The sequence below is a fragment of the Sporosarcina sp. AD_1 genome, assembly GCF_057373025.1.
On record NZ_JBPVIR010000014.1, the window covers coordinates 1 to 50,684 of the forward strand.

51 protein-coding genes and 1 riboswitch are annotated in these 50,684 nt (G+C 44.8%); of the genes, 32 read left to right on the forward strand and 19 right to left on the reverse strand.

Going from position 1 to position 50,684, the window contains the following annotated elements; all coding sequences use genetic code 11:
• Nucleotides 1-309 precede the first annotated feature (309 nt).
• The 5 genes from ACSW3C_RS19075 to ACSW3C_RS19095 all read left to right on the forward strand — a co-directional run bounded on the left by ACSW3C_RS19075 (nucleotide 310) and on the right by ACSW3C_RS19095 (nucleotide 4,926).
• Nucleotides 310-1,662 (forward strand): S-layer homology domain-containing protein, encoded by a 1,353-nt coding sequence (locus ACSW3C_RS19075; protein WP_486564553.1) that lies wholly within the window; start codon nucleotides 310-312, stop codon nucleotides 1,660-1,662.
• A gap of 108 nt (nucleotides 1,663-1,770) precedes the next feature.
• A complete protein-coding gene (locus ACSW3C_RS19080; protein ID WP_486564555.1) occupies nucleotides 1,771-2,244 on the forward strand; it encodes a low molecular weight protein-tyrosine-phosphatase in 474 nt (157 codons plus the stop codon).
• A 28-nt stretch (nucleotides 2,245-2,272) separates the two neighbouring features.
• Entirely contained in the window at nucleotides 2,273-2,737 is a 465-nt protein-coding gene (locus ACSW3C_RS19085) for a hypothetical protein (protein ID WP_486564557.1), read from the forward strand.
• 152 nt (nucleotides 2,738-2,889) lie between these two features.
• The gene (locus tag ACSW3C_RS19090) at nucleotides 2,890-3,585 is read left to right on the forward strand and encodes an RluA family pseudouridine synthase (protein WP_486564559.1); all 696 of its coding nucleotides are present in this window, start codon (nucleotides 2,890-2,892) and stop codon (nucleotides 3,583-3,585) included.
• Between the two features lie 126 nt (nucleotides 3,586-3,711).
• Nucleotides 3,712-4,926 (forward strand): carboxylate--amine ligase, encoded by a 1,215-nt coding sequence (locus tag ACSW3C_RS19095; protein WP_486564561.1) that lies wholly within the window; start codon nucleotides 3,712-3,714, stop codon nucleotides 4,924-4,926.
• Between the two features lie 43 nt (nucleotides 4,927-4,969).
• On the opposite strand, the gene ACSW3C_RS19100 is transcribed toward ACSW3C_RS19095, so the two are convergent.
• Nucleotides 4,970-6,703 carry a methyl-accepting chemotaxis protein gene (locus ACSW3C_RS19100; protein ID WP_486564563.1) on the reverse strand — a complete coding sequence of 578 codons (1,734 nt, stop codon included), beginning with the start codon at nucleotides 6,701-6,703 and terminating at the stop codon, nucleotides 4,970-4,972.
• A gap of 190 nt (nucleotides 6,704-6,893) precedes the next feature.
• Between ACSW3C_RS19100 and ACSW3C_RS19105 the strand changes: the two genes are divergently transcribed.
• Genes ACSW3C_RS19105 through ACSW3C_RS19115 form a run of 3 tightly spaced genes read left to right on the forward strand, consistent with a single transcriptional unit; the run spans nucleotide 6,894 to nucleotide 9,803 of the window.
• A complete protein-coding gene (locus ACSW3C_RS19105; RefSeq protein WP_238079412.1) occupies nucleotides 6,894-7,049 on the forward strand; it encodes a Fur-regulated basic protein FbpA in 156 nt (51 codons plus the stop codon).
• A 22-nt stretch (nucleotides 7,050-7,071) separates the two neighbouring features.
• Nucleotides 7,072-8,559 (forward strand): amidase family protein, encoded by a 1,488-nt coding sequence (locus ACSW3C_RS19110; protein ID WP_486564564.1) that lies wholly within the window; start codon nucleotides 7,072-7,074, stop codon nucleotides 8,557-8,559.
• A 59-nt stretch (nucleotides 8,560-8,618) separates the two neighbouring features.
• On the forward strand, nucleotides 8,619-9,803 hold the full coding sequence (locus ACSW3C_RS19115; protein ID WP_486564566.1) for a DEAD/DEAH box helicase: 1,185 nt from the start codon (nucleotides 8,619-8,621) through the stop codon (nucleotides 9,801-9,803).
• An 841-nt stretch (nucleotides 9,804-10,644) separates the two neighbouring features.
• Here the strand turns inward: ACSW3C_RS19115 and map are convergent.
• Both map and ACSW3C_RS19125 read right to left on the reverse strand, forming a co-directional pair.
• The gene (gene map / locus ACSW3C_RS19120) at nucleotides 10,645-11,391 is read right to left on the reverse strand and encodes a type I methionyl aminopeptidase (RefSeq protein WP_486564631.1); all 747 of its coding nucleotides are present in this window, start codon (nucleotides 11,389-11,391) and stop codon (nucleotides 10,645-10,647) included.
• Between the two features lie 108 nt (nucleotides 11,392-11,499).
• Nucleotides 11,500-11,841, reverse strand: coding sequence for a magnetosome magnetite crystal formation protein family (locus ACSW3C_RS19125; protein WP_486564568.1), 342 nt, complete (start codon nucleotides 11,839-11,841; stop codon nucleotides 11,500-11,502).
• Between the two features lie 102 nt (nucleotides 11,842-11,943).
• A riboswitch (TPP riboswitch) is annotated at nucleotides 11,944-12,044 on the forward strand.
• 83 nt (nucleotides 12,045-12,127) lie between these two features.
• On the opposite strand from ACSW3C_RS19125, the gene thiT reads away from it, so the two are divergent.
• Nucleotides 12,128-12,685: an energy-coupled thiamine transporter ThiT gene (gene thiT, locus ACSW3C_RS19130; protein ID WP_486564570.1), complete on the forward strand. Its 558-nt coding sequence runs from the start codon at nucleotides 12,128-12,130 to the stop codon at nucleotides 12,683-12,685.
• Between the two features lie 38 nt (nucleotides 12,686-12,723).
• On the opposite strand, the gene ACSW3C_RS19135 is transcribed toward thiT, so the two are convergent.
• Nucleotides 12,724-13,437, reverse strand: a complete 714-nt coding sequence (locus ACSW3C_RS19135) for a tryptophan-rich sensory protein (protein WP_486564572.1) — start codon at nucleotides 13,435-13,437, stop codon at nucleotides 12,724-12,726.
• Between the two features lie 161 nt (nucleotides 13,438-13,598).
• Between ACSW3C_RS19135 and ACSW3C_RS19140 the strand changes: the two genes are divergently transcribed.
• Nucleotides 13,599-15,401 (forward strand): M3 family oligoendopeptidase, encoded by a 1,803-nt coding sequence (locus ACSW3C_RS19140; RefSeq protein ID WP_486564574.1) that lies wholly within the window; start codon nucleotides 13,599-13,601, stop codon nucleotides 15,399-15,401.
• Nucleotides 15,402-15,408: 7 nt separating this feature from the next.
• A complete protein-coding gene (locus ACSW3C_RS19145; RefSeq protein WP_238079405.1) occupies nucleotides 15,409-15,954 on the forward strand; it encodes a GNAT family N-acetyltransferase in 546 nt (181 codons plus the stop codon).
• 96 nt (nucleotides 15,955-16,050) lie between these two features.
• Here the strand turns inward: ACSW3C_RS19145 and ACSW3C_RS19150 are convergent, their stop codons facing one another.
• The 3 genes from ACSW3C_RS19150 to ACSW3C_RS19160 all read right to left on the reverse strand — a co-directional run bounded on the left by ACSW3C_RS19150 (nucleotide 16,051) and on the right by ACSW3C_RS19160 (nucleotide 18,165).
• Nucleotides 16,051-16,626, reverse strand: coding sequence for a beta-class carbonic anhydrase (locus ACSW3C_RS19150; RefSeq protein WP_486564576.1), 576 nt, complete (start codon nucleotides 16,624-16,626; stop codon nucleotides 16,051-16,053).
• 67 nt (nucleotides 16,627-16,693) lie between these two features.
• Entirely contained in the window at nucleotides 16,694-16,831 is a 138-nt protein-coding gene (locus tag ACSW3C_RS19155) for a hypothetical protein (RefSeq protein ID WP_238079403.1), read from the reverse strand.
• A 101-nt stretch (nucleotides 16,832-16,932) separates the two neighbouring features.
• Nucleotides 16,933-18,165 carry an aminopeptidase gene (locus ACSW3C_RS19160; protein ID WP_486564578.1) on the reverse strand — a complete coding sequence of 411 codons (1,233 nt, stop codon included), beginning with the start codon at nucleotides 18,163-18,165 and terminating at the stop codon, nucleotides 16,933-16,935.
• A 188-nt stretch (nucleotides 18,166-18,353) separates the two neighbouring features.
• Between ACSW3C_RS19160 and motA the strand changes: the two genes are divergently transcribed.
• Together motA and motB are read left to right on the forward strand one after the other, a co-directional pair.
• A complete protein-coding gene (gene motA, locus ACSW3C_RS19165; RefSeq protein WP_486564580.1) occupies nucleotides 18,354-19,169 on the forward strand; it encodes a flagellar motor stator protein MotA in 816 nt (271 codons plus the stop codon).
• Nucleotides 19,153-19,914 (forward strand): flagellar motor protein MotB, encoded by a 762-nt coding sequence (motB, locus tag ACSW3C_RS19170; protein ID WP_486564582.1) that lies wholly within the window; start codon nucleotides 19,153-19,155, stop codon nucleotides 19,912-19,914. Before motA ends, motB begins: the two co-directional genes overlap by 17 nt.
• A gap of 95 nt (nucleotides 19,915-20,009) precedes the next feature.
• Here the strand turns inward: motB and ACSW3C_RS19175 are convergent, their stop codons facing one another.
• Together ACSW3C_RS19175 and ACSW3C_RS19180 are read right to left on the reverse strand one after the other, a co-directional pair.
• On the reverse strand, nucleotides 20,010-20,231 hold the full coding sequence (locus tag ACSW3C_RS19175; protein WP_207963085.1) for a DUF1128 domain-containing protein: 222 nt from the start codon (nucleotides 20,229-20,231) through the stop codon (nucleotides 20,010-20,012).
• Between the two features lie 41 nt (nucleotides 20,232-20,272).
• On the reverse strand, nucleotides 20,273-21,658 hold the full coding sequence (locus tag ACSW3C_RS19180; protein ID WP_486564584.1) for an alanine/glycine:cation symporter family protein: 1,386 nt from the start codon (nucleotides 21,656-21,658) through the stop codon (nucleotides 20,273-20,275).
• Between the two features lie 257 nt (nucleotides 21,659-21,915).
• Between ACSW3C_RS19180 and ACSW3C_RS19185 the strand changes: the two genes are divergently transcribed.
• Entirely contained in the window at nucleotides 21,916-22,287 is a 372-nt protein-coding gene (locus ACSW3C_RS19185) for a YtxH domain-containing protein (protein WP_486564586.1), read from the forward strand.
• 26 nt (nucleotides 22,288-22,313) lie between these two features.
• Complete coding sequence (locus tag ACSW3C_RS19190) at nucleotides 22,314-23,303, forward strand: YihY/virulence factor BrkB family protein (protein WP_486564588.1); 990 nt, start codon at nucleotides 22,314-22,316, stop codon at nucleotides 23,301-23,303.
• A 50-nt stretch (nucleotides 23,304-23,353) separates the two neighbouring features.
• Here the strand turns inward: ACSW3C_RS19190 and ACSW3C_RS19195 are convergent, their stop codons facing one another.
• From ACSW3C_RS19195 to ACSW3C_RS19210, 4 genes are all read right to left on the reverse strand, one after another.
• Complete coding sequence (locus tag ACSW3C_RS19195) at nucleotides 23,354-25,264, reverse strand: heavy metal translocating P-type ATPase (protein ID WP_486564590.1); 1,911 nt, start codon at nucleotides 25,262-25,264, stop codon at nucleotides 23,354-23,356.
• A gap of 241 nt (nucleotides 25,265-25,505) precedes the next feature.
• On the reverse strand, nucleotides 25,506-27,044 hold the full coding sequence (locus ACSW3C_RS19200; protein ID WP_486564592.1) for a fumarate hydratase: 1,539 nt from the start codon (nucleotides 27,042-27,044) through the stop codon (nucleotides 25,506-25,508).
• Between the two features lie 20 nt (nucleotides 27,045-27,064).
• Nucleotides 27,065-27,241: an SE1561 family protein gene (locus ACSW3C_RS19205; RefSeq protein ID WP_238079396.1), complete on the reverse strand. Its 177-nt coding sequence runs from the start codon at nucleotides 27,239-27,241 to the stop codon at nucleotides 27,065-27,067.
• Nucleotides 27,242-27,932: 691 nt separating this feature from the next.
• The gene (locus ACSW3C_RS19210) at nucleotides 27,933-28,319 is read right to left on the reverse strand and encodes an OsmC family protein (RefSeq protein ID WP_486564594.1); all 387 of its coding nucleotides are present in this window, start codon (nucleotides 28,317-28,319) and stop codon (nucleotides 27,933-27,935) included.
• 65 nt (nucleotides 28,320-28,384) lie between these two features.
• On the opposite strand from ACSW3C_RS19210, the gene ACSW3C_RS19215 reads away from it, so the two are divergent.
• Nucleotides 28,385-29,566 (forward strand): MFS transporter, encoded by a 1,182-nt coding sequence (locus tag ACSW3C_RS19215; RefSeq protein ID WP_486564596.1) that lies wholly within the window; start codon nucleotides 28,385-28,387, stop codon nucleotides 29,564-29,566.
• Nucleotides 29,567-29,732: 166 nt separating this feature from the next.
• Entirely contained in the window at nucleotides 29,733-29,969 is a 237-nt protein-coding gene (locus tag ACSW3C_RS19220) for a hypothetical protein (protein WP_486564598.1), read from the forward strand.
• Between the two features lie 110 nt (nucleotides 29,970-30,079).
• Here ACSW3C_RS19220 and pdaA read toward each other — a convergent pair whose 3' ends face one another.
• Together pdaA and ACSW3C_RS19230 are read right to left on the reverse strand one after the other, a co-directional pair.
• The gene (gene pdaA, locus ACSW3C_RS19225) at nucleotides 30,080-30,853 is read right to left on the reverse strand and encodes a delta-lactam-biosynthetic de-N-acetylase (protein ID WP_486564633.1); all 774 of its coding nucleotides are present in this window, start codon (nucleotides 30,851-30,853) and stop codon (nucleotides 30,080-30,082) included.
• Nucleotides 30,854-30,983: 130 nt separating this feature from the next.
• Nucleotides 30,984-31,883, reverse strand: a complete 900-nt coding sequence (locus tag ACSW3C_RS19230; protein WP_486564599.1) for a TIGR01777 family oxidoreductase — start codon at nucleotides 31,881-31,883, stop codon at nucleotides 30,984-30,986.
• An 87-nt stretch (nucleotides 31,884-31,970) separates the two neighbouring features.
• Between ACSW3C_RS19230 and recX the strand changes: the two genes are divergently transcribed.
• Both recX and ACSW3C_RS19240 read left to right on the forward strand, forming a co-directional pair.
• On the forward strand, nucleotides 31,971-32,795 hold the full coding sequence (gene recX / locus ACSW3C_RS19235) for a recombination regulator RecX (protein WP_486564601.1): 825 nt from the start codon (nucleotides 31,971-31,973) through the stop codon (nucleotides 32,793-32,795).
• Complete coding sequence (locus ACSW3C_RS19240) at nucleotides 32,773-33,105, forward strand: YfhH family protein (protein WP_486564603.1); 333 nt, start codon at nucleotides 32,773-32,775, stop codon at nucleotides 33,103-33,105. Before recX ends, ACSW3C_RS19240 begins: the two co-directional genes overlap by 23 nt.
• Before the next feature lie 37 nt (nucleotides 33,106-33,142).
• On the opposite strand, the gene ACSW3C_RS19245 is transcribed toward ACSW3C_RS19240, so the two are convergent.
• Nucleotides 33,143-34,126 (reverse strand): metal-dependent hydrolase, encoded by a 984-nt coding sequence (locus ACSW3C_RS19245; protein ID WP_486564605.1) that lies wholly within the window; start codon nucleotides 34,124-34,126, stop codon nucleotides 33,143-33,145.
• A 100-nt stretch (nucleotides 34,127-34,226) separates the two neighbouring features.
• Between ACSW3C_RS19245 and mutY the strand changes: the two genes are divergently transcribed.
• The 9 genes from mutY to nikC all read left to right on the forward strand — a co-directional run bounded on the left by mutY (nucleotide 34,227) and on the right by nikC (nucleotide 44,060).
• On the forward strand, nucleotides 34,227-35,285 hold the full coding sequence (gene mutY / locus ACSW3C_RS19250; RefSeq protein WP_486564635.1) for an A/G-specific adenine glycosylase: 1,059 nt from the start codon (nucleotides 34,227-34,229) through the stop codon (nucleotides 35,283-35,285).
• 65 nt (nucleotides 35,286-35,350) lie between these two features.
• Entirely contained in the window at nucleotides 35,351-35,758 is a 408-nt protein-coding gene (locus ACSW3C_RS19255; protein WP_269135842.1) for a gamma-type small acid-soluble spore protein, read from the forward strand.
• Between the two features lie 179 nt (nucleotides 35,759-35,937).
• Nucleotides 35,938-36,480, forward strand: a complete 543-nt coding sequence (gene ntdP, locus ACSW3C_RS19260) for a nucleoside tri-diphosphate phosphatase (protein ID WP_238079388.1) — start codon at nucleotides 35,938-35,940, stop codon at nucleotides 36,478-36,480.
• A gap of 61 nt (nucleotides 36,481-36,541) precedes the next feature.
• Nucleotides 36,542-38,287: an ABC transporter ATP-binding protein gene (locus tag ACSW3C_RS19265; RefSeq protein WP_486564607.1), complete on the forward strand. Its 1,746-nt coding sequence runs from the start codon at nucleotides 36,542-36,544 to the stop codon at nucleotides 38,285-38,287.
• A gap of 140 nt (nucleotides 38,288-38,427) precedes the next feature.
• The gene (locus ACSW3C_RS19270) at nucleotides 38,428-39,450 is read left to right on the forward strand and encodes an ABC transporter ATP-binding protein (RefSeq protein ID WP_486564609.1); all 1,023 of its coding nucleotides are present in this window, start codon (nucleotides 38,428-38,430) and stop codon (nucleotides 39,448-39,450) included.
• Complete coding sequence (locus ACSW3C_RS19275) at nucleotides 39,422-40,435, forward strand: ABC transporter ATP-binding protein (RefSeq protein WP_486564611.1); 1,014 nt, start codon at nucleotides 39,422-39,424, stop codon at nucleotides 40,433-40,435. The genes ACSW3C_RS19270 and ACSW3C_RS19275 overlap by 29 nt, the downstream gene beginning before the upstream one ends.
• Entirely contained in the window at nucleotides 40,432-42,036 is a 1,605-nt protein-coding gene (locus tag ACSW3C_RS19280) for an ABC transporter substrate-binding protein (RefSeq protein ID WP_486564613.1), read from the forward strand. The genes ACSW3C_RS19275 and ACSW3C_RS19280 overlap by 4 nt, the downstream gene beginning before the upstream one ends.
• 104 nt (nucleotides 42,037-42,140) lie before the next feature.
• The gene (locus ACSW3C_RS19285; protein WP_486564615.1) at nucleotides 42,141-43,145 is read left to right on the forward strand and encodes an ABC transporter permease; all 1,005 of its coding nucleotides are present in this window, start codon (nucleotides 42,141-42,143) and stop codon (nucleotides 43,143-43,145) included.
• 18 nt (nucleotides 43,146-43,163) lie between these two features.
• Nucleotides 43,164-44,060 (forward strand): nickel transporter permease, encoded by an 897-nt coding sequence (gene nikC, locus ACSW3C_RS19290; protein WP_486564617.1) that lies wholly within the window; start codon nucleotides 43,164-43,166, stop codon nucleotides 44,058-44,060.
• Between the two features lie 40 nt (nucleotides 44,061-44,100).
• On the opposite strand, the gene ACSW3C_RS19295 is transcribed toward nikC, so the two are convergent.
• Together ACSW3C_RS19295 and ACSW3C_RS19300 are read right to left on the reverse strand one after the other, a co-directional pair.
• Nucleotides 44,101-45,183 (reverse strand): FUSC family protein, encoded by a 1,083-nt coding sequence (locus tag ACSW3C_RS19295; protein ID WP_486564619.1) that lies wholly within the window; start codon nucleotides 45,181-45,183, stop codon nucleotides 44,101-44,103.
• Between the two features lie 123 nt (nucleotides 45,184-45,306).
• On the reverse strand, nucleotides 45,307-46,608 hold the full coding sequence (locus ACSW3C_RS19300; protein ID WP_486564621.1) for a glutamate-1-semialdehyde 2,1-aminomutase: 1,302 nt from the start codon (nucleotides 46,606-46,608) through the stop codon (nucleotides 45,307-45,309).
• A gap of 122 nt (nucleotides 46,609-46,730) precedes the next feature.
• Here ACSW3C_RS19300 and bcp point away from each other — a divergent pair, with 122 nt between their 5' ends.
• The 3 genes from bcp to perR all read left to right on the forward strand — a co-directional run bounded on the left by bcp (nucleotide 46,731) and on the right by perR (nucleotide 48,730).
• The gene (gene bcp / locus ACSW3C_RS19305) at nucleotides 46,731-47,207 is read left to right on the forward strand and encodes a thioredoxin-dependent thiol peroxidase (RefSeq protein WP_486564623.1); all 477 of its coding nucleotides are present in this window, start codon (nucleotides 46,731-46,733) and stop codon (nucleotides 47,205-47,207) included.
• A 17-nt stretch (nucleotides 47,208-47,224) separates the two neighbouring features.
• Complete coding sequence (locus ACSW3C_RS19310) at nucleotides 47,225-48,169, forward strand: D-2-hydroxyacid dehydrogenase (RefSeq protein WP_486564625.1); 945 nt, start codon at nucleotides 47,225-47,227, stop codon at nucleotides 48,167-48,169.
• A 120-nt stretch (nucleotides 48,170-48,289) separates the two neighbouring features.
• A complete protein-coding gene (gene perR / locus ACSW3C_RS19315; RefSeq protein ID WP_486564627.1) occupies nucleotides 48,290-48,730 on the forward strand; it encodes a peroxide-responsive transcriptional repressor PerR in 441 nt (146 codons plus the stop codon).
• 82 nt (nucleotides 48,731-48,812) lie between these two features.
• Here the strand turns inward: perR and ACSW3C_RS19320 are convergent, their stop codons facing one another.
• Nucleotides 48,813-49,175: a YgzB family protein gene (locus ACSW3C_RS19320; protein ID WP_238079376.1), complete on the reverse strand. Its 363-nt coding sequence runs from the start codon at nucleotides 49,173-49,175 to the stop codon at nucleotides 48,813-48,815.
• Between the two features lie 210 nt (nucleotides 49,176-49,385).
• On the opposite strand from ACSW3C_RS19320, the gene ACSW3C_RS19325 reads away from it, so the two are divergent.
• Nucleotides 49,386-50,258: a nucleotidyltransferase-like protein gene (locus tag ACSW3C_RS19325; protein WP_486564629.1), complete on the forward strand. Its 873-nt coding sequence runs from the start codon at nucleotides 49,386-49,388 to the stop codon at nucleotides 50,256-50,258.
• Nucleotides 50,259-50,684 lie beyond the last annotated feature (426 nt).

The window sequence follows — 50,684 nt, forward strand, 5'->3', positions numbered from 1 at the left end:
GAAGTGACTTTGTCTACAGTCTGGACGCACAGTCGAAAAACTGTGCGTTTTTACTTGCTCTTTTTTTATGGTAATTTCATTCGCTAGAATGATTGTTAACTGTATTATGTTAGCGGTTTTTTCGCCATTAGCCGAGACTGTTATTGTGTTTTTTATTGCCAAGAACGAGAAAAATGTCGAAATTTGCGATTTGGTCATTGTCATGTATGGATAGATAGGTATATTATAGAAATAATGAGAGGGTCTTTAGTCATTATACATCCTGCTTACTATCATCCAGACTCTCTGATTCAAAAGGAGGAGAAAAGTATGGATACAAAGAACAAGACATGGTCTAAAGCATTGAAGACGGTGGCTGTCTGTGCAATCTCGCTGACCGCAATCAGTGCATATTCACCTGTACAAGCTGCTGAAAAAGAGGCTGCAGCTATTATGCAAAAACAAACAGCATTTAAAGATGTGGCAAAAGGATACTGGGCGACAGATTCCATTGAATGGGCTGCTTCCACAGGTTTGATCAAAGGGTTTCCGGACGGGACGTTCAAACCGAATGATGTGCTGACAGAAGAGCAATTCACGACAATGCTCACCCGTTTTTATGAGGAGCTGGGGAGAGAAGTTGAATCCACCACAGCAGACTCGAAATGGGCAAACCAAAAATACGAAGGATTAGCTCATTACAAAATTCCGCTGCTTGGATATGATGATGTCAATTTCAGAAAGAATCCTGTTAACCGTGGATTAATTGCTCAAGTGTTCGCCTACTTGCAAAATAACTCCAGTGATTTGGAAGATGCGGTTACCTACTTATTTGATAAAGGCATTACCAATGGAAGCAATCCGAATGGGAAGACGCCGGTAGAGAAGTTCGGCGCTACCGATCAATTAACCCGTGCCCATGCTGTCGCTTTCTTTAAACGAATTGCCGATAGCGGCAAAGTATCTGTCAATCCAGAAGTAGTTGCGGATAAAGTGGAAGCAAATGCACCAGAAAGTCTTCGTTTGGCAAAAGAGGAAGCCTTGCTTAAAGTGGATTCGATTGCCATTCCGGACAAACAGGAATTAAAAGCGCAAAAGCAGCAATTGATCGAGAAGAAAAAAGAAGTAGCGAAAGAGCTTGGCGTCAAAATGGGAGATATCGGTAAAGCAATTGGCGAAGCAAAACGTGCTGGCGACTACGATAAAGTACAACAATTGATCCTTGAAAAGAAAGCGGTCATCCAAGATAAAAAGGATCAAAACAAAGAATTTGGCAAGCAAATTTCAGAGCTGGAGAAATCAAAAAACGAAACAAATGGTAAAAAGGATGGGGCAAACAAAGAGTCCGGCAAACAGTCGTCCGATCTGGGTCAATCCATCGGGGAAGCGAAGCGTAATGGCGATTATGGCAAAGCGCAGGAATTGATTGATGCCAAAAAAGATTTAATTCAAGAAAAGCAACAACAAAATAAAGAATACGGCAAGCAAATGTCCGAGATGGGACAATCCATTGGAGAAGCAAAACGCAATGGTGATGAAGCGAAAGCACAAGAATTGATCAATGCGAAAAAGGATTTAGTGCAAGAAAAGCAGCAGCAGAACAAAGAGTATGGAAAACAAATGTCAGAGTACGGAAAATCGATTGGCGAAGCAAAGCGCGCTCAATACGGTAAAGGGAACTGACATTAAATGAGGAGCCTTCGCGAAAGCGGAGGTTTTTTTATTGCATTTTTGAAGTTTTTTCACGAATATGCCAAGATGAAAAGAAGAAGTGAAAGGAGTGGATTGGGCATGCAAGAGAAAGTTCATGTTTTATTCGTCTGTCTAGGCAACATATGCCGTTCCCCGATGGCGGAAGCTGTGTTTCGACATATGGTGAAGGAAGAGGGATTGGCAGGCATTATATCCGTTGATTCGGCAGCGACAAGCAGCTGGCATATTGGAGAACCGCCTCACAAAGGAACGATTGCTAAGCTGAAAGAGTATGGCATTTCTACTGAAGGAATGGCGGGTCGGCAAGTAAGCCGTACTGATTTTGACCAGTATGATTACATCATCGGAATGGACGCCAGCAATGTACGGAATCTACGGGAGCTGCTTGGACAGCCGGATCATCCGAAAATTTTCCGCCTCCTCCACTTAACTGAACGTACCATAGATGTACCGGATCCATATTACACAGGAGATTTCCAAGAGACGTATGATTTGGTGACAGAGGGGTGCCGGATATTATTTAATAAAATCAAGTCGGAACATCAAATCTAAGTAAGCAACTTGGACCAGGGGGGAGCAAGTGAAAAGAGTTACGCTTGTATTTATGGGGTTTTTCGTCGTCATTATCATGTTGGCATTCACGTTGAAAGTCTTTGTATCTCCTACTAGCGAGGCGGAAACAATCGTTCATCAGTATATCGAGAATATAAGTGCGGGAAACTGGAACGAATATGTGGAGCTCTTCCATTATGATTCTGAAGTGAAAGAGCATTTGCTGTCATTCCTGCATGACGAAGAAAAACAAGCCGCAAAGGAAGGAATTCATACGATTCAGGACATAAATCTTGTGAGTATGGAAGTAACAAGTGATCCGGATTTTAGTTCAAATGGTGACGAAGTGTATAATGTGCTATTGGATATGAAAGTTCATACGCCATCTGAGTTCTATGAGAACGGGGTGTCCCGCCATATTTTTGTTTTTAACAGGACGGGCGAAGGGTTACAATTAGAAACGGTCTATTATAAGGGAATAATTCAAGATTAGTATGGGAGATTGCTGTTCATCGCAATCTCTTTTATTATGCCCAAAAATAGTAGAGCTATAGTATACTGAACACGAATGGAGGAGATTGACAATGATAACAAGTGATTTACAGGCAATTTGCCCAACGTTAGGGAGAAGAGGGGCAGAGCGGAATGCACATACACATTTTATATGAAGACAATCATTTGCTTGTCGTGGAGAAGCCGGTGAATGTGCCTGTGCAAGAGGATGTAAGCGGAGATCCCGATTTGTTATCTCTGCTTAAAGAGGATATCAAAAGGCGCTACCAAAAACCGGGCAATGTGTTTCTTGGTCTCGTGCATCGTCTGGATCGGCCGGTTGGCGGCGTGATGGTTTTTGCCAAGACGTCTAAAGCGGCCTCTCGTCTGGCAGATGTTTTACGAAAAGGGGACATGGGAAGAGAGTACTTGGCAGTTGTCCATGGAAAACCCCGCAGACGCGTGGCGACGCTGGAGCATTTCCTATGGAAAGATACGAAGAAGAACAAGGTGCATGTTACAGATTCCAAGCGGGAAGGGGCCAAGCGGGCGATCCTTTCCTATGAGGTGCTGGATCATACGAGGAATCATAGTTTAGTTGCGGTGACACTCCAAACGGGGAGGTCGCATCAAATCCGGGTGCAATTAGCGGAAAACGGCACACCTCTGTATGGAGACCAAAAATATGGAGAGGAGCTCAACCGCCCTGGAGAGCAGCTTGCGCTGTGGGCGCACCGACTGGAATTTCCGCATCCGACTACAAAGGAATGGCTCTCATTTGAATCCATGCCTCCGGATGTCCATCCTGGGAATGCGCTTCAGAAGGAAGCAAGCATGTATGCGAGATAAGGTGCATGGCTGCGCTAGGGCTTTGGAAGTCCAGTAGCACCATCTTCCCATTGCTCCCGTTAAACATTGACAGCAGAAAACAGGAACCCTACACTTAAAAAGACAATAGTTAGCTGGAGGGCACCAATGACAAACCATCCTTTTATTCCGATCATTATCGGAACAGACATAAATGCATATAATATGGCCATTTCTTTTCATGAAGAGTATGGCATCCATCCGATTCTAGTCGGGAAGGAACCGTTATCTTTTACGAATTTGAGCACAATTCCCCGTGTGATCGAATACAATGCGCAACTTGGAAAAAAAGAAGTGTTCGTCCGTTTTCTGAAAGAAGTGGCGGCAAAATATCGTGAGCCGGAAAAGAAGATGATCCTGATCGGCACGAACGATTTGTATGTCCGGATGATTATTGAAAATCAGAAAGCGCTCCGGGAAGATTTTGTGTTTAATTACATTCAGGAAGATTTGATGAACCAACTGCTCGTCAAAAAGAATTTTTACGAGCTTTGCGCAGAGCATGGCATAGATACGCCAGCGACTTATTTCCACTCCTGCTTAGAAGACAAGCCGTTTGAGGAAGAAGTGATGTTCCCGGTCATCATCAAGCCGAGCAATGGTGTTCTCTATTATAAGAATCCATTCCCGGGTATGCAAAAAGTGTATAAAGTGGATTCCTATGAGGAAATTCAAAACGTCACCCAGACGATAAAAGCGAGCGGGTACACAGAAGATCTCATCATCCAAGACTTTATTCCTGGCGATGATACGTATATGTGGGACTCGGTTTTCTACATAAACAGCAAAGGTAATACGGAATTGATCACGTTTGGCCAAGTCGTTCTGCAAGAACATACGTTGACAGCGATTGGCAATTATACATCGGTCATCACCCGATATAATGAGGAAATGATGCTGAAACTGAAAGATTTCCTGGAAGCTCTGGATTATGTGGGCTACGCGAACTTTGATTTGAAGTACGATCATCGCGACGGGAAGTTCAAAGTGTTCGAGGTGAACATCCGCCAAGGACGATCCAGCTATTACATTACATCATGCGGCCATAACCTGGCCCGAAATTTTGTCGATGACTTGATTTACGGAAAATCAAAGCCGCTCACCCTGTTAAAAGAGAAGTTTCTATTTACGGTAGTGCCGAAAATTGTCTTGCGCAAGTTCGTTGATAACCCGGACGTCCGTGAGGAAATTAAAGAGCTGCTCCGACAGGGCAAGTATGCGAACCCTCTATTCTATAAGCATGACAAGAGTTTCAAACGGAAATTATATTTGTTCATGCGTCAGGTGAACTACTATAAGAAATACAAAAACAATACATGGTAATTAAAAATCCTCCTACTCGCTCGCGGGCAGGAGGATTTATACTTTATGTGAAACGCTGGACGAGCTCATGCATGCGCTCTGCCTCGCTATGCAATTCCAAGGACGAGTGCATAATGCTTTCAATGGCGTTTTTCTGTTCATCGACGGAAGCATTGACCTCCTCTGTTGCTGCTGCGGACTGGGCGGCTACCGATGCAATTTGAGAAATGGCCTGCACGACCACTTGCCGGTTATCATCCATTGTATTCATGTCCTGCTCCATAGCGGAAAGCAAGGAGGAAATCTCATGGATGGAGGAGGACAGCATATCGAATGCAGACTTTGTCTCGTCAATAAGATGGGCCTGTCCAATTGCCAACTGCATCGTCTGCTCCATTTGCTGCTCAGCAGAACCCGTATCCTGTTTAATATGGGACAGCAAATCCCGTACTCGGTTGGTTGCATCATTCGTTTCCTCAGACAATTTCTTCACTTCATTCGCGACGACGGCAAAGCCTTTGCCGTGTTCACCTGCTCTAGCAGCCTCGATGCTGGCATTAAGAGCCAGTAAATTGGTTTGTTCAGAGATGGCAGAAATCGTTTGGACGATTGCTTGGATTTCATTCATGCGCCGGGCCAATTGATTGAAATTATGTTGCAATCCATCAATCTCATGGCGGAATGATTCCGAGTTCATTCCTAGTAGTCCCACCTGTTCAGTACCTGACTTTTGGAGTTTGGTCATGTCATTCATTTCAGTAAGGATTTGCGCATAGCGGGTTGTGGTTTGATTGATTAAATCCGATAGATGCTCTACTTTTCCGATGGCGGTATCCGCCTCCTCCGCCTGGACGATGGCCCCCTTGGATATTTCATTGATGGCATGGTGAATTTCATCCGCCGCAGCTGTCGTTTCCTCTGTGATGGCACTTAACATTTCGGAAGAGCTTCGCATCTTGGTCGAGGAATTACGCGTATGGCCAACCATTTCGTTCAAGCTTTCTTTCATATCGTTCACATTAGATGCCAGAATGCCGAGTTCATCGGACGTTCGCACCGGGATGGGAGGGCTTGATAATTTCCCTTCCGCTATATTGGAAGTCATATGCATAATTTTTCTAATATAGCTTGTCATCCTTCCGGAGAAGAACCAGAATAAACCGATGCCAATGATCAATGCAATCAAGATTGTGCCTAAGGTGAAATAAAGAACTTTTTGTGCGCCAGCATTAAAATCCATTTCATAGGTACCCGCTGCAATGATCCAGCCCCAGTGCGGATCGACCAGGCTGAAAGTAATTTTAGGAGCAACAATATCAGGGTTTGTCGGCGTCGGCCAATCGTATTTTACAAATCCGCCTCCCTCCTGAGCTTTCTCGATCACTTCTCTTATAAAATAACGGCCGTCATCAGACTGAAAGTCATAAATATTGTCCCCTTCCATGCTTGGGTGTGCTTCCAAATGGCCATCTTCAGTGATCGCATAGAAATAAAAGTTCTCGCCATATTTAGCTGGATTGGTAATGGAGCGTTTTCCATTTGGACTCCTTTTGCCGATCATCATCTCACGGGCTTTCTCCTGTGCCTCATCCAATGTAAGACGGCCATTCTTCACATCGTTGTCCAATATGCCAATCATATCGACGATGGCGTGTGTCCCATTTTCCAAACCGAGCTGCCCGACCTGATCCAGCTCTTGTTTGGCAATAAAGTAATTTACAATACCCACACTAAGCAATGGAATTAAAATGACAAGTGCGCCTAAAGCAACCAATTTATTACGTACTGAATGCCTCATGTCTTGTCCTCCTTCCTAAATCATACATATTTAGGTCTATACTTTATATATCGCACTAATTACCTAAAATTGAAGAGTTTTGAATGAAAATAAATTGAATTCAATCTTTTCTACAAACCGTTGAAAAGGTTTACAGGAATAGTAAATGAGGAATTACATAAAGGCAGATTTGTTAGGAGGAAAAAGTAAGATGAGAAAGATCGAAGACATTCAATTTGACAGAAAACGTGATAAAATCATTGATACATTGGTCGATAATGGCATATTCAAAGTAAATGGCAAACAACTGTATGAATTGTCCTTATATGAATTAATGAAACAATATATGAAGAAAGTAAACGATTAAACGAGGGGTTCGGGGTGATGGAATGTTAAACGAAACATTACAGCAGCTTAGCCAGAAATGGCTTGAAGAAGCGACAATCCGCGATATGCAAATGAAGATGAATGAGGGTCAATTGACATCCGAGGAATTGACCTTGCTTTATTTAGACGCCATACTTCAAAAAAATAAAGAATTGAAGGCAGTATTAGAGGTCAACCCTCAGGCGTTGCAGACAGCATGTGCACTGGACGAAGAAAGAAGAGAGAAGGGGCCGCGTTCTCTGCTGCATGGAATTCCGGTTTTATTGAAAGACAATATGAATACGGCAGATGGAATGCACACAAGCTGCGGATCCTTGGCTATGCAAGATTTTCACGCGGCGGAGGATGCGTTTTTAGTATGCAAACTGCGAGAAGCAGGTGCTGTCATTCTCGGCAAAACGAATATGACGGAATGGGCGAATTTCATGTCGGACCATATGACGAATGGATGGAGTTCCCGAGGTGGACAAGTATTGAATCCATACGGTCCATTTGATGTGGGTGGTTCCAGCTCAGGTTCCGCAGCTGCAATCGCTGCGAATATGGCGGCAGTTGCAATTGGTACGGAGACATCTGGTTCGATCATTAATCCATCTGCACAAAATGCATTAGTGGGACTCAAGCCGACCGTCGGGATGATCAGCCGCTCCGGCATTATTCCGCTATCATTTACACAGGATACAGCAGGGCCGATGGCAAGGACTGTGGAAGATGCCGCCATCACATTCGGCATTCTGGTCGGCTATGACAAAGCTGACCCGATTACAAGAAAGTCCGTGCGCTACCAAGAGATGGACTGGCTGTCTGCTTTGCGCAAAGATGCGTTGAAAGGCGTCCGCATTGGCATACCGCGGAAAATATTTGAACGTGAAATTTCATCTGAGCAAACCGATTTATTCAATCAGGCATTGGAACAATTGAAACTGGCCGGCGCCTTTATCAAAGATGATATTGATCTTGGGGCAATGGAGGATGACCTGGGCTATGATGTTCTCCTTTATGAATTCAAGGTCGCGCTGAACCAATATTTGGCCCAAACGCCTGACACGAATAAAATCCGTTCATTGAAAGATATTATTGAATACAATACGAACCACCCGGATGAGACCCTGCGTTTCGGGCAAGTGATGCTGGAAAAAGTGGAGAGAACGAGTGGAACGCTAACCGAGCCAGCATACTTGGAAGCGCTTTTGCGCAACCGGCATTTGGCGAAGGAGACAGCGCTCGACAAAGCATTGGATGAAAATGATATTGATGTGCTCGTACTCCCGCAGGATCATGGATGCAGCTTCAGCGCAGCAGCGGGGTATCCCGCAATTACGGTGCCGTCTGCCTTCACAGAAAAAGGGGAACCGTTCTGCCTGACGTTTTGCGGACCGGCCTTTTCGGAGTATGAACTCATCGGTTACGCCTATGCATATGAACAAAAGGTTCAGGGAAGAAAAAAGCCAAGTGAGATAAAAGCGAGCTCCAGTAAGGAAAGTAGTTGAAATGTAATCAAATCAAGTCCATTATTAACTAAGAGGAATATTGGAAAGCGGGGATGCACATGTCCTTTTTAGATAGAATGGACGATGAAATCAAAAGAAAATGGAAGTTTGCCGAGGCAACGCCTATTCAAAATCAGATGATACCTGAAATGTTGGATGGGAAAGACATTGTTGCCGAGTCGCCGACAGGAACCGGAAAAACACTTGCCTATGTGTTGCCGATTCTACAGCAAGTGGACGGCTCGAAACAAAGAACGCAAGCCCTCATTATGGCGCCTTCACAGGAATTGGCTATCCAAATTGTGAATGTCATCCGAGAATGGGTGGAAGGTACCGATATGACGGTAACTCAATTGATTGGCGGCGCCAACATGCAGCGCCAAATTGAACGTTTGAAAAAGAAGCCAACGATTGTAGTCGGAACACCTGGCCGTCTCGTCGAACTAGTTAAAGCGAAACGACTGAAGATGAGCGACATTGAATACATTGTCTTGGATGAAGGGGACCAATTGCTCTCCAGAGATTATCGCGTGATCGTGAAAAACTTGATCGAAGCATCCAGCCCGAAACGCCAAGTCATTGTCGTCTCTGCGACCATTACGGACGAAATCGAAATAGTCGCCAAAAAATTGATGGACGATCCGATTCGTTTGCAAGTGTCGATTAAGGATATGCCACTCACAGGAAACGTCGTCCACTCCTTCATCAAAACAGACGCCCGTGACAAAACGGATTTGTTGCGCGGCCTTTCCCATGTGGAAGGAATCCATGCCCTGGCCTTCATGAACAATGTCGACCAGCTCCGCATGAAAGAAATCAAACTGCAATACAATGAAGCCCCGATTGCCGTATTGTACTCGGATATGCGCAAATTCGAACGGCAAGAAACATTGGAGGCCTTCCGAAAAGGAGACATCCACATCCTCATCGCCACGGACCTGGCGGCCAGAGGGTTGGACATCGACGGATTAACACATGTGATCCACGTCGACGTGCCGCATACGATTGAACAATACTTACACCGATCGGGCCGCACAGGCCGAGCCGGACAAGACGGCGAAGTCCTGACGTTGCTATCCTATCCAGAAGAGAAGGACTACCGAAAACTCACCAAGGAATTCAAGCCCGTCCAGAAAATCTGGTATCAAGGCAAGCTGATGGAAGGCAACGCAAAAACAAAAGCCCAGCCATCCAGCCAAAAAACAAACTCCGGGAAAGCACAAAGCAAGAAAAAACGAAAATAAGCAATAAACAGGAGGCCTGAGATGGTCTCCTTTTTTGATTGAAATGAAGGGGGGAGGGTTCGTTTAAGCTGACAGATTGCTTGTATATTTAGTTGAGTGCTCGAATAAGCAGGGGCAGTGCTTGCATATTTCCGAACCGCTCGATTAAGTGAGTTAACCGCTCGTATATTCTCCGTACCTCTCGATTCAGTCGTACAACCACTCGTATATTTCCCATACCGCTCGATTATTCAAAAGACCGCTCGTAAGTGGACCCGAACCTCTCGTATATCCTCGCCAACCGCTCGTATGTTTTCCTGCACCTCATGAGTAACCGGAGATACCGATCGTTACTTGATCCTCCATCTTGCTCATGTTAAACCTCTCAGCAATTTCCGAACCGCTCGATTAAGTGAGATAACCGCTCGTATATTCTCCGTACCTCTCGATTCAGTCGTGCAACCTCTCGTATATTTCCCATACCGCTCGATTATTCAAAAGACCGCTCGTAAGTGGACCCGAACCTCTCGTATGTTTTCCTGCACCTCACGAGTAACCGGATATACCGATCATAACTCGATCCTCCATCCTGCTTATGTTAACCTCTCGGCAATTTCCGAACGGCTCGATAAAGTGAGTTAACCGCTCGTATATTCTCCGTACCTCTCGATTCAGCCGTACAACCACTCGTATATTTCCCATACCGCTCGATTATTCAAAAGACCGCTCGTAAGTGGACCCGAACCTCTCGTATATCCTCGCCAACCGCTCGTATGCTTCCCCTAACCGCACGACTAACCGAGAATACAATCGAACTCCATGCACAAAATAAAAAAGACCGAACGAAGTCGGTCTTTTCCAATTACAATTGAGTTAGAATAATCGGTTCATCTTTTGTGACGATGATGGTATGTTCGATTTGGGCGACGAGTGATTTGTCTGGTGTGGCGAATGTCCAGCCGTCGCTTAATTCGACGATATGCTCTGCTTTTTCCGAGATGAAAGGTTCTACGGCGAGGACCATTCCTTCTTTCATCAAGGTTTTGTCCCATGCATCATAGTAGTTCAGAATATGCTGGGGCTCTTCGTGCAAGGATGTGCCGATTCCGTGGCCAGTCAAGTTTTTAATGACGGTGAGGCCGTGTTCTTTTGCTTCACGCTCGACAGCTTTTCCGATTTGATTTAGACGGGAGCCGGCTTTGACTTTTGTCATGGCGCGATCGAATGAAGTTTTGGCGACGTCGCATAGTTTTTGTTTTCTTTCATCCGGGGTGCCGACTACGAAGGAAATGCCGGTGTCAGCAAAGTAGCCGCCGTATGAGCCGGATACGTCGATGTTGACGAGGTCGCCGTCTTGGATCACTTTGGAGCCTGGAATGCCGTGCGCCACTTCATGGTTGACGCTGATGCATGTGTACCCAGGGAAATCGTATTGGTCGATTGGAGCTGAGACGGCCCCTTTTTCTTGGAACAGGCGTCCGCCAAGTTCGTCCAGTTCTTTTGTAGTAATGCCAGGGACAGCTGCTTCTTTCATGGCTTCCCGTATTTCAGCGACAATGCGCCCTATTTTTTTCAACGCTTCTATTTCTTCATTTGTTTTAACTATCATCGTTTCCAAGTCCTTTCTTCCGCCTTACTTTTCCATCCACTACTATATCATACGATTGGAGTTCGCAAAGCGATGATGCTTTTTTTATTGTATGCAAAGGGGGCTGTCTTATCTCAGCACCTTTACCCCTTGGTATACATTCCAAACGATGATAACGAGTGACAGGACGCCGTAAACAGCCATGAAGAGGAAAGGAACCAGGCTCCAGAAATCGAATTGGCCGGTCATTAAGCTGGTCATTCGATTCTCAAAGGAGACGAGAGAAAGAGACAGAATGACGAACCCTGCGATCAGGACGACAACAGGTGCCAAATGGGAAATCAATGAACGTTTGGCGTGTGTTTTCACTTCACGTTCGTTTGTAATAAAGTAGACGATGACAGGCAGTAGAAGTGGTGCGAAAAAAATACTGAAATAGCATAGAGCGGAAAGAATTTTATTATTGTCCATTGAAATACCTCCGTTAACAGAAGACTTAGATAATAAACGCTTCTTCTAATCATCTTGTTTATAAGTCATTTATCATATACAATGATATCGACAATTGAATTACAAGACCACAAGGGGGGCCGTTTGGCTGAGAGTGGACATTTTGTCCTGACCCTTCGAACCTGTAAGTTCATACTTGCGTAGGGATGTGGATGGAAACTGACATGATTTGATGTCTCGGTTCTATCCGGGATGTCTTTTTTTTGTCTTCCCGTATCCCTCCAAAACTAGGAGGAGGAGAAGTAGATTGGATCGTAAACGTCTACAATTATTGTTGGAAGTTGCAATACTTGGAGCACTTTCTTTTGTGCTCGACAATCTTACATTATTTAAGATGCCCCAAGGAGGTTCTGTGACTCTTTCCATGCTGCCGGTCATCATCATGGCGTATCGTTGGGGGATAGCTGGAGGAATGTTAACGGGTCTATTGACTGGCATTCTGCAAGCAGCTATAGGAGGGTATGTCATCCACCCAGTCCAAGCCTTTCTTGACTACTTTGGTGCTTATACTTTCGTCGGGCTTGCTGGGGTCACATTTGGGTGGCTCAATAAAAGCAGGAAGGCCGGAAATAAAGGCTCCATGGCTGCTGCAATCATTGTAGGAACCGTCCTGGGAGGTCTTCTTCGATATATGGCACATGTGATCGGTGGAGTCGTATTCTTTTCCGAATACGCCGGTGATCAGCCTGTCTGGATATATTCACTTGTATATAATGGTTGGTACATGATCCCATCCATTATCATCTGTGCCACGGCTGCTGTATTATTGTTCACAACTGCACCGCGCCTCATACAACGCACATAGAAAAAATGCCGCTCTTCTACAAAGGAAGAGTGGCATTTTTATTCCCTTTTCATCTCTCTGACAAACAGGAAGCTTGCTGCCAGCACGGCCGTCAAGAAAATGGCGGCTGCTGAAACGAACAATTCCTCCGTCCCATTTTTTACAGCAATTCCGATGAAACTCCAAATGAAGATCAGATTACATACATAATCTCTGTGGTGGTACATAAAATGTAACGCGCCAGCTGTTGCCACCGTCATGTAAATAACCGTCCAGAGGGGGTCGCTTAAACCCCAGCCGCTCCATTCATGAAGCATTAGCAAATAGCTAAGATTGGTAATCCATCCGAATGAAGCCCAGGCAAGGAACGCGGCAATCGGTACGCGGCCGGTTATTGTGTTCTCTCGTTTCGGGTACGTGAAGTAGAGGAGCAATAACAGGGCCACCAACATGCTTTTGGCAAGAAGCGCCCAGCTAAACAGTTCGAAATGCCATAACAAGATCCAAGCGATTTGAGAAGCGCATGCGGAAGTGAAAAGTACAGTTCTTCTTACTCTCAGACGTTTATCGGAAGTCCCTTTGAAGATCCAGTAAAAGAGCAGCCCGTAAATGACGCCCCATATGATGAAGACATAGTTAGCCGGAATAAAAAGAACGGGGATCCGATTGGTAATTTCAGTTGTTGTACTGCCATTGATGGAGACGAAGTTCCCGATAATAGTCAATAGGATGAGTGCAAGCAGGGAAAGCGCCATAATAAGTGATTTTGCCATACGTAATCCTCCTATCCCTAAGTATACAGAGGAATGAGCAGAAGTGCTCGTGAAAGTATGAAAATTCCTTAACAAATCGTTTATTTCGATTCCCGAATATTCATGGTATAATAAAACCGGAATTGTTGAAAAAATAACTAAATGATTTGGGGGAAATGACGTTGACTAAATTAGCATATTCTCAAGTATGGGATTTAGATGTGTTTTTCAAGGGGGGCAGTGAATCGGAAGAACTTCGCTCGCATTTGGACGAAGCATCGAATAAAATAAGTGTACTGGAAAAAAGCATTGAGGCTTTCCAGACACCGACTTCAAAAGAAGATGCCGGTCGGGTTCTGCAACTGCTTGAAGAGGTAAAAGACACCACATTGCATTTGAGACAAGCGGGAGCTGTTATCGGATGTTTCCTCGCAGCTGACACGACAGACAAGAAAGCGCTTGTCCTGCAGGCAGAAACTATGTCGTTAAGCGCACGTTTTGCTACGGCTGATCTTGGGCTGCAACAAAAGTTAGCTCAGACGGAAACTGACGTATGGGAGCAATTGCTGCAGACGGACCAATTGAAAGACTTCACATTCATCCTCAGTGAATGGAGAGAAGAAGTGAAGATGAAGCTGTCTCAAGAAGAGGAAAGCCTGATTACAGCTTTGAGCGTGGACGGCTACCACGGATGGGGTCAGTTTTACAATCAATTAATCGGTGATATTAAGGTTAAGCTGAAGGTGGATGGTGAAGAGAAGATCCTTTCAGTTGGACAAGCAAACAATTTAAGCTCTCATGAGGAGCGTGCTGTCCGGAAGACTTCATTTGAAGCTTTAGAGGATATTTGGACAGAAAAAGAGGACTTCTTTGCTACGACGTTGAATCATTTAGCAGGCTTCCGCCTTGCCACCTATAAAAAACGTGGATGGGATTCTGTCTTGATGGAACCATTGATGCGTAACCGCATGAGCCAGGATACACTTGATGCAATGTGGGGCGCCATCAGTGCGAATAAAGGTCCGTTCGTAGATTATTTAAACCGGAAAGCTGAATTGCTTGGAACCGACAAAATGGACTGGTTCGACTTAGATGCGCCTGTCACTTCTTCTACAAAGAAAATGGAGTACCAGGAAGGCGCGGAATTTATTCTAAAGCATTTTGGCGCATTTGGTCCTGAGCTGGAAGCTTTTGCGCGCAAAGCATTTGAAGATAGCTGGATTGAAGCAGAGGATCGTCCGAATAAACGTCCTGGCGGTTTCTGTACAGGTATGCCGATTTCTGAACAATCCCGGATTTTCATGACGTACAGCGGGTCCATGTCGAATGTAGCGACACTGGCCCACGAGCTTGGGCATGCATTCCATTCGTACGCACTTCGACCGGTCCATCCACTGAACCGCCAATATGCGATGGGCGTGGCCGAAACGGCTTCTACGTTCGCCGAGATGATTGTAGCCGATGCATCGGTGAAGGCTGCAGAAAATACAGAAGAAAAGATCGCATTGCTCGAGGATAAAATCCAGCGCAGTGTCGCATTTTTCATGAATATCCATGCTCGTTTCCTATTTGAAACAAGATTTTATGAGGAGCGCAAGAATGGTGTTGTACCGGCTTCCAGATTGAACCAATTGATGTCAGAAGCACAGGAGGAAGCATATGGCGGTGCACTAAGCACGACGCATCCTCATTTCTGGGCATCTAAGCTTCATTTCTATATTACAGGAACGCCGTTCTATAACTTCCCTTATACATTCGGCTATCTGTTCTCGTTGAGCATTTATGCGAAGGCGCTGGCAGAGGGGGAAGGATTTGAACAGAAGTATATTGCATTATTGCGTGACACAGCAGTCATGTCTGTTGAGGATCTTGCTATGAAACACCTTGGCGAGGATATTACAAAGCAGGAATTCTGGGCGAAGGGCGTAGCGCTGTGCGTGAATGATGTGGAGGAGTTTTTAAATCTAACTGCCAAGGAAAGGTGAATGGTCATTGATACTGCTTGAAGGGCAAACATGTTATTTACGGATATTAACGGAAGAGGATGCGAGTATTTTTACCGAATTGCTCATTGCAAACAAAGAATACTGGACAGTGTTCGAACCGCGTCATGATAAGAGTTATTACTCGGTATCTGTTCAGCGTGACAAGATTCGGGAATCTCTCTATCAGATGAGAGATCGTCGGGAATACAATTTCGGTATATTCGACTCGGATACGAGCCGGCTTATCGGTCATATATCCCTTTATAGTATTAAAAGATTGCCTTTTTCAAGCGGTTTTGTAGGATACTCGATTGATGAAAGGGAGACGGGAAGGGGATTAGCCACGGAAGCGGTCAAAATCGTGACAAAGTTCGCCTTTGAAACGGTTTCCCTTCATCGGGTCGAAGCATTCGTTTCTCCCCGAAACTTCGGGTCGGTCAGAGTGTTGGAAAATGCGGGATATACAAGAGAAGGTTTATTGCGCAAGCTGCTGTTCATTAATGGTGTTTGGGAAGACCATTACATGTACGCTATGCTGGAAGACGAGTATTGAAAGGGTAAGGCCGCATTGCGGAAAATCCTTTCGAAAATGAAAAGTCGATTCCTGTAAAAAAGGAATCGACTTTTTCATTTCCCGGGAAATATCGTGTCATTGTTTGGCGGCAGCTTCATAGCCGTCTACGATCATATCAAGCAGACCTGTGTCAGGATGGGCGACAAGGCCGTGAATAGGCACACTCTTATCCATTAGTGGGTGATTGCGAACGACGTCTACGCTTCGTTTTACACTTTCAGTTACATCGCTAAAGCCGCGAAGCCATTCTTTCATGTTAATACCGGAATATTTCAATGTGGAGAACAGGCTTTCATCAACACCGCGATTGACCATTTTAGAGACAATGGAGTCTGTATCGATCGAGCTCATGCCGCAATCATGGTGACCAATGATATATACTTCATCCGCACCCAATTCGTAGACGGCAACCAGAATACTTCTCATGATGCCCCCGAATGGATGAGTGACGACAGCGCCGGCACTTTTAATTATCTTCGCATCACCGTTTTTCAAGTTCATCGCTTTAGGGAGTAATTCCGTCAATCTGGTATCCATGCATGTCAGGATCACAATTCGTTTGTCAGGAAACTTTGTAGTCTCATATTGCTCATACTGCTTCTCGTTTACAAACTCTCTGTTAAACTCTAGAATTTCAGATAAAATGGTCATAATACAGCCTCCGTTCTTCGGAAAAATAAGTTTTTTATAAAATAAAAGAGTCGCCTATTGGCAACTCTTATTTCACGTCTGGTTTCGGGTCGATCTTCTCAGCATCTGAAGAATTAAGAGCCCTTCCAAGGTAGTGCATTGTAAAGTATGCAGCGATTCCGAGGACGACCATATAACCGATGACTGTTGTAAACATTAAGCCCATCTTCAAGACCCCTCTCTATCAATGATAGTTCCATGCAACCCCTATTATACTACAAAAGATCATTTTTATTAAGTGTTGTTTCCAAGTAATTGTGGCGTATTTTAGAAGGCCCAGTTCCCATTCCGGAATATTGGTTCAGTAGTGCCGTCCTCTAAAATGCCGTCGATGTCCATCTCCGCTGAGCCGATCATGAAGTCGACATGTGTAATACTTTGGTTCAACCCATGCTGCTGCAATTCTTCGGTAGACATTGTCTTTCCGCCTTCTATACAGAATGCATAGGCACTTCCGATTGCCAAGTGGTTAGAGGCATTTTCATCGAACAGAGTATTGTAGAACAGTAAACCGGAATTGGAAATCGGCGAATTATGGGCAACAAGGGCAACTTCTCCAAGGCTCTTGGCACCTTCATCTGTGTCGATCAGGCGTTTTAAGACATCTTCGCCTTGTGCTGCGGACACATCTACAATTTTACCATCCTTAAAAGTCACTTTGAATCCGTCAATAATATTACCGCCATAGCTCAATGGTTTCGTATTGGAGACATAGCCATTAATTCCATCCTTATGAGGAACGGTGAAGACTTCTTCCGTTGGCATATTGGCCATGAACGTATTTCCTTGTTCGTTGACACTGCCGGCACCGCACCAAATATGTCCTTCCGGAAGATCAATCTTTAAATCTGTATTAGGCGCTGTGTAATGCAGCGTCTTATATTTCTTTTCATTTAAATAATCTGCTTTTGTATGGAGCGTTTGATCGTGTTGCTTCCAAGCTTCTACTGGATTTTCTACATCCGCGCGGACTGCTTTGAAGATAGCATCCCACAGCGCATCGACCTGCTGATTTTCTGGAAGTTCAGGGAAGACTTTAGCCGCCCAGTCCTTTGAAGGAGCCGCGATGACAGTCCAGCTGAATTTATCGGCCTGCATCATTTGGCGGTATTTGTTAAGTGCTTGACCAGCCGCCTTTTGCGCATCCGCAATACGGGATGGATCAATGCCTTTCAAAAGGTCAGGGCTTTGAGAGACAATGCTCATGAAAGCGGCACCATTTTTCGCAAGCGTTTCACGTTCTAAAACTTTCCATTCCGGAAAATCGGAGAAGGAATCAGCAGGTGCTTTTTCATACCGCAACCGAGCTATTTTATCATCAGCCCAGTCAACGATCACATGGCGCGCACCAGCATCATATGCCTTTTCCACTACCAATCTCACGAACTCTGCAGTTTCGATCGAGGCGCTTATGTATAACGTTTGATCGGGCTGGATATTGACACCTACATTAACCGCTAAGTCAGCGTAGTTTGCCAGTTTTTCATTAAAAGTAGACATAATATAAAAACTCCTTTCAGTCTTTGTAATTATTCTACCAATTCAATATACCTTAGAGCAAATTTTAATTGTGAAAAAGGAATGTACATGGAATAAATATTTCAAGAATGTTACTGAAGTTATCTAAAGAACTCGCTTAAAATGTCGAAATAAGAAGAAGTAGATAGGTAGATATGGGAGGTACAATTATGGATTTAACAACGGTATTAGGATTAATACTCGGAGTTGTGGCATTGTTGGTCGGTATGACGTTAAAGGGTGTCACTCCGGATAACCTGGTGAATTTGGCAGCTATCCTGATCATCATTGCAGGAACAGCTGCTTCAGTTGTAATCGCGTTCCCAAAGAGCGAAGTGAAACGGATTCCTAAACTATTCGGTGTCTTGTTCAAAGAACAGAAGCTCACTTCTGATGCGGACCTGATCCGGATGTTTTCCGGTTGGGCGGATATTGCAAGACGGGAAGGGCTGCTTTCCCTAGAAGCGAAGGCAGATGAAATTTCCGATCCTTTTTTGAAAAATGGGCTGGGACTAGCAATTGATGGCCAAAATGCTGACTATATCCGTGATGTTTTGACGGAGGAAGTGGAAGCGATGCAGGAGAGGCACTCGGCGGGCTCCCAGATATTCAGCCAGGCGGGCACCTATGCACCGACACTTGGTGTACTTGGTGCGGTTGTCGGTTTGATTGCTGCATTGAAAAACATGAATGACATCGATGCACTTGGCCATGCGATTTCCGCTGCGTTTGTCGCGACGCTTCTTGGTATTTTTACGGGATATGTTTTGTGGCATCCGTTCGCAAATAAATTAATCCGGAAGTCCAAAGAAGAAGCTAGACAAAAGATGATGATGATCGAAGGAATCTTATCGGTTCTAGAAGGTGAAGCACCACGTGTAATTGAACAAAAATTGGCCTCATATCTATCCATGGAAGAACGTCGCAAACTGGCTGCGAAAAATTCAGAGGGCAAGGAGGCTGGCCAGGTTGTCGAAGAGACGTAAGAAAAGGAAAAGCGAAGAGGGACATATTAATGAATCATGGCTATTGCCTTATGCGGATCTATTAACTTTGCTTTTGGCGCTGTTCATCGTGCTATTTGCATCCAGTTCAGTGGACGAGGCAAAATTTAGCCAGATATCCTCCGTTTTCAACGAAATTTTCGATGGCGGGCGCGGGGTGATGGACAACTCGTCCCCAACGACTGTACCGGTCCCTAAAGACCAGGCAGGGCAGGAGAATGATAACTCCTCCTATTTGGAGGACCAGCGTTCATTAAGTGAAATTCAAGATAAACTGGATGAATATATCGCAGTTCATGAGTTGGAGAATCAATTTCAGACCAAGCTGACGGATGAAGGACTGCTCATCACCATCCGTGACAGCATCTTGTTTGAAACGGGGAAGGCGACGATCAGTCCGCAATACGAAAATCTTGCGAAGGACATTGGTGACTTGCTTGTGTTTGATAAACCGAGACAAATTGTCATAGCCGGCCATACGGATAATATTCCGATCCATACCGCCGAGTTTGATTCCAACTGGGATTTAAGCTCGATGCGGGCCTACAACTTTTTGAAGATATTAGTCCGTGACAGCAACCTCGATCCTCGTCTATTCAGTACTAAAGGATTTGGTGAGTTCCAGCCGATCGCTTCAAACGACACGCCGGAAGGCAGAAGCAAAAACAGACGAGTCGAAGTGTTGATCCAGCCACTAGTGCTGAAAGACGGTACTCCGGTTGAATAAAAAGCTTACGCTACCCTTGCCAGGGTGCGTAAGCTTTTTTCGGGGGAAAAAATGGGCCGCCTATAGTGCGTCATGCACAGTGGCGGCCCGTCTTGCTATTCACGAAGTGACCCAAGTTCTGCAGCAATTGCTTGCATTTCATTTGGTGAGAATGTATCCCGTTTCATGACCATCTCGTACATATAGTGAAGATCTTCGTAACGTGATGTGTTGAAGTTTTCAGCTTTCATCGCATCAACATTGACCATACGGAGTTTTTCTTTAATTTGCTCCACCATGTATGAAATATTTTCTTGTGTCGGGTTTGATAAATCCATGTGGTTGCCCACCTTTCTTCAGCTTAGGATTTATCATTTCATTATTTTGACGTTGTGTCAACAGCTGATGATTTGCCCAATCGCTCCGCTTCTTTTTCTTCTTTGATTTTCGCTTGGAAGCGTTTTGTTTCCATTACGATAACTCCGGATAGACCAAGAAGACCGATCAAGTTCGGGATGGCCATCAGACCGTTCAAGACGTCGGCAAGTGCCCAAACTGCTTCAAGACTAATAACGGAACCTACGAAAATGAATAGTACAAAAATTACGCGATAAGCGAAAACTGCCTTGTTATTCGGGAAAAGATACTGGAAGCACTTTTCACCGTAGTAAGACCAACCAAGAATCGTAGAAGTCGCGAAGAAGATCAAACCAATCGCCACGACAATCGGACCTGCGCTTCCTAAGAAAGAGCCAAACGCTTCAGCTGTCAGTGAACCGGTTGCTACGCCTTCTTGCCATTTATTTGACATGACGATCGTCACACCAGTAATCGAACAGATGATAAGAGTATCAAAAAGTACTTGTGTCATTGAAATGAGAGCTTGACGCCCTGGCATATCCGTACGCGCTGCAGCAGCGGCAATAGGAGCCGAACCGAGACCTGCTTCGTTGGAGAAGAGACCGCGAGCTACTCCGAAACGGATGACCGCACCAATTGCTCCCCCTGCGACAGCTTGTCCTGTAAATGCATCTTTGAAAATCAATGCAAATGCACCTGGTACCAAATCGAAATTAAGAATAACAACTATTAATCCTGCAATGAAATAAAATAATGCCATGATTGGAACGAAAAAGGCTGTAACCTTACCGATTGATTTAATTCCGCCTAAAATAACGAGAGCTCCGAAGATGACAAGCCCGATTCCAGTTGCCCAGTGAGGTACGCTGAAAGTGCTGGACATGACGTCAGCAACAGCTTTCGACTGGGTTCCATTTCCGATACCGAATGCAGCAAATGCCCCAAATACGGCAAATAGTACACCGAGCCACTTTTGTTTCAAGCCATGCTCTAAATAATACATCGGTCCGCCAGCCATTTGGCCTTTCGAGTCTTTCACACGGTATTTAACCGCCAGAATGGCTTCTCCATATTTAGTAGCCATCCCGAAGAATCCGGCAAGCCACATCCAGAAAATCGCGCCTGGTCCGCCTGCTGCTACCGCGCCGGCAACTCCGACGATGTTACCGACCCCAACGGTAGCAGCCATCGCTGTCATGAGTGCCTGGAATTGCGAAATATCCCCATCGGCTTTCTTATCATGTTTCCTTGAAAAAACTTGCCTTAAGGAATACGGCAATAAACGTACTTGTATAAATGCGAGCCTTGCTGTCAGGAATATACCTGTACCGACAAGGAGGATCAATAGTGGCGGTCCCCAAACCAATCCACTGATCTTGTCTAATGCACCTGCGATTGCATCCATCTCAATACCCCCGTTTTTTCTAGTTTATTTTTGCGTGTGAAATATACCCCAACCTCTCATTTCCCCCTGTATCGACTCCCTCTCAAAGCATACTAACTTTGTATTAACAAACTAATAATAACTAGTTCTATTGTTAATATTCCGAAACTTTAACGCGTTAGTCAAGTACTTTTTTTACTCCATGCGAAATTTGTTTGTTTTCGGCTAGAGAGGGTATAATAATATATGCAAAACTAGTCGGAATTGGAGGTATTAGAGTGAGCAATAGCAAATTTGGAAAGTTCATCTTATTTGGAGCTCTAGCCGGAGCAGCAATCAGCCTATTCGATCGGGCGACGAGACAACATATGGCAAAAACGACAAAGGATATGGCTGCCGAAATCAGTTATTATTCCAAAAACCGTGATGTCTTGATGAGCAAGATACAAGAAAAGAAAGAGAAATATCAGTCGGTATATGAACAGCTTGCCGGCGATGCCTCCTATATAAAGCAGCAGGTGGAAGAGCTGAAAGCATTGACACCGCAAGTAAAAGAAGTTGTCATGAACACGAAGGATGCCGTCGTTGAATCAAAAGATGAAGTGAAGGAAATCGTTCAGAGTGCGAAAGAGGATATGACAAAAAAGTAAAAGGCTTTGAAAGGAGTGAGTCTAATGTGAAGAACGAAAATCAGACTTTCAAAGCAAGCAAGCCGGTTTATGCCGAACAGGATAAAAAAGATGGATTCATGAAGGATACGAAAGTCATGAATTTCTTGGATGATGTGAAAGATGGAGATTTACAAAAGTTTGATGTGACGACAGCAAACGGGTTTTTTAAGGAATTAGTAGTCAGAATAAAGAAAGTAGATGTAACCGGTCTCGGTTCTCAACTTGCTTTCTTTTTTCTGTTGTCTATGTTTCCTCTATTAATCTTTCTAATTACGTTGTTGCCATACTTGAATTTGGATGAATCGCAAGTGTTCCTTTTTGTCAGGGAATATGCACCGGACAGTGTTTATCAGCTAATCAAAAGCACAATTGATGAGATACTGAAAAACCGGAACGGCAGTTTATTATCCATTGGATTACTCGCAACCATCTGGTCCGCTTCCAAAGGGATGAATGCGTTGACGAGAGCATTGAATCGCTCTTATTTTGTGGAGGAAACAAGATCTTTTCTCGTGTCAAGAGGGATGTCGGTGCTTTTCACCATCGCATTGATCGGCGTTTTGGTCGTTGCACTGGTTCTGCCGGTATTTGGCCAGCAAATCGGAACGCTGTTGTTTTCCTATTTTGGACTAGAAGAAGGATTTATGAAACTGTGGGGCAGTTTGCGATGGATTCTACCCCCAATCCTAATTTTCGTCGTTTTTTCTGCCACATATTGGGCTGTCCCTAATATGAAAATCCATTTGAAGAGCGTTTTCCCTGGAGCTTTGTTTGCAACTGTCGGTTGGATTGTCACGTCGCTAGCCTTTTCGTTTTATGTAGGGAATTATGCGAACTACTCCAAAACGTATGGCAGTATCGGGGCAATCATTGTTCTCATGCTTTGGCTCTATTTCTCCGCAATCATATTAATGCTTGGAGGCCAGTTGAACGCTGTATTGACTGAACGTAAACAAGCGATCATAGCAAAGAAAAAAAGCAATGCCATCCACTAAGGGGCATTGCTTTTTTTTCTGTCTGATTGAGAGATTCTGTGTGGATTGTTTTATGCCTTGTTCATCGGATTCAACATCCGTAGGCCATTCAAAATAACAAGGATCGTACTGCCTTCATGGCCGATGACGCCAAGTGGCAAATCGACGACCTGCATGAAGTTGGACAAAATGAGCACCACAATGACAGAAATGGAGAAGAACACATTCTGCTTCACAATTCGCTGCATTTTCCGGGATAGTTTCACGGCATACGCTAAACGGTTTAAATCGTTTTGCATAAGAACCACATCGGCAGTTTCGAGCGCGACATCTGTCCCTTCACCCATCGCGATGCCAGAAGTCGCAGTAGCGAGCGCCGGTGCATCATTGATGCCATCACCGACCATTCCGACTGTGCCGTATTCGTTCAGCAATTGTTTTATTTCTTCTACCTTTCTTTCAGGCAGACATTCAGAGACATATTTTTCAACTCCTGCTTCTTTGGCGATAGCGGCAGCTGTCAATTGGTTATCCCCTGTTAACATGATCGGACTAATGCCGAGCACCTTTAAATCTTGTATGGCTTTGGCAGCTTCAGGACGCAATGTGTCACGAAGAGCCGCGCAAGCCAAAATCCCTTCATGGTCCTTCATATAGATCACTGTTTTTCCTTCACCGGCTAACTTCTTTGCCACGTCTTCCTTGAATCCATGGACGGCGTCTTCACCGACAAATCGTGGATTTCCGACTAAAAACTCATGATCTCCAACGAACGCTCGGATGCCATAGCCAGGTACGTCTTCAATATGGGGAGCGCGGGGGATCTGAACCCCTTGTTCCACTGCATATTTTGTAATGGCCATCGCCAAAGGGTGATTGGATTGTGACTCAATCGCCGCTAGTAGGGCAAGTGCTTCCTGTGCGTCTTTACCATTTCGTACAATGAAATCTGTTACTATCGGCTTGCCTGTTGTTAACGTGCCTGTTTTATCAAAAGCGATTGCTTTCAATGAGCCGACATGCTCAAGGTGCAAACCACCTTTGAATAAGACACCTCGTTTGGCCCCGTTAGAAACTGCAGCCAGGGTTGCAGGCATAATAGAAGCAACAAGTGCACATGGAGAGGCTACAACGAGCAGGACAATCGCCCTGTAAAATGTCGTTGTCCAATCCCACCCGAATAGGAAGTGGGGAAGGACCATCATAATGAGCACCGTAGCAATGACAACTTTTACATAAGTCCCTTCAAAACGTTCAATGAATTGCTGGGAAGGGGATTTTTCACTTTGTGCATTTTGGACGAGCTGAATGATCTTCTGGAACAATGTCTCGGAACTTGGCTTCGTCATTTTCATTTGAATGGCTCCGCTCATGTTGACCGTTCCGGCAAACAGCTCATCGCCTTCGCCCCGAGAGACAGGGACAGATTCTCCATTGATAGCGGACAGATCTACCGATGTCATGCCTGACACAATGATGCCGTCAACCGGTATGCGCTCACCTGGTTTAACGAGCAGCAAGGAGCCCACGGAAAGGGAGTCGGTGGATACTTGAGATACAGCTCCTTCTGCATCTATCAGCCAAGCAACCTCTGGCTGCATACCCATAAGGGCCGAAATTTCTTTATGGCTTTTATTTAGGGTATACGTCTCTAAAGCACCGCTTACAGCGAAAATGAAGATCAGAATCGCACCTTCTGCCCAGTAGCCAATTACGGCAGAACCGATTGCTGCGAAAACCATTAGCATCTCCACGTTGAGCTGCTTATCCTTTATTGTCTCTTCAATGCCCTCCTTCGCTTTTGCAAAGCCGCCGATTAAGAATGCAATGATATATAGAATAATAGAAGCATTTTCCATGCCAGATTTCCCTATAGACCAGGCGATGGCAATTAAAAGACCGGATAATAGGGCGGCGAATAATTCCAAATGAGCAGTCCACTGAAAAGAAGTGGATTCTTTTTCGATAGGTTGAGTTGTCAAACTAAGCACCTCCTAATTGAGAATGTTTATCAAGGTGAATATGATAAGGAATTTATTTTAAACCTATAAAATAATAGGTGAAAAGGTTATTTGTTAGTTAATGATAATGATTATGATGTTATAATAATTATCATCTGTTAGTAGTATAGCATAGCAAACTATGAAATGTTACCAATTTGCATAAAAAAGAAACTAAAAAAAGACAGCAGTATCTAGCGAGAGATACTGCTGCCTTGTCATCTTATGCAAATACTTTTTCTTTGTATTGTGCAAGTTTATCAAGTGAGGATTTATCTACATCGGCATGCAGGCTATTGCCATGTGAGTCCATCGTCACAACCGCTGTGAAATCTTCAACACGCAAGTGCCACATGGCCTCTGGAATGCCGAACTGAAGAAGATCGACACCTTCAACAGCTTTAATGCAGTCCGCATAATATTGTGCGGCACCGCCGATCGCGTTCAAATAGACGCCTCCGTGTTCCTCTAACGCTGCCAATGTTTTTGGACCCATTCCGCCTTTTCCGATGACAGCGCGGATGCCAAACTTCTTCATGATATCGCCTTGATAAGGTTCTTCACGAATGGAAGTAGTCGGGCCTGCGGCTTTAATTTCATAAGAACCATCTTCGTTCTTCAAAACAACCGGTCCACAATGGTAAATGATTTGTCCGTTCAAGTCGACTGGAGAATCGTTGTCGGATAAATATTTATGGATGGCATCCCGGCCCGTGTACATGCGGCCGCTGATCTTAACGACGTCTCCGACTTTCAAATCACGGATTTGTTCTTCGGTGATCGGTGCTGTCAGCTCCACGACTCTGGAAGACGACTGGACGGAATCATCTTGCGCCGGCTCCTCAAAAGTTAACTTGTCGCCATCATTATAATGCCAGTGCTGAATTTCGCCGGTATTCGCGTCGATATCCACTGCCATCCGACGATATGCCCAGCAATTGTACGCAACCGAAACATAAAAGCTCGCTGGAATGCGGTGCATGACACCGATTTTACAGCCGAGCAGCGTCGCTTCGCCGCCAAAGCCCATCGTGCCGATGCCAAGCGTATTGGCTGTTTTTAAGATATAGCGTTCTAACTCCGCAAGCTCCGGAATTGGATTGACATCATCCACTTCACGGAAGAGCTGTTCTTTGGCCAAATCGTAGCCCGATGACCGGTCGCCGCCAATGCCAACGCCGATAAATCCTGCAGAACAGCCTTGCCCTTGTGCTTGATAGACAGAATGCAAAATGCATTTGCGAATGCCATCCAGGTCGCGGCCGGCGCGGCCAAGACCTTCTAATTCAGCTGGAAGGCTGTATTGGATGTTTTTATTCTCACAACCGCCGCCTTTTAGGATGAGTTTCACTTCAATGTGATTCTCTTCCCATTGTTCGAATTTCACGACAGGGAGGCCAAGGCCCAAATTGTCGCCGCTATTTTCACCTGTTAAGGAATCAACCGCATTCGGACGCAACTTGCCGTCTTTTGTCGCCTGTTCAATTGCACGGCGAATGGCTGCTTTGATTTCCAGTTGGTTTACACCGACTGGCGTCTTAATTTTAAAAGTAGGCAAGCCTGTATCCTGACAGATCGGAGAAAGCTTCTCGTCCGCCATATTAATATTTTTCGCAATCGTATCAAGACTCATTGCCGCACGTGTACCGGCATCCTCGAGTTCCCTTGCCGCTTTTACCGCTCTGCGGACATCCTTCGGCAAGTTTGTCGATGTTTCGCAGACAAGTTCATACATGCTCTTTTCGAGATTTTCTATGTACATTCAAATTTCCCCCTGCTTATTCAGTTGTCTGTTTTAAGCTGTTCCATCTGTTTTTCGAGTTCATCAACTAATTGTATCAGTTGATCAATTTCTTGCAGATCCGCCGTTTCAGGCTCTATCGATTCCAATTTTTCAAGGAATTGATGGAGACGGCTTTTTAACTGATCCACTTGTCCATTGTTTTGTGGATGATTCAAGCGAGACACCTCTTTTCATTCATTTCTATCCTATATGAAAACGTGGAATTGTTCAATGTCCTCTCCTTGTGAGCTGTGAGGTGTTTTTATGGTGATGTGCCACTTTTATGGTATTATGCGTTTCTTGGTGGTTGGTTATGCTTGGTTTGAAGTGGTTCATGTGGGTGTGTCGATGTGTTATGCACGGGTGGGAGAGTTATTGCTCGGGCGTGGATGTGGTATGCCGTTTGAAATTTGGTAATGCCGAGCCGGACAGAGATATGCTAATTTGACTGTGAATGAGTGGAATGATAGTAATTATAATCGATTAGAACTAGGCAGTGCGAGTTTGGACATGGGTAATGCATTCTTGGTGTGAGAAATGGGAGCGGGGCGATGCAATGCTCACACAGTGTACCGCAACGCGGCTCCTTGATTACCATCACATCAATGATATAGGAATTTAGAATTAAAAATAATCGAATTGTTTGAAATATAAAATCTTTGTGTTATACTATGTTTAATCAATCGTAAAGGAGGCCGTAGGAGTAGAGACGAATCACATCCTGATGACAAAGGAGGGGATCCGTGAACGGACGGCAGCAATTGCACCGGCCGACTACGACATCTTTATGCAAATGGAAAGTGAAGATATTACTCAGACGTAAAGGCCCAGCCATCATCTGCTAGCAGATATGACTGGGCCTTTTTGTTATTGTGCGATTTCATAAGTTTCAACAATCTCAATGGATTCATGCACGGACTGGACCATGGAACAGTTTTTCCTTGTCAGTTCCAGGACGCGATCCATTTTCGAATCTTCAATGGAAGAACCTTTGATTGTGAAATGGAGATGGATTTTTTCAATCCGGTCGGCTTCATCTGGGTTGCGGACGATTTCCTTAGCCTCCACCGTAATATGTTCGGCGGGCATACGCATTTTGTCGAGAATTTTTCTCATGACTCCGCCGCTGCATACTGCGACGGAAGTGACGAGTAGTTGGAAGGGTCTGAATCCATATTCCTCATTCGAAGAGATGGCTAATTTTCCATAGGATGTTTCGGTTTCAAAGCCGTTTTCAGTCATTTCAAATTTCATCGTTTTCATTCCTCCTTATGCTACCATTGTATAAGAAATTCAAATATTTAAGGAGCAGAATGCTTATGGATCGAACACTTCAGGCAGAACGGCATCGTTTTTGGATTTTAGTCATCATCGTGTCGATCTCAGGTTTTTCACAAGGTATGTTATTGCCGCTCATTTCAGCCATCTTTGAACGGGATGGAATATCCAGTACATTGAACGGGTTAAATGCAACGGGACTGTACATCGGGACACTCCTGGTTTCGCCTTTTATGGAAGCGCCGCTTCGGCGGTTTGGGTATAAACCCATCATTATTTTTGGAGGAATTATCGTTTTTGGATCGCTCCTTCTGTTTCCGCTTTGGAAGCATGTAGTTTTCTGGTTTATCTTGCGGTTATTAATTGGCATCGGAGACCATGCCCTTCATTTCTCGACTCAAACATGGATAACGAGCACATCCCCGAGCTATCGTCTTGGCAGAAATATAGCGGTTTATGGTTTGTCTTTCAGTGTGGGATTTGGAGCTGGACCATTATTTGCCCCGCTAGTCCATGTATTCGAAGGGCTGCCTTTCATCATATCCGGCCTCCTTTGCATGGCTGCCTGGTCACTCGTCTTTACATTGAAAAACGATTTTCCGGATGTTATATCCAGTAATGAAGCAGGCGGTCGCCATTTTGCAGGACGGGCGAAAATGACGATTGCAGTTGCGGGCATCGCATTTTTAGGTCCATTTGGTTATGGCTTTCTGGAGTCATCACTCAATGCAATGTATCCCGTTTATGCCTTGCGAAACGGATTGGAATTAAGTTCAGTTTCCCTGATATTGGCCACTTTCTCTTTAGGCGGAATTTTATCGCAGCTGCCGCTCGGCATGTTGTCCGATAAAATCGGGAGGCGGATAATTGTTCCAATCACCTATGCTGGAGGCGCAGCCGGCTTCTTGCTTGCAGGACTAGCTGGCAACACGGTCTTATTTATTCTAATCGCCATTTTCATTACTGGGATTTTCTTAGGTTCTGTCTTCTCACTCGGCATTTCCTACATGTCGGATTTAACACCGAAGGATCTCTTGCCGACCGGAAATTTACTATGCGGCATCTTTTTCAGCATCGGCAGCTTAACCGGCCCATTTGTAGGCGGCCTGTTTTTAGAGCATTTTGCCAACGTGAGCTTTCTGCTGATTTTATCTATCTTCTTTGGATTGTTATTTATCGCTGCACTTGTCGGGGGGAGAAGGAGGACGCGTGCGATTGGGTAAAAGTGGTCGGCTGGTAATAAAGTCTGAGTGCTTGTTAGACGCCTTATATGGCGTTTTTTATGAATTTAATTTTTGGAGTCCATTTCAATTTAATTACTGGGATGGATCCCGTTTATCTGGAACTCTTGCGGTTAGTCAACTGGCGCCGGCTCAAGGACAATTTTAATTGGCGGAAGCCGAGAGTAATTTGACGTTCGTGTCGGTTATCTGGCGTTCAATCCAATATTCTGGCGTTCGTACTGGTTATCTGGCGTTCAATCCAATATTCTGGCGTTCGTTTTGGTTATCTGGCGTTCAAATCTATATTCTGGCGTTCGCGCTGGTTATCTGGCGTTCAAATCTTTATTCTGGCGTTCGTACTGGTTATCTGGCGTTCAATTCTATATTCTGGCGTTCGCGCTGATTATCTGGTGTTCAATCCAATATTCTGGCGTTCGTCCAGATATATTGACTTACTGCCAACCAAGCCACGGAACAAACCACATCAAAAAAGAGCACCCACAAAGTGGATGCTCAGTGCAAAATGGAGTTAACATTTTCGTACTCGAGAACAAGGTCATCGAGCGTCCGGAATTCGTAGCCCAATTTTTTGGCTTCGCGAATAAAGTCGGGGAGTGCTTCCGCGTTATCTGGAGAGACGGTGTGCATGAGGATGACCGCTCCCGGATGCAATTGGTTCATGAGTTCATTGTACGCGTAAGCTTTTCCTTTCGGCTTGTTTGCATGCCAGTCGATAAAGGCGACGGACCAGAAGATGTGACGGTATCCGAGTTCATTTGCCTGGGCGAGGAGTGCTTCGCTGAAAACTCCTTCAGGCGGACGGAAGTAGTTGGTTCGCTGGACACCGGCTGTCTGGTTCAGCAGTTCGTCAAACTTCTTCAGTTCTTCTTCCACCTTTTGTTGGGAGACGCTAGCCATATTCGGGTGGTTATAAGAGTGATTTCCGATGATATGGCCTTCCTTCACCATCCGTTTTACGAGAGGCGCCGCGCTTTTTAAATAATGGCCGGTGAGAAAGAATGTCGCCGGGGCTTCCTCTTTTTTGAGTGTATCGAGAATGCTTTCCGTATAGCCATTTTCATAGCCATTATCAAATGTCAGGTAGGCGATTTTCTCATCGGGTTTTCCTTTGTAGATGGCGCCGTGACGTTCAAGTATAGTTTCCAATGCGGCTCCTGCATCAGGCGGAACGCCGCCGGTTGCTTTTTTGAATCCCCAATGGAATTCTTCCGCATTTGCGGCAAAAGGATTAAATAGCACACCGACGATGATGATGAAGGCGGCCATTAAGATCCCGGGTCCATGATGTTCCACGCGTAACACACTCCTTTTCCTTCCAGAATCCGAGGGCAGGCTTCAAGAAAAGCAACCACAAGGATTTTGTTGTTAGGATGTGCGTTTTTGAAAAAAATATACTTTACGCCAGCAAGTCATTTAGGGCGTCTTCAAGAACCGGAAAATTAAATTGGAAGCCGGCTTCTTGGAGTACTTCAGGCAGTACAAATTGTCCTTCCAGCACGAGGCTGCTTTTCTTGCCTAATGCTATTTTCATTAGCGGCGCAGGGGCTGGCATCCAATGCGGCCGGCCGATTGTGGAACCGATTGCTTTTCCGACTTCGCTCATCCGTTTTGGGAAAGGCGATGTGACATTTACAGGCCCTTCCAAGCTATCGTGTGTTAATGCAAACAAGATGGCGCGTGCGACATCCTCCACATGCACCCAGGAGATCCATTGCTTGCCGCTGCCAATTTTGCCCCCAACGAACAATTTATAGGGCATGACCATTAATGGAAGTGCTCCATCTTCTTTGCCGAAAACGGTTCCGAACCGTGTAAAGACCGTACGGATGCCCATTTCGGAAGCGGCAGAAGCTTTCTCTTCCCATGCTGTTACGGTTGTACCCAGCAAATCATCTGCTTTTTCTGTTGAACGTTCTGTATATACAGCGGTTTCCGAGGTCGGATAAATACCTATTGCACTCGCATTGATTAAAACAGAAGGCTTTTGTTCCATCGCCGAGATGATTCTCAACAATTCATCCGTCGCTTCCATACGGCTGTTATAAATCGCTTCTCGATGGGATTGATTCCATCTTCCATCATTAATTGAGACGCCAGCCAAATTGATAAAGGCATCGGCTGTCCCTATTTCTTTTTCTGGACAGGCATCCTCATCGAGCCATCGCACATAAGTGACTCCATTCGAAGTATGGGATGATTTCCTCGTAAGCACGATGACTTCGTCTTGTTGCGCCTGCAGCAACTCCACAAGATGACGTCCGACAAATCCTGTTCCACCGGCAATAACCACTCTCATTCCGGCCATCTCCTCTCGACTAAAATCAGAAAGCTGACCTCCATGTCTCATCGTTGTATACTAGTAATAGCGGGGAGGTATGCCTATATGTCTGTTATTACGAAAATAACACAACAAAAACGTGATAGCGAACGATATAATATATTTCTCGATGAAGTATACGCATTCAGCGTCCATGAATCCGTGCTCGTCAAGTTTGGTTTGACGAAAGGGATGCAGGTGGATGATTGGGCTAAAGGCGAAATCGAGTACGAAGACCAAATTGAAAAGGCATTTAATCGTGCGCTCCACTACTTATCGTTTCGGATGCGAAGCGAGTTTGAAGTGAAGAAGAAGCTAGCGGATTTGGAGTTTGGAGAGGCGGTTATCCTGGAGGCAATCGTCAAACTGAAGCGTCTCGGTTTCTTAAATGATGAAGCATTTTCGGAGGCTTTATTGCAAACACAAAAAAACACTTCGAATAAAGGACCGAAAGCCATCCAGCAAGATATGCAGAAAAAAGGGATCGCTAAAGAATTACAACAACAAGTGATCGAGCAATATTCAGATGAGGAACAGGTGGCGCGAGCAAGAAAGTTGGCGGAAAAAGCCGTCAACGGAAATCGTTCCACCCCTCCCGCGCAATTAAAGCAAAAAATCCAGAACGCCTTATTACGTAAAGGATTCTCCTATGAGGTGGTCAATCAAGTCATTGATAACCTGGAGATGGAAATAGAAGAGGACGAGTGGGATGCGATGACTCACTCAATCGGTGAGAAAGCATGGCGTCGATACGAATCAAAACATTCGGGCTATCAATTGATCAACCGGGTGAAGCAGGCGATGTATCAAAAAGGCATACCGATGGACCGGATTAACCGGTTCATTGAAAAGAAGGAGACAGAGGATCATGGAGAGCCAGAAGAAATATAGTGAAATGACAGAACACGAGCTTCGCTCTGAAATTGCACGGCTTATGGAAAAAGCGCGTAAAGCGGAGCAGCTTGGCATTGTAAACGAATATGCGGTGTATCAGCGGAAAGCCGTTATTGTACAATCCTATTTGGTTGATGCAGACTCGATTGTTCCGGGAGAAGTGTATCGGATCGATGGTGATGAAGGAGTTTTCTTCAAGGTGGATTACTTGAAGGGCCTATTTGCTTGGGGATACCGACTGAGCGGTACACGAGCGGAAGAAGCATTGCCGATTTCCATGCTGAAACCATTAAAGTCCGGGAAATGACAGGAATAAGAGCTGCCTGCGATAGGACAGGCAGCTCTTATGAATTCGGGATGATCTTTAGTTTTTTTCGCAGCTTGTCTTCGGAGAAAATCCAGCCCGTGTAGGAGTTGACGACTTCCAAGTCTTTATTGAGGTGAGCAACTGCAACAAATGGATAATACCCTTTGCTCCGGTAGCGCAGATCAATGAGGCGGACTTCCACTATGTCGCCAACATACGAGATGGCCCATCGGTAAATGGGTGAAAAAGAAACAAAGGCTTTGATATTTCGATCTTTCATGGCAGCCTCGATATAAGGGGAATCAGGTAATGGTTCCCGTTCAAAGCGATCGTAAATATTTACGGACCGTTTATAGGCACGTCCTACGTAATGATATTTGTCATTCGAAGCGGCCACCCGCCATTGGAAAAACCGCATGGTCGGTGCAATGAAAATATCTGTCGCATCAGGCACTGTGTTGCAAACGGCTTGCTTTACAGCCGCTTTTACTGCGAAGCGCAGTAAATAGTAGCCAAACAGCACGGCATAGAGCAATGCGAATGTGAATACTGGGTTGCTGCCAAGAATCCAGGCGAGGATTGCGATGATATGCAATCCAAATATTATCGGATCGAACGTATTGATTACCCCGATAGCGACCCATCGATTGGAGAATGGGCGCAAGGCTTGTGTGCCGTATGAATTAAAAATGTCCACAAAGACATGAAGGAATACGGCTAAAAATGTCCAAGCCCAAACATGGATATAATCTGCGCCAGGCAACAGAAACGAAAGCAACACTGAAATAACGAGAGGCCAAAGCAACACAGCAGGGACAGAATGGGTGATGCCCCGATGATTCCGGATATAGATGGCATTGTTCTTCAATTTTAGAACGGTGTCGATATCCGGTATGAGGGAACCGCCGGCTATTCCGACAAAAACAGCTGTCATAGTCACAGGATCTGAAGAAACGACAGGATCCGCAAGTGCGATTCCGCAAACCGCGGCACTCATGACAATATGTGTTCCTGTATCCAAGTGATCACTCCTTCCTTCAGTTCATCAGTGTCTTCTTAGTATTAGTATATACCCTTTTTTTATCGAACAAAAAGTATTTGCAAGGTGGCGGTTAAAGTTGTTGCAGGAGAATGAACAGAAAAAATTATTTCAGGAGGCACTCGTTTCTTGGTATTACAGGGAAAAACGTGACCTTCCATGGCGAAAAACAACGGATCCGTACTTAATCTGGGTATCAGAAGTGATGCTGCAGCAAACACGTGTGGAGACTGTCATTCCTTATTATGAACGTTTTACGGCAAAGTTTCCGACAATGCAAGCTTTGGCGAATGCCAAAGAAGAAGAATTATTGAAAATGTGGGAAGGCCTTGGCTATTACTCGAGGGCCCGAAATCTTCAGCAGGGTGTTAAAGAAGTAGTGGAATCGTATGGCGGCAGCGTGCCAACAACTAGAAAAGAAATTTCTTCTCTGCGTGGGATCGGGCCATATACAGCGGGAGCCATCTTAAGTATTGCATACGGTATTCCGGAACATGCTGTTGATGGAAATGTGATGCGCGTATTATCAAGGATCCTTCTTATTGAAGAAGATATCGCCTTGCCGAAGACTAGAAAAACGTTCGAGCAGGCAGTTATGGATTTGATCTATAAAGAGGACCCTTCTGCTTTCAATCAAGCCCTAATGGAACTTGGAGCTACCATCTGCATACCACGGCCAAAATGCCTGCTCTGTCCAGTCCGGGAATTCTGTGCTGCTTTTGAAGAAGGGCGGCAAGATGAATTGCCGCTTAAAACAAAGAAAACAAAAATGAAAACTATCCCATTGGCTTTTTTCGCAATTACGGACGGAAACGGCAAGTGGTTTATGCAACAGCGTCCTGAGAAAGGGCTTCTTGCGAATATGTGGGAGTTCCCGACAGCCGAACTACTGCAAGAAGAAAATCCTGCCCTAGCGATTCAGGATCAGTATGGCCTTCAATTGGATGAGGTATCAGCCATTTTTGATTTTAACCATGTGTTTTCCCATTTAACTTGGGAAGTGAAAGGGTATATAGCGGTGACACCGAATGCCGGATTTGTCTCAGAGAAGGCAAGATGGTTCACGGCAGAGGAAGTTGAAGCGTTGCCAAAACCGATGCCAGTCATAAAATTATGGAATGTAGTTAACCCGGTCAAATAGAAAAAAATACCGTCGAATAAAAACGCCTCACGTGCACATCATATTGTTCACGGAGGTGAAAATCCATGACAAAAAATCCATTCAGCAAAAACGCCAAAACAGATGCGAATCATGTAAGGCAGCAAAACCAAAGTTCAGCGATGAACGCTCAGAATCAAGGTCAGTTCTCTTCTATGGGAAGTGAATTTGGTTCTGAAACGGATGTGCAACATGTGAGAGAACAAAACCAAAGTTCAGCAATGAACAACTCAGGTCAATTCTCGAATATGACTGCTGAGTTTGGCTCCGAAACGGATGTGAACCATGTGAAAGAACAGAACAGTCGTTCAGCAATGAACAACCAAGGTCAGTTCAAGAACATGACTTCAGAATTCGGTTCCGAAACTGATGTAAATCACGTGAAGGAACAGAATCAACGTGCTGAGATGAACAAGCAAAAAGCTTCGGGCACTCAGGGGAACCAAACAAAATAATTGGATTGACATCACCGGCCGGTGGGAGCATTTAAGCTTCCGCCGGTTTTTTCGGTTTGAATACGTTTTCATTCTTTTTCCACTTGGAATCGCTTTTGTTCAAATTTTAAGAGGCAATTGGTATAATAAAAAAATAGAAAAGGGCATCAAAATTTCCGGTGGCCGAAGGTGGTTATTAAATGGCGATTCCAAAAGAAGGAGAAACGATACAAGTACATAGCTACAAACACGATGGAAACATTCACCGAGTATGGCAGGAAACAATGGTGTTAAAGGGGACTCGCAATATTGTCATCGGAGCTAATGAACGAACACTCGTCACAGAAGCCGATGGACGGACATGGCTGACTAGAGAGCCTTCCATCTGTTATTTCCATGCAGAGCATTGGTTTAACATCATTTGCATGCTTCGTGAAGACGGCGTCTACTATTACGTCAATATGAGCTCGCCATTTGTATACGACAATAAGTCGCTGAAATACATCGACTATGATCTCGATGTAAAAGTATTTCCGGATATGAGTTATGTCATACTGGATGAGGACGAATACGCGGACCATAAAAAGAAGATGAACTATCCGGATGTCATCGATCAAATTCTGCGCCGGAACCTGGATAAGCTTCTCGTATGGATAAAACAGCGTAAAGGCCCATTTGCTCCGGACTTCATAGAAGTTTGGACATCGCGTTATGAATTTTACAAACAGGTGAAAAAACCATGACCGGAAAGCCTTCCTGCACGCAGCAGTGGGCTTTCCGTTGTTTTTGGAAGGGAGTGATGGCATGGGAGAAAGCATCAAACGGTATATGAAATTTGTAAAACCATACAACTGGCAAATTTTCCTAACCATCGTCATTGGGATCGTTAAATTTGCTATTCCGTTGTTCATTCCATTGTTAATAAAGATTGTCCTCGATGACATTATCGGAGCCGACGATCTGACAAAGGGAGAACAGACACGCTACTTATTTTATTGGCTTGGGGGCACCGTGCTGCTGTTTTTCATCATCCGGCCGCCAGTCGAATATTACCGCCAATATTACGCACAGTATGTCAGCAACAAAATTCTTTACGACATCAGACAGAATTTATTTTCTCATCTGCAGCGACTTGGTTTGCGGTTTTATTCGAACACAAGGGCAGGAGAAGTTATTTCCCGGGTCATAAATGATGTGGAGCAGACGAAAAACTTTGTCATGATCGGGCTGATGAATGTATGGCTTGACCTGGCAACCATCATCATAGCAGTCGTCATTATGTTGTTTATGGATGTACCGCTGACTATTGTTACGTTACTTGCCTTCCCTTTTTATGCGTATAGCGTGAAGCATTTCTTTGGAAAGCTGCGGGAGTTGACCCGTAAAAGGTCCCAGGCCCTGGCGGATGTGCAAAGTTATTTGCATGAACGGGTAGCCGGCATGAGTGTTATTAAGAGTTTTGCATTGGAAGAGAAGGAGCAGGAAAACTTCGACGGAACAAATGGCAACTTCCTTGCAAAAGCAATCGACCATACGAAATGGAATGCCAAAGCGTTCGCAGTTGTCAATACTATTACCGATGTGGCGCCTTTGCTTGTAATCGGCTATGCAGGGTATCAAGTAATCAATGGACCATTATCTATCGGTACAATGGTCGCTTTCATTGCGTATATCGACCGGTTGTACAACCCGTTGCGCCGTCTCGTTAATGCTTCGACAACGTTGACACAGTCCTTTGCGTCCATGGACAGGGTGTTCGACCTGATGGAAGAGCCGTATGATATTACGGATAAACCTGGGGCCAAACCTATGCCGGTCATTGAGGGCCGCATTGATTTTGACAACGTCAGCTTTTATTACGAAGAAGAAGGTCTTGAAGTGTTGAAAGAGATTAACTTCACTGTTCAGCCAGGCGAAACGATTGCGCTTGTCGGCATGAGCGGAGGAGGGAAATCGACGATTGTCAGTTTGATACCACGGTTTTATGATGTGTCATCGGGAGCCATCCGAATTGACGGCCATGACGTCCGTGATATTCAGTTGAAATCACTGCGAAACCAAATCGGCATTGTGCTTCAAGATAATATCCTCTTTAGCGATTCGGTGCGTAGCAACATAATGATGGGGAATCCGGATGCGACGGAAGAAGAAGTAATTGCTGCGGCAAAGGCGGCAAACGCCCATGACTTCATCGAGTCCTTGCCGGAAGGGTACGATACAAAAGTCGGTGAAAGGGGCGTCAAGCTGTCAGGTGGTCAGAAACAGCGGATCGCCATCGCCCGTGTCTTTCTCAAAAATCCACCTTTGCTTATTTTGGATGAAGCGACCTCTGCTTTGGATTTGGAAAGTGAAGCACTCATCCAAGAGTCGTTGGAGCGTTTAGCCCACGATCGGACTACGTTCATCGTTGCTCACCGATTATCGACGGTCACGCATGCGGACAAAATAATTGTCATCGATCATGGTGAATTAAAAGAAGCGGGTAGGCACGAAGAATTAATGGAGCAGAAAGGCATTTATTATAACTTGTTCCAAGTCCAAAATTTATAAACTATCAAACACTACTGATAAAGAGAATTATCAGTGGTGTTTTTATTTTCGGAATTTCGTATTGCCTTTTAACCTACAAAAAGTATAATAAGAGTAATTCAATGTTTCAGAATTTCTAAAAAGTAGAAAAAGGTGATCTGATGGTAGAAAAGAAAACAATCCTGGAAGTGAAGGATTTACAGACTACCTTTTTCACCGATTCGGGTGAAGTGCCGGCAGTCGACCATATTGATTTTCAGTTGAAGGAAGGGGAAGTATTAGGCATTGTCGGGGAGTCTGGATGTGGGAAAAGTGTAACGTCCTTGTCCATCATGGGACTTGTGCCAAATCCGCCTGGGAAGGTGGTAGGCGGTGAAATCCTGTATGATGGCACCAATCTCATCGAGAAGAAAGAAGCTGAGATGAGGCAAATTCGGGGCAATGACATAGCGATGATCTTTCAAGAGCCGATGACATCGCTGAATCCTTTATTCACCATTGGCAATCAAATGACCGAAGCGATCCGGATTCACGAGCGAAAGCTTTCCAAGAAGGAAATTGAGCAAAAAGCGGTCGATATGTTGAAAATGGTCGGATTGCCAAGGGCGTCTGAGCTTATGAAAGACTATCCACATCAGCTGTCAGGCGGGATGCGGCAGCGAGTCATGATTGCAATGGCATTAGTTTGCAATCCGAAAATACTCATTGCAGATGAACCGACTACGGCACTTGATGTGACAATTCAGGCGCAAATCTTGAAATTGATGAAAGATTTGAATGAACGTTTACATACAGCCATCCTGCTGATTACGCATGATCTCGGTGTAGTGGCGGATGTGTGCGAGAGGGTCATTGTTATGTATGCGGGCCAAGTTATTGAAGAGGCACCAACCGAGACATTATTCGATCACCCGCAGCATCCATACACGAAGGGACTGATCCAGTCTGTTCCCGACTTGCGTGAAAAAAGGGACCGTCTTTATTCCATTCCTGGAAATGTTCCGAGACCGGGGACGATTAAACAAGGTTGCCGGTTTGCGGCCAGATGTGAATTTGCGTTTGACCGTTGCAAAGTGGAAAATCCAGAATTGTACGCGACCTCGGACGCCCATCGAACGAGATGCTTCTTATATGACGGGGAAGGGGTGAAGTCACATGGAAGAGAAGCCGTTGCTGAAAGTTGAAGGATTAAAAAAATACTTTCCCGTAAAGAAAGGCCCGTTAGGCCGGATCGCCGGACATGTGAAAGCGGTCGATGATGTATCCTTCCATGTGAATGAAGGGGAAACATTAGGCATTGTCGGGGAGAGTGGCTGCGGAAAATCGACGACGGGAAAATTGCTGATGCGGTTGTTATCTCCGACAGCTGGAACGGTCGAATTTGATGGGAAAGATATCACCACTTTGACGAATGATGAAATGCGCAAAGTTAGACGGGACATTCAGATGGTATTCCAAGATCCGTACGCTTCGTTGAATCCTCGGCATAGTATAGCAAGGATACTAGAGGAACCGCTGATCGTTCATGGGATCGCATCTAAGAAGGAACGGAGAGAGAAAGTAAAGCAATTTCTCGAAGTTGTCGGGTTAAGCAGTTATCATGCCAAACGCTTTCCGCATCAATTCAGCGGCGGCCAGCGGCAACGGATCGGGATTGCCCGGGCGTTGATGACAAATCCGAAACTGATCATAGCGGATGAGCCCGTATCCGCCCTGGACGTTTCTATCCAGGCACAAGTCTTAAACCTTATGCAAGATTTACAAAAAGAATTCAAGCTTACTTATATATTCATCGCCCATGACTTGAGTGTCGTACGGCATATTAGCGATCGGGTCGGCGTCATGTATTTAGGGAAACTCGTAGAGATCGCGGATAGTGAAAAGCTGTACGAGGAGCCTCTCCATCCGTATACGCAGGCATTATTATCAGCTGTGCCGATTCCCGATCCTCATTTCAAAAATGAGCAGATCATCATCCAAGGGGATATTCCGAATCCGGCGGATCCGCCATCGGGCTGTCCGTTCCATACGAGATGCCCGCACAAAATGGAGATTTGCACAAAGGTTACACCTGTATTGGATGAGAAAAAATCAGGTCATTCTGTCGCCTGTCATCTGTATAACGAACAGGCCGGCAATGATATAAAACAATTGGAGGGGTCTGTATGAAGAAAAAGAGAATCCTGTCCTTATCATTTGTCATGCTGCTAGGGTTGTCCATGATACTTGCAGCTTGTGGCAGCAGTGGCAGTGAAGGTGGGAATAGTTCATCGGGGAAAGGGAGTTCCATCCTTGTCTTTGGTCGAGGAGGCGATTCAACATCTTTGGATCCTTCAAGGGTGACTGAAGGGGAAACATTTAAAGTAACAGTGAACTTATTCGAAACGTTATTGAATTTCGGGGAACAAGATACAACGATTAAACCGGGATTAGCAGAGAAATGGGATACGTCTGATGACGGGCTGACATACACATTCCATTTACGGGAAGGGGTCAAATTCCATGACGGCACAGACTTCAATGCGGATGCTGTAGTCAAAAACTTTGACCGTTGGGCAAATGGCGATGCGGATAAATTTCCGTATTACAGCTCTATGTTCGGTGGATTCAAAGGAGACGAAGAGCATGTGATCGATTCAGTCACGGCAGAGGATGAAAAAACTGTCGTCATCAAGCTGAAAAGACCCCAAGCGCCATTTTTGAAAAATATCGCGATGAGCATGTTTGCGATTGCAAGCCCGACTGCATTTGAACAAGGCGATGACCAGTTCGAACGGAATCCGGTCGGAACTGGGCCATTCAAATTTGTAGAATGGAAAGCAAATGATACCATCACAATCGAGAAATTCGAAGACTATTGGCAAAAAGGATTGCCAAAGCTTGATAAGGTCGTGTTCAAATCAATTCCTGATAACTCTGCACGATTGAATGCCTTGATTAAAGGTGAAATCGATTTGGCGGATGGCATCAATCCTGCTGATGGCGAGAAAATTGAAAGCAATGATGATCTGCAATTAATTGAGCGTCCATCCATGAACGTAGGTTATTTGGGATTGACGGTAACACGTCCTCCATTTGATAAAAAAGAAGTGCGCCAAGCACTGAACTATGCAATTGATAAAGAGACGATCATCAATTCATTCTTCGAAGGACGTGCAGACGTTGCAAAGAACCCGATGCCGCCTTCGATTTCAGGCTATAACGACGATATCGAAGCCTACGAGTATAATCCTGAAAAAGCGAAGGAGCTTCTAGCACAAGCTGGCCTTGCGGACGGTTTTGAAATGGAACTATGGGCAATGCCTGTACCACGTCCATACATGCCGGACGGCAAAAAAGTAGCGGAAGTTATCCAAAGCAATTTGGCTGATATTGGCGTAAAAGCGAAAATCGTTTCCTATGAATGGGCAACCTATTTGGATAAAGCGAGCAAAGGGGAAGCTGATGCGTTCATGTTAGGCTGGACGGGAGACAACGGAGATGCTGATAACTTCCTGTATGTCTTGCTTGATGAAGACAATATCGGTAGCAATAACTACACGTATTTCAAAAACGATGAAATGCACGATCTTTTCATTAAAGCACAAACCGAAGTAGATGAAGAGAAGCGGAATGAATATTACCGCCAAGCACAAGAAATTATTCATGACGAAGCTCCTTGGGTTCCAATCGCCCACTCCACTCCGCTGTTAGCTGCGAAGAAGGGGCTGACAGGATTCAAGCCGCATCCTACTGGTTCTGACATGCTGATGCATGTGGAAGTGAAGTAAACAAAAAGTTTGTAATAGGCTGGATGAAAAAGGGAGAGGCTGCCAGCTTCCTCCCTTTTCCTTCTTACAAGGAGTCCGCCTAATTGGTAAAGAGGTGAATAGGAATGGTCGGCTATGTAGGAAGACGTTTATTACAATTGATACCCGTGTTGCTCGGCATGGCTTTCATCGTATTTATGATGATCCGGGCGATTCCTGGGAACCCGGCCCAAGTTATTTTAGGCCAACAGGCGACACCTGAAGCTGTAGCCGCGATGAATGAAAAGCTTGGCCTGGACAAACCATGGTATTCGCAGTTCTTTCATTATCTTGGTGGTATTTTAAAAGGCGATTTAGGCCAATCCATGCGCACCCGGCTTCCCGTGGCAGACGAAATTTGGCCACATCTGGCGGCAACGCTGGAACTTGCAATCTTTGCAATTATCATTGCCGTGGTAATTGGCATGAATGCAGGTATCATTTCAGCCTGGTTCCAAAATTCATGGTTTGATTACACAGCAATGATTTTGGCGCTTGTCGGTGTTTCCATGCCGATCTTTTGGCTCGGCCTGTTAGGGCAATGGGGGATTGCCATTGAACTCGGCTGGCTGCCGACTTCTGGGCGCGAGGAAGTGAGAGATCCGGTAAATGCCATTACGCATCTCTATGTTATTGATACGATTATCCAAGGACGCTTTGATCAATTAGGGCAGGTGTTGCGACATTTAGTACTGCCTGGAATTGCCCTTGCAACGATTCCCATGGCAATCATTGCCCGGATGACCCGTTCGAGTATGCTCGAAGTTATGCGTTCGGATTACATCCGCACAGCACGGGCAAAAGGACAGAAGATGTTTTGGGTCGTTTATAAGCATGCGTTGAAGAATGCAATTATTCCAGTCCTGACAGTAATCGGACTCCAGATGGGCATGCTGCTTGGCGGTGCGATTTTGACGGAGACGATTTTTGCATGGCCGGGCATCGGCCGCTATATATACGAGGCTATTAATTTCCGTGATTACCCGGTTATCCAGTCTGGCATTTTAGTCGTTGCTTTCATATTCGTCATGATTAATCTGGTTGTCGATTTATTATATGGATTGATTGATGCGAGGATTAAATATGACTAATCGAAGGGGGCGATACATATGTCTGAATTGACGCCAAAAGTTGATGGAATTGCGGAAGCGAAAATAGATAAGACGACCGGGCCATGGCTGGATGCTTGGCGTAATTTCCGGAAAAGCAAAATTGCGGTTGTCGGCATGGCAATCGTCCTGTTCTTTATTCTGGTGGCAATTTTAGCTCCATGGCTTGCGCCGGAAGGGATCAATGACCAAAGTCATGCAGACCGTCTGCAGCCGCCTTCTTCCGCTCATTGGCTGGGTACCGATGATTTCGGTAGGGATATTTTATCCCGGATTATCTATGGGGCGAGAATCTCGTTATCTGTCGGATTTTTATCCGTTGTCCTCTCTGTCATTGTTGGGAGTATGCTTGGCATCGTGGCAGGCTACTACGGCCGATGGGTGGATACGATCATTTCAAGGATTTTCGATATTATGCTTGCATTTCCTTCTATATTATTGGCTATTGCGATTGTAGCCGTCTTAGGACCGAGCCTGCAAAATGCATTAATTGCCATCGCGATCATCAATGTACCGAATTTCGGCAGGCTGATTCGTTCCAAAGTGCTCAGTATTAAAGAAGAAGAGTATATTTCCGCTGCTAAAGCGATCGGGATGAAGGATGCCCGGATCTTATTCTCTCATATTTTGCCGAATTCAATGGCTCCGGTCATTGTGCAAGGAACACTTGCAGTCGCAACTGCTATTTTGGAAGCAGCTGCACTCGGATTCCTTGGACTGGGAGCGGAACCGCCGATGCCGGAATGGGGCAAAATGCTGGCAGATTCAAAGGATTACTTGCAGTCCGCACCGTGGACGATGATCTTCCCGGGCTTATCCATCATGTTGACCGTATTGGGCTTTAACCTGATGGGGGATGGATTACGAGATGCGCTGGATCCGAAAATGAAAAGCTAATGAAAAACCTAGGAATCCATTTTTGGATCCCTAGGCTTTTTTAATAGATTTCTTCTTTTAGCTCTTTACTAATATCGTGGCTGTGTCTTTTTTGATTGGAAACGACCAGTCGGTCCAAGTATTCCAGTTGTTCTTCGTAATTCAGTATGGACGAAAGTATATGGAGCAGATGATAAGCCGAAAACTCTTCTTCCTCTTTCGTGACGGCGATCTGCTTCACAAATATCTCCATTACCTCATGACGCTGCAGAAATTCGCCATTCAGATTTTCGCTCATTTTATCCGATTTCAACTTTCCGACAAACTTCAGATGAATTTGTTCATGATATGTGAGCAGGGCATCGAGCCTTTCCTGGATCATCATGCGGAAGTGCTCAGGCAAGGCGATCAGTTCATTCTCGAATTTATGCAGCCTGTTCAGCACATCATAACTGCTTTCCGAGGTAGCTAACATCTGTCTGTAAATGACCAGTTTCCGGGTTTTCGCCATAGTGCCCTTCTTGAAGTAGTTCCTTTCCTCTTTAAACAGCAGATAGAGCTGGTCAATGTGGGAAAGTCGCTCTTTCAATTTGTCTAGGGACTTTTTCGTGGCAATATGCTCTGAAGCTTGCCGACCTGCTAGCCGGATCCACCGAATAATTTCATCTTGTGTCTGATGAATCGCTTGGAACAGCTTTGTTTCATACTTCGGCGGCATGAAAACCAAATTGACGAGAAACGCGGCCAAGACGCCGATGATAATCGTCAATAGACGAAGCAGTGCAAATGACAGGAAGGCATCCCCCTTAATTTCCATGATTGCGATCATGGTCACAAGCGCCAAGGAAATGGATTTCTCCAAACCGAATTTCAGCATAAGAAGAATGATAATGACTGCTGCAAGGCCGATAACAATCGTCTGGTGTCCAAATATGAGAGCAAACAGAACTGCAACTGAAGCCCCGATCAAATTCCCTTGAATCTGTTCCACAATGGTTAAATAGGAACGGTAAATGGATGGCTGGATTGCAAAAATGGCTGCAATTCCTGCAAAAACGGGGTTAGGCAAATGCAAGACTTCAGCAACGAATAAAGCGAACACAATTGCAATACCCGTTTTAAATATGCGGGCACCTAGTTTCATGTTATTTTCCTTTCTATTATCCATTTTCAAAATGAAAGAATCATCTTCTATATAAGGTAATACGCGGTACTCAGAATTACAACTAAACAAACTGAATTATTGTAGTGCCATGGCTAATGGAAATCAGTTCTTCATAGCGGCAAGCTCTTTAAAGGACTCGTCGACTGCCTGTAAGGTTTCCTCGATATCATTTTCTGTATGGGCGATTGTCAGGAACCAAGCTTCATATTTGGACGGCGCTAAATTAATTCCCCGCTCCAGCATCAGTTTAAAGAACTTGCCAAACGTTACCCCGTCAGTTGCTTCGGCCTGTTCATAATTCTCAATGGTTTGATCCGTGAAGTAAAGGGTCAGCGCACCGCCGAGACGATTGATTGTCATTTGGATGCCGTGTTTTTGGGCCAGCGATAAAATGCCTTCCTCGAGCTTTGAGCCGAATCGATCAAGTTGCTCATATACGCCTGGTTGTTGAAGCACTTCCAAGCAAGCGATTCCGGCAAGCATGGAAGCTGGATTTCCTGCCATTGTTCCAGCTTGGTATGCAGGGCCTAATGGAGCGACTTCATCCATAATTTCTTTTCTTCCACCGTATGCGCCTATCGGCAATCCACCACCGATGATTTTCCCGAAAGCAGTTAAATCTGGCGTAAAGCCAAGCATCGTTTGGGCTGCACCGTAGTGGAACCGGAAAGCAGTGATTACTTCATCATAGACGACAAGTGCCCCTTTTTCTTTCGCAATTTCATGTACGGTTTGTAAGAATCCTTCCTTCGGCTCCACAATTCCGAAGTTGCCGACAATCGGTTCAACGAGAATACAAGCAACTTCCTCGCCCCACTTATCCATCGCTTCACGGTATGCTTCCGGTTGATTGAATGGAATGGTAATCACTTCTTGCGCGATGGAAGCAGGCACCCCGGCAGAGTCAGGTGTTCCAAGAGTTGCTGGACCGGAACCTGCAGCTACAAGCACAAGGTCGGAATGACCATGATAGCAGCCGGCAAACTTCATGATTTTCGTTCTGCCTGTATAGGCTCGTGCCACCCGGATCGTCGTCATAACTGCTTCGGTCCCTGAATTGACGAAGCGGACTTTATCCATTCCTGGAATTGCGTCTTTTAGCATTTTAGCAAATTTAACTTCATGAGGGGTAGGTGTTCCATATAAGACCCCTGTTTTGGCTGCTTGTGTGATTGCTTCAGTAATATGAGGATGGGCATGGCCAGTAATGATCGGACCATAAGCACCCAAGTAGTCGATGTATTTATTTCCGTCCACATCCCAGAAGTAGGCACCTTCCGCTCGTTCCATAACAGTCGGAGCACCTCCGCCGACCGCTTTATATCCACGAGAAGGGCTGTTCACCCCTCCGACTATATGCTCGCACGCTTCACGATAGATTTCTTCTGATTTTGTTCTGTTCATAAATTTAGCCTTCGTTCAATTAACTGCTCCTCCATTTTAAACAAAAATATCGCTTCACGCCAAAGAAATTGAAAGTGGCCGTTGTGTCCGGTACGATGGAGGAAAGAAAAGGAGTGATGATAATGGAGAAGTTAGAAGGATTGCATGCACCGGAATTTCAATTGCCTGACGAAAAAGGGGAGCTCGTATCATTACAAGACTTCGCTGGAGAAAAGTACGTCGTTCTTTATTTTTATCCAAAGGATGCGACGCCAGGCTGTACGACGCAAGCATGTGATTTTCGGGATGCCCATGCGGATTTCAGCAAGTTGAATGCCGTGATTTTAGGGGTCAGCCCAGACAGCGGGGCATCTCATGAAAAGTTCATTGAAAAACAAGGACTGCCGTTTTCATTGCTCGTCGATGCAGATCATGCCGTTGCGGAGAAATATGGCGTTTGGAAACTGAAAAAGAACTTCGGTAAAGAATATATGGGGATTGAACGTTCGACATTCTTAATTGATCCAACAGGCACAGTAGTGAAGGAGTGGCGAAAAGTGTCTGTGAAAGGACATATTCAAGATGTCTTGACTTCACTTGAGCAATTAATCAACGCGTAACACTAGGGGGAATCTGGTTGAAGGCTGTATTTACTTTCAAAATAAAAGATACGCAATATGAAGAACTGACAAAGCAATTTCCTGATGTGACATTTAGCGTCTTTCCTTCAATTAAGGAAGCAGAAGTCGAAGATGCAAATATTATTGTGACTTATGGGGAAGATATTGATGAGCCTATATTGGATAAGGCAAGCGCCTTAGAATGGATCATGGTTGCTTCTGCGGGGGTAGAAAAAATGCCGTTGTCTGCAATTGCGGAACGGAACATTGTGGTGAGCAATGTCAAAGGGATCCATAAGACACCAATGGCAGAATCGGTGCTGGCGCATATTTTAGCGCTATGCCGTTCTTTGCCGGCCATTTATGAAAACCAAAAGCGAAAGGAATGGAATAAGAAAGTCCATTCTGTTGAGTTATATGGTTCTACTGCGATGATCATCGGACCGGGTGCCATTGGAGCAGAAATAGGACGCCTGCTGAAAGCGTTCGGAGTCAAAACGATCGGGTGCAACCGTTCCGGGAAACCGGTCGATTCGATGGATGAGATTGTTGAATTCAGCAGGTTAGAAGAAGCTTTGCCGCAAGCTGACTTTGTCATTTCTGTATTGCCAAGCACGCCTGAAACGAAAGGTTTATTGACAGCGCGGCATTTCGATGCGATGAAATCCACTGCTGTTTTCATGAATTTCGGACGCGGGGATCTTGTTAAGGAAAAAGATATCGTGGAATCCTTACAGTCCGGAAAAATCGGACATGCTGTGCTAGATGTTTTTGAAGAGGAACCTTTGCCGCTGGATAGCGTATTGTGGGAGTTGTCTAATGTAACCATCTCTCCTCATATTTCAAGCCATTCAAGAAATTACGTTCCGAGAGCTCTTGAAATTTTCAAGGAGAATTTAGTGAAATGGCAATCAGGAGATAGACAGCTGATCAATTTATTGGATCCTGAACGAGGTTATTGATAATAGAAGGATCTGACATGATACTTCGCTCAGCAGATTTGTTGACAGCAGGCACCTCTTTTCAGTAAACTGATTATAATAATTATAAAGAGATAATCTTTTTGGATTGGGGTGTTAGCGATGTCTGAAGTCGCATTGAAAGACGCGCTGGTCACATTAAAAGAAAGTGGAGTACGAATTACACCACAACGGCATGCAATATTAGAATTCCTAATCTCTTCGGAGTCACATCCAACAGCTGATGAAATATATAAAGCATTAGAACACGACTTTCCTAATATGAGTGTTGCGACGGTTTATAACAATCTCCGTGTTTTCCGTAATGCAGGGCTTGTAAAAGAACTTACTTATGGTGATTCGTCCAGCCGCTTCGATTTCGTGACACATGATCATTATCATATTATTTGTGATCAATGCGGCACGATTGTCGATTTTCACCACCCGGGACTGGAAGAAGTGGAACACCTGGCATCACACGTAACGGGATTCAAAGTCAATTCACATCGCTTGGAAGTATACGGAACATGCCCGAAATGTGCGAAGAGCGCAGCTGCGAATTAATGTTGATTGGATTGTTACAACTGCTCAACTTGCAACAGAATAAAAAAAACCGGACAGCCTAACTAGGCAATCCGGATTTTTTTTATTCTGTTTCTTTTTTACGTGAGGGACGATTATAAGATTCGTCAAATTCCTTGCCTTCCAAAGCAGGGTCTAGTGTCAGCGGTTCTCTGCAATGGCCGCACATATCAACACGACCTAGCATTTTTGTTTGTTTGCCACAATTCGGACAAACAATTTGAACGGCTCGAGTCGAGAGGGTACCGATCCATGCGTACACAATCGTGCTCGCTAGTATGGCTAGCATGCCGATCACCATGAAAATCAACATGATGAGTTGATTGTTTTTGAAAAAGATACCGAAATACATGATGACAAAGCCGATGAAAACGAGAGAGAGTGCGAACGAGCGAATCCTGTTTATTTTATTTTTGTACGGTTTCAATGAATAATCCTCCTAAAGGGCGATGCTGTTGCCGGGTAGTGAAATTCAAATAATACCATAATGCTTCTAAACTAATATATCATAAATTCTATGTAATTCACGTAATGCGTTTTTATTGAAGAGCTATTATAATTGTCACCATGGCTGAAATAGGTGAAGAAGGATTATGATGAATTGATGTCGAAAGTGAATAAACAGGGAGGGGTTAGGATGGAGCAGATTTTAAGACCGATCTATCAAGAGCGGGCCAGTTCGCCAGAAACCTTGGGAGTCATCCTGTTGGAAAAACGTACAGATGGTGACCCGGTAACAGACACATTTGATGAGATATTACTTATTATCACTTCGAACAATGAGATACCGATATATACGAAACATTACACAGATGGCAATGGAAAAGCTGCCATGCATGTAATAAGTGAGAAGCAACTTCGGAAATGGTTGTTGCTAGGAACGAAGAGAAAAGTGGTGGATTGGCTTTTTTACGGCAAGATCTACTACGATCGAAACGAATTTGTGGAGAAGCTTAAAGAAGAGTTAAAGGAATATCCTTTCCATGGCAGAAGAGTGAAGATGGGGATTGAATTGTCCAAATTAGTCAGATCCTACATGGAAGGGAAATCTTTCTTTGAGCAGAAGGATTATATGGACTCCTACCATCATGCGGTACAATCTCTCCATCATTTAGCGAGATTGGCGATTATAGAGTCTGGACTATCGCCGGAAGTGACAGTGTGGTCGCAAGTGAAGAAATTAGATCCTGCCATTTATAAATTATATGAAGAACTTATTCTAAGCGAGGAACCAATTGAGAAGCGACTGGAATTAATGTTCCTAGCCAGCGAATTTTTTATTCATAATAGAACATTGGATGGAGCAAGGCATATCCTCGATATCATGTCGGCTAAAAGAAGCTGGACGATCCAAGAGCTGCATGAACATGAGGAACTGAGGATGTACTCCATTAACCTTGAAGTGTTAATGGAGTTTCTAGTTGAAAAAGGTTTAATAGAGATCGTTAAATCGGAATCAAAAAATGAATTCGTATTCCATCGGGATTACAGCGTGAACCACTCCCAGTAAAGGAATCGGAACTAGTCAGAAGTCGCCACTTGCCGAATCAAGTGGCGATGGAAAACGGTTCGGAAAAGTTTTTTTGGATTTCGTGTTGACACTTCTAGATACCGCATGCTAATATAATATTCGTCGCTTGGGACAGCAACTTAGCAAGCCTGAAACAAGCGAAAAAAACAAAATGAAAAAAGTGCTTGACTGAAAGAGGAAGCGATGGTAAATTAGAGAAGTCGCTTTTGAAGGAAAGCACAATGAACCTTGAAAACTGAACAGCAAAACGTCAACAATAAAGTCGAAACCCGACTCGTCGGGAACACGACAAACACGAATCTTTGGATTCAAAATTGACATCTTAAATGATGCCAGCAGAAATCGAGCTACTCGAATTTCTTCAAAGTTTCTTCTATTAAAGAAGTACTTGCTGGCGACCGAGGC

What these genes read in the sequence shown, in the direction of transcription:
- bcp (WP_486564623.1), top strand. Translation starts at nt 46,731, where the DNA reads ATGGAGAAGTTAGAAGGATTGCATGCACCGGAATTTCAATTGCCTGAC.
- ACSW3C_RS19215 (WP_486564596.1), top strand. Translation starts at nt 28,385, where the DNA reads ATGGATCGAACACTTCAGGCAGAACGGCATCGTTTTTGGATTTTAGTC.
- ACSW3C_RS19075 (WP_486564553.1), top strand. Translation starts at nt 310, where the DNA reads ATGGATACAAAGAACAAGACATGGTCTAAAGCATTGAAGACGGTGGCT.
- pdaA (WP_486564633.1), bottom strand. Translation starts at nt 30,853, where the DNA reads ATGGCCGCCTTCATCATCATCGTCGGTGTGCTATTTAATCCTTTTGCC.
- ACSW3C_RS19135 (WP_486564572.1), bottom strand. Translation starts at nt 13,437, where the DNA reads ATGGCAAAATCACTTATTATGGCGCTTTCCCTGCTTGCACTCATCCTA.
- perR (WP_486564627.1), top strand. Translation starts at nt 48,290, where the DNA reads ATGTCTGAAGTCGCATTGAAAGACGCGCTGGTCACATTAAAAGAAAGT.
- ACSW3C_RS19255 (WP_269135842.1), top strand. Translation starts at nt 35,351, where the DNA reads ATGACAAAAAATCCATTCAGCAAAAACGCCAAAACAGATGCGAATCAT.
- ACSW3C_RS19160 (WP_486564578.1), bottom strand. Translation starts at nt 18,165, where the DNA reads ATGTCTACTTTTAATGAAAAACTGGCAAACTACGCTGACTTAGCGGTT.
- ACSW3C_RS19090 (WP_486564559.1), top strand. Translation starts at nt 2,890, where the DNA reads ATGCACATACACATTTTATATGAAGACAATCATTTGCTTGTCGTGGAG.
- map (WP_486564631.1), bottom strand. Translation starts at nt 11,391, where the DNA reads ATGATAGTTAAAACAAATGAAGAAATAGAAGCGTTGAAAAAAATAGGG.
- ACSW3C_RS19210 (WP_486564594.1), bottom strand. Translation starts at nt 28,319, where the DNA reads ATGAAATTTGAAATGACTGAAAACGGCTTTGAAACCGAAACATCCTAT.
- ACSW3C_RS19125 (WP_486564568.1), bottom strand. Translation starts at nt 11,841, where the DNA reads ATGGACAATAATAAAATTCTTTCCGCTCTATGCTATTTCAGTATTTTT.
- ACSW3C_RS19110 (WP_486564564.1), top strand. Translation starts at nt 7,072, where the DNA reads ATGTTAAACGAAACATTACAGCAGCTTAGCCAGAAATGGCTTGAAGAA.
- ACSW3C_RS19230 (WP_486564599.1), bottom strand. Translation starts at nt 31,883, where the DNA reads ATGAGAGTGGTTATTGCCGGTGGAACAGGATTTGTCGGACGTCATCTT.
- ACSW3C_RS19115 (WP_486564566.1), top strand. Translation starts at nt 8,619, where the DNA reads ATGTCCTTTTTAGATAGAATGGACGATGAAATCAAAAGAAAATGGAAG.
- ACSW3C_RS19095 (WP_486564561.1), top strand. Translation starts at nt 3,712, where the DNA reads ATGACAAACCATCCTTTTATTCCGATCATTATCGGAACAGACATAAAT.
- ntdP (WP_238079388.1), top strand. Translation starts at nt 35,938, where the DNA reads ATGGCGATTCCAAAAGAAGGAGAAACGATACAAGTACATAGCTACAAA.
- ACSW3C_RS19280 (WP_486564613.1), top strand. Translation starts at nt 40,432, where the DNA reads ATGAAGAAAAAGAGAATCCTGTCCTTATCATTTGTCATGCTGCTAGGG.
- recX (WP_486564601.1), top strand. Translation starts at nt 31,971, where the DNA reads ATGTCTGTTATTACGAAAATAACACAACAAAAACGTGATAGCGAACGA.
- motA (WP_486564580.1), top strand. Translation starts at nt 18,354, where the DNA reads ATGGATTTAACAACGGTATTAGGATTAATACTCGGAGTTGTGGCATTG.
- ACSW3C_RS19180 (WP_486564584.1), bottom strand. Translation starts at nt 21,658, where the DNA reads ATGGATGCAATCGCAGGTGCATTAGACAAGATCAGTGGATTGGTTTGG.
- ACSW3C_RS19295 (WP_486564619.1), bottom strand. Translation starts at nt 45,183, where the DNA reads ATGAAACTAGGTGCCCGCATATTTAAAACGGGTATTGCAATTGTGTTC.
- ACSW3C_RS19080 (WP_486564555.1), top strand. Translation starts at nt 1,771, where the DNA reads ATGCAAGAGAAAGTTCATGTTTTATTCGTCTGTCTAGGCAACATATGC.
- ACSW3C_RS19285 (WP_486564615.1), top strand. Translation starts at nt 42,141, where the DNA reads ATGGTCGGCTATGTAGGAAGACGTTTATTACAATTGATACCCGTGTTG.
- ACSW3C_RS19155 (WP_238079403.1), bottom strand. Translation starts at nt 16,831, where the DNA reads ATGGGCTTAATGTTTACAACAGTCATCGGTTATATGGTCGTCCTCGGA.
- ACSW3C_RS19105 (WP_238079412.1), top strand. Translation starts at nt 6,894, where the DNA reads ATGAGAAAGATCGAAGACATTCAATTTGACAGAAAACGTGATAAAATC.
- nikC (WP_486564617.1), top strand. Translation starts at nt 43,164, where the DNA reads ATGTCTGAATTGACGCCAAAAGTTGATGGAATTGCGGAAGCGAAAATA.
- ACSW3C_RS19300 (WP_486564621.1), bottom strand. Translation starts at nt 46,608, where the DNA reads ATGAACAGAACAAAATCAGAAGAAATCTATCGTGAAGCGTGCGAGCAT.
- ACSW3C_RS19175 (WP_207963085.1), bottom strand. Translation starts at nt 20,231, where the DNA reads ATGGATTTATCAAACCCGACACAAGAAAATATTTCATACATGGTGGAG.
- ACSW3C_RS19240 (WP_486564603.1), top strand. Translation starts at nt 32,773, where the DNA reads ATGGAGAGCCAGAAGAAATATAGTGAAATGACAGAACACGAGCTTCGC.
- ACSW3C_RS19265 (WP_486564607.1), top strand. Translation starts at nt 36,542, where the DNA reads ATGGGAGAAAGCATCAAACGGTATATGAAATTTGTAAAACCATACAAC.
- ACSW3C_RS19275 (WP_486564611.1), top strand. Translation starts at nt 39,422, where the DNA reads ATGGAAGAGAAGCCGTTGCTGAAAGTTGAAGGATTAAAAAAATACTTT.
- ACSW3C_RS19200 (WP_486564592.1), bottom strand. Translation starts at nt 27,044, where the DNA reads ATGTACATAGAAAATCTCGAAAAGAGCATGTATGAACTTGTCTGCGAA.
- ACSW3C_RS19270 (WP_486564609.1), top strand. Translation starts at nt 38,428, where the DNA reads ATGGTAGAAAAGAAAACAATCCTGGAAGTGAAGGATTTACAGACTACC.
- ACSW3C_RS19325 (WP_486564629.1), top strand. Translation starts at nt 49,386, where the DNA reads ATGGAGCAGATTTTAAGACCGATCTATCAAGAGCGGGCCAGTTCGCCA.
- ACSW3C_RS19100 (WP_486564563.1), bottom strand. Translation starts at nt 6,703, where the DNA reads ATGAGGCATTCAGTACGTAATAAATTGGTTGCTTTAGGCGCACTTGTC.
- ACSW3C_RS19150 (WP_486564576.1), bottom strand. Translation starts at nt 16,626, where the DNA reads ATGACCATTTTATCTGAAATTCTAGAGTTTAACAGAGAGTTTGTAAAC.